This window comes from Actinocorallia aurea (assembly GCF_054783995.1).
Genome location: NZ_BAAGPQ010000008.1, coordinates 1 through 52,704, shown reverse-complemented (window position 1 = coordinate 52,704; position 52,704 = coordinate 1). Strand labels below are relative to the sequence as shown.

General features: G+C 69.3%; 58 protein-coding genes, 1 tRNA gene, 1 pseudogene and 1 riboswitch. Of the genes and pseudogenes, 22 read left to right on the top strand and 38 right to left on the bottom strand.

Annotated elements, in window-relative coordinates:
• Positions 1-79: 79 nt before the first annotated feature.
• Positions 80-156: transfer RNA gene (locus ACYVOM_RS10425), tRNA-Pro, on the top strand.
• Positions 157-219: 63 nt separating this feature from the next.
• On the opposite strand, the gene ACYVOM_RS10420 is transcribed toward ACYVOM_RS10425, so the two are convergent.
• From ACYVOM_RS10420 to ACYVOM_RS10375, 10 genes are all read right to left on the bottom strand, one after another.
• Entirely contained in the window at positions 220-918 is a 699-nt protein-coding gene (locus tag ACYVOM_RS10420) for a site-specific integrase (protein ID WP_460303068.1), read from the bottom strand.
• On the bottom strand, positions 915-1,382 hold the full coding sequence (locus ACYVOM_RS10415; RefSeq protein ID WP_460303067.1) for a hypothetical protein: 468 nt from the start codon (positions 1,380-1,382) through the stop codon (positions 915-917). Before ACYVOM_RS10415 ends, ACYVOM_RS10420 begins: the two co-directional genes overlap by 4 nt.
• Positions 1,382-1,570, bottom strand: a complete 189-nt coding sequence (locus ACYVOM_RS10410; RefSeq protein WP_460303066.1) for a helix-turn-helix domain-containing protein — start codon at positions 1,568-1,570, stop codon at positions 1,382-1,384. Before ACYVOM_RS10410 ends, ACYVOM_RS10415 begins: the two co-directional genes overlap by 1 nt.
• Complete coding sequence (locus ACYVOM_RS10405; RefSeq protein ID WP_460303065.1) at positions 1,567-2,970, bottom strand: replication initiator; 1,404 nt, start codon at positions 2,968-2,970, stop codon at positions 1,567-1,569. Before ACYVOM_RS10405 ends, ACYVOM_RS10410 begins: the two co-directional genes overlap by 4 nt.
• 53 nt (positions 2,971-3,023) lie before the next feature.
• Complete coding sequence (locus tag ACYVOM_RS10400) at positions 3,024-3,176, bottom strand: hypothetical protein (RefSeq protein WP_460303064.1); 153 nt, start codon at positions 3,174-3,176, stop codon at positions 3,024-3,026.
• A gap of 147 nt (positions 3,177-3,323) precedes the next feature.
• A complete protein-coding gene (locus ACYVOM_RS10395; protein ID WP_460303063.1) occupies positions 3,324-3,647 on the bottom strand; it encodes a hypothetical protein in 324 nt (107 codons plus the stop codon).
• Positions 3,648-3,658: 11 nt separating this feature from the next.
• A complete protein-coding gene (locus tag ACYVOM_RS10390) occupies positions 3,659-4,348 on the bottom strand; it encodes a DUF2637 domain-containing protein (protein WP_460303062.1) in 690 nt (229 codons plus the stop codon).
• Entirely contained in the window at positions 4,348-4,566 is a 219-nt protein-coding gene (locus ACYVOM_RS10385) for a hypothetical protein (protein WP_460303061.1), read from the bottom strand. The genes ACYVOM_RS10390 and ACYVOM_RS10385 overlap by 1 nt, the downstream gene beginning before the upstream one ends.
• An 80-nt stretch (positions 4,567-4,646) precedes the next feature.
• Positions 4,647-6,014, bottom strand: coding sequence for an FtsK/SpoIIIE domain-containing protein (locus tag ACYVOM_RS10380; RefSeq protein WP_460303060.1), 1,368 nt, complete (start codon positions 6,012-6,014; stop codon positions 4,647-4,649).
• 1 nt (position 6,015) lies between these two features.
• Complete coding sequence (locus ACYVOM_RS10375; protein WP_123669788.1) at positions 6,016-6,357, bottom strand: SCO3933 family regulatory protein; 342 nt, start codon at positions 6,355-6,357, stop codon at positions 6,016-6,018.
• Between the two features lie 200 nt (positions 6,358-6,557).
• Here ACYVOM_RS10375 and ACYVOM_RS10370 point away from each other — a divergent pair, with 200 nt between their 5' ends.
• Positions 6,558-7,001, top strand: a complete 444-nt coding sequence (locus ACYVOM_RS10370) for a hypothetical protein (RefSeq protein WP_460303059.1) — start codon at positions 6,558-6,560, stop codon at positions 6,999-7,001.
• A gap of 9 nt (positions 7,002-7,010) precedes the next feature.
• Here ACYVOM_RS10370 and ACYVOM_RS10365 read toward each other — a convergent pair whose 3' ends face one another.
• From ACYVOM_RS10365 to ACYVOM_RS10350, 4 genes are all read right to left on the bottom strand, one after another.
• Positions 7,011-7,850, bottom strand: a complete 840-nt coding sequence (locus ACYVOM_RS10365) for a protein phosphatase 2C domain-containing protein (protein ID WP_460303058.1) — start codon at positions 7,848-7,850, stop codon at positions 7,011-7,013.
• Positions 7,851-7,864: 14 nt separating this feature from the next.
• Positions 7,865-8,698, bottom strand: coding sequence for an RNA polymerase sigma factor sigma-70 region 4 domain-containing protein (locus ACYVOM_RS10360; protein ID WP_460303057.1), 834 nt, complete (start codon positions 8,696-8,698; stop codon positions 7,865-7,867).
• A 129-nt stretch (positions 8,699-8,827) separates the two neighbouring features.
• Positions 8,828-9,244 carry an ATP-binding protein gene (locus tag ACYVOM_RS10355; protein WP_460303056.1) on the bottom strand — a complete coding sequence of 139 codons (417 nt, stop codon included), beginning with the start codon at positions 9,242-9,244 and terminating at the stop codon, positions 8,828-8,830.
• A gap of 77 nt (positions 9,245-9,321) precedes the next feature.
• Positions 9,322-10,044 carry a Scr1 family TA system antitoxin-like transcriptional regulator gene (locus ACYVOM_RS10350; RefSeq protein ID WP_460303201.1) on the bottom strand — a complete coding sequence of 241 codons (723 nt, stop codon included), beginning with the start codon at positions 10,042-10,044 and terminating at the stop codon, positions 9,322-9,324.
• 422 nt (positions 10,045-10,466) lie between these two features.
• On the opposite strand from ACYVOM_RS10350, the gene ACYVOM_RS10345 reads away from it, so the two are divergent.
• From ACYVOM_RS10345 to ACYVOM_RS10335, 3 genes are read left to right on the top strand one after another with little or no spacing between them, the layout of a single operon-like run.
• Positions 10,467-11,408 carry an ABC-three component system protein gene (locus ACYVOM_RS10345; RefSeq protein ID WP_460303055.1) on the top strand — a complete coding sequence of 314 codons (942 nt, stop codon included), beginning with the start codon at positions 10,467-10,469 and terminating at the stop codon, positions 11,406-11,408.
• Positions 11,405-11,671 (top strand): ABC-three component system middle component 6, encoded by a 267-nt coding sequence (locus tag ACYVOM_RS10340; protein ID WP_460303054.1) that lies wholly within the window; start codon positions 11,405-11,407, stop codon positions 11,669-11,671. Before ACYVOM_RS10345 ends, ACYVOM_RS10340 begins: the two co-directional genes overlap by 4 nt.
• Complete coding sequence (locus ACYVOM_RS10335) at positions 11,649-13,388, top strand: ABC-three component system protein (protein WP_460303053.1); 1,740 nt, start codon at positions 11,649-11,651, stop codon at positions 13,386-13,388. Before ACYVOM_RS10340 ends, ACYVOM_RS10335 begins: the two co-directional genes overlap by 23 nt.
• A 1,481-nt stretch (positions 13,389-14,869) precedes the next feature.
• Here ACYVOM_RS10335 and ACYVOM_RS10330 read toward each other — a convergent pair.
• Entirely contained in the window at positions 14,870-15,691 is an 822-nt protein-coding gene (locus ACYVOM_RS10330; RefSeq protein WP_460303052.1) for a protein phosphatase 2C domain-containing protein, read from the bottom strand.
• Positions 15,692-15,847: 156 nt separating this feature from the next.
• Here ACYVOM_RS10330 and ACYVOM_RS10325 point away from each other — a divergent pair, with 156 nt between their 5' ends.
• Together ACYVOM_RS10325 and ACYVOM_RS10320 are read left to right on the top strand one after the other, a co-directional pair.
• Entirely contained in the window at positions 15,848-16,255 is a 408-nt protein-coding gene (locus ACYVOM_RS10325; protein ID WP_460303051.1) for an NUDIX hydrolase, read from the top strand.
• A gap of 48 nt (positions 16,256-16,303) precedes the next feature.
• Positions 16,304-17,125: a metallophosphoesterase family protein gene (locus ACYVOM_RS10320; protein WP_460303050.1), complete on the top strand. Its 822-nt coding sequence runs from the start codon at positions 16,304-16,306 to the stop codon at positions 17,123-17,125.
• Here ACYVOM_RS10320 and ACYVOM_RS10315 read toward each other — a convergent pair.
• The 3 genes from ACYVOM_RS10315 to ACYVOM_RS10305 all read right to left on the bottom strand — a co-directional run bounded on the left by ACYVOM_RS10315 (position 17,122) and on the right by ACYVOM_RS10305 (position 20,946).
• The gene (locus ACYVOM_RS10315) at positions 17,122-18,294 is read right to left on the bottom strand and encodes a PP2C family protein-serine/threonine phosphatase (protein WP_460303049.1); all 1,173 of its coding nucleotides are present in this window, start codon (positions 18,292-18,294) and stop codon (positions 17,122-17,124) included. The genes ACYVOM_RS10320 and ACYVOM_RS10315 overlap by 4 nt on opposite strands.
• A 405-nt stretch (positions 18,295-18,699) precedes the next feature.
• The gene (locus tag ACYVOM_RS10310; protein WP_460303048.1) at positions 18,700-19,893 is read right to left on the bottom strand and encodes an aminotransferase class V-fold PLP-dependent enzyme; all 1,194 of its coding nucleotides are present in this window, start codon (positions 19,891-19,893) and stop codon (positions 18,700-18,702) included.
• A 49-nt stretch (positions 19,894-19,942) separates the two neighbouring features.
• A riboswitch (SAM riboswitch) is annotated at positions 19,943-20,055 on the bottom strand.
• A 78-nt stretch (positions 20,056-20,133) separates the two neighbouring features.
• Positions 20,134-20,946: a PIG-L family deacetylase gene (locus ACYVOM_RS10305; protein ID WP_460303047.1), complete on the bottom strand. Its 813-nt coding sequence runs from the start codon at positions 20,944-20,946 to the stop codon at positions 20,134-20,136.
• A 90-nt stretch (positions 20,947-21,036) separates the two neighbouring features.
• Here ACYVOM_RS10305 and ACYVOM_RS10300 point away from each other — a divergent pair, with 90 nt between their 5' ends.
• Positions 21,037-21,444, top strand: coding sequence for a hypothetical protein (locus tag ACYVOM_RS10300; RefSeq protein WP_460303046.1), 408 nt, complete (start codon positions 21,037-21,039; stop codon positions 21,442-21,444).
• Here the strand turns inward: ACYVOM_RS10300 and ACYVOM_RS10295 are convergent.
• Positions 21,437-22,162, bottom strand: a complete 726-nt coding sequence (locus tag ACYVOM_RS10295) for a hypothetical protein (protein WP_460303045.1) — start codon at positions 22,160-22,162, stop codon at positions 21,437-21,439. The genes ACYVOM_RS10300 and ACYVOM_RS10295 overlap by 8 nt on opposite strands.
• Positions 22,163-22,171: 9 nt before the next feature.
• On the bottom strand, positions 22,172-23,407 hold the full coding sequence (locus ACYVOM_RS10290; protein WP_460303044.1) for a PucR family transcriptional regulator: 1,236 nt from the start codon (positions 23,405-23,407) through the stop codon (positions 22,172-22,174).
• Positions 23,408-23,645: 238 nt separating this feature from the next.
• On the opposite strand from ACYVOM_RS10290, the gene ACYVOM_RS10285 reads away from it, so the two are divergent.
• Positions 23,646-24,911 (top strand): lipase family protein, encoded by a 1,266-nt coding sequence (locus ACYVOM_RS10285; RefSeq protein WP_460303043.1) that lies wholly within the window; start codon positions 23,646-23,648, stop codon positions 24,909-24,911.
• A gap of 73 nt (positions 24,912-24,984) precedes the next feature.
• On the opposite strand, the gene ACYVOM_RS10280 is transcribed toward ACYVOM_RS10285, so the two are convergent.
• Positions 24,985-25,194: a hypothetical protein gene (locus ACYVOM_RS10280; RefSeq protein ID WP_460303042.1), complete on the bottom strand. Its 210-nt coding sequence runs from the start codon at positions 25,192-25,194 to the stop codon at positions 24,985-24,987.
• A gap of 248 nt (positions 25,195-25,442) precedes the next feature.
• Here ACYVOM_RS10280 and ACYVOM_RS10275 point away from each other — a divergent pair, with 248 nt between their 5' ends.
• The 3 genes from ACYVOM_RS10275 to ACYVOM_RS10265 all read left to right on the top strand — a co-directional run bounded on the left by ACYVOM_RS10275 (position 25,443) and on the right by ACYVOM_RS10265 (position 28,031).
• Positions 25,443-26,285 carry a serine hydrolase gene (locus ACYVOM_RS10275; RefSeq protein WP_460303041.1) on the top strand — a complete coding sequence of 281 codons (843 nt, stop codon included), beginning with the start codon at positions 25,443-25,445 and terminating at the stop codon, positions 26,283-26,285.
• Positions 26,286-26,355: 70 nt separating this feature from the next.
• On the top strand, positions 26,356-27,285 hold the full coding sequence (locus ACYVOM_RS10270) for an alpha/beta fold hydrolase (RefSeq protein ID WP_460303040.1): 930 nt from the start codon (positions 26,356-26,358) through the stop codon (positions 27,283-27,285).
• 71 nt (positions 27,286-27,356) lie between these two features.
• A complete protein-coding gene (locus ACYVOM_RS10265; protein WP_460303039.1) occupies positions 27,357-28,031 on the top strand; it encodes a TetR family transcriptional regulator in 675 nt (224 codons plus the stop codon).
• On the opposite strand, the gene ACYVOM_RS10260 is transcribed toward ACYVOM_RS10265, so the two are convergent.
• Together ACYVOM_RS10260 and ACYVOM_RS10255 are read right to left on the bottom strand one after the other, a co-directional pair.
• A complete protein-coding gene (locus ACYVOM_RS10260) occupies positions 28,009-28,611 on the bottom strand; it encodes a hypothetical protein (RefSeq protein WP_460303038.1) in 603 nt (200 codons plus the stop codon). The two genes, ACYVOM_RS10265 and ACYVOM_RS10260, sit on opposite strands and share 23 nt — an antisense overlap.
• A gap of 63 nt (positions 28,612-28,674) precedes the next feature.
• Entirely contained in the window at positions 28,675-30,432 is a 1,758-nt protein-coding gene (locus ACYVOM_RS10255; RefSeq protein WP_460303037.1) for a S9 family peptidase, read from the bottom strand.
• A 137-nt stretch (positions 30,433-30,569) separates the two neighbouring features.
• Between ACYVOM_RS10255 and ACYVOM_RS10250 the strand changes: the two genes are divergently transcribed.
• Positions 30,570-31,079: a hypothetical protein gene (locus ACYVOM_RS10250; RefSeq protein WP_460303036.1), complete on the top strand. Its 510-nt coding sequence runs from the start codon at positions 30,570-30,572 to the stop codon at positions 31,077-31,079.
• The gene (locus tag ACYVOM_RS10245; RefSeq protein WP_460303035.1) at positions 31,055-31,963 is read left to right on the top strand and encodes a hypothetical protein; all 909 of its coding nucleotides are present in this window, start codon (positions 31,055-31,057) and stop codon (positions 31,961-31,963) included. Before ACYVOM_RS10250 ends, ACYVOM_RS10245 begins: the two co-directional genes overlap by 25 nt.
• On the opposite strand, the gene ACYVOM_RS10240 is transcribed toward ACYVOM_RS10245, so the two are convergent.
• From ACYVOM_RS10240 to ACYVOM_RS10230, 3 genes are all read right to left on the bottom strand, one after another.
• Entirely contained in the window at positions 31,942-32,361 is a 420-nt protein-coding gene (locus ACYVOM_RS10240) for a hypothetical protein (RefSeq protein ID WP_460303034.1), read from the bottom strand. The genes ACYVOM_RS10245 and ACYVOM_RS10240 overlap by 22 nt on opposite strands.
• Before the next feature lie 150 nt (positions 32,362-32,511).
• Positions 32,512-33,567 (bottom strand): aspartate-semialdehyde dehydrogenase, encoded by a 1,056-nt coding sequence (locus ACYVOM_RS10235; RefSeq protein WP_460303033.1) that lies wholly within the window; start codon positions 33,565-33,567, stop codon positions 32,512-32,514.
• Positions 33,564-34,832: an aspartate kinase gene (locus ACYVOM_RS10230; protein WP_460303032.1), complete on the bottom strand. Its 1,269-nt coding sequence runs from the start codon at positions 34,830-34,832 to the stop codon at positions 33,564-33,566. The genes ACYVOM_RS10235 and ACYVOM_RS10230 overlap by 4 nt, the downstream gene beginning before the upstream one ends.
• Positions 34,833-35,477: 645 nt before the next feature.
• On the opposite strand from ACYVOM_RS10230, the gene ACYVOM_RS10225 reads away from it, so the two are divergent.
• Positions 35,478-36,692, top strand: coding sequence for a tetratricopeptide repeat protein (locus ACYVOM_RS10225; protein WP_460303031.1), 1,215 nt, complete (start codon positions 35,478-35,480; stop codon positions 36,690-36,692).
• Between the two features lie 27 nt (positions 36,693-36,719).
• On the opposite strand, the gene ACYVOM_RS10220 is transcribed toward ACYVOM_RS10225, so the two are convergent.
• A complete protein-coding gene (locus ACYVOM_RS10220; protein WP_460303030.1) occupies positions 36,720-37,190 on the bottom strand; it encodes an NUDIX domain-containing protein in 471 nt (156 codons plus the stop codon).
• Positions 37,191-37,415: 225 nt separating this feature from the next.
• Here ACYVOM_RS10220 and ACYVOM_RS10215 point away from each other — a divergent pair, with 225 nt between their 5' ends.
• Positions 37,416-37,970: an RNA polymerase sigma factor gene (locus ACYVOM_RS10215; protein WP_460303029.1), complete on the top strand. Its 555-nt coding sequence runs from the start codon at positions 37,416-37,418 to the stop codon at positions 37,968-37,970.
• The gene (locus ACYVOM_RS10210) at positions 37,967-39,055 is read left to right on the top strand and encodes a CU044_5270 family protein (RefSeq protein ID WP_460303028.1); all 1,089 of its coding nucleotides are present in this window, start codon (positions 37,967-37,969) and stop codon (positions 39,053-39,055) included. Before ACYVOM_RS10215 ends, ACYVOM_RS10210 begins: the two co-directional genes overlap by 4 nt.
• A 61-nt stretch (positions 39,056-39,116) precedes the next feature.
• Here the strand turns inward: ACYVOM_RS10210 and ACYVOM_RS10205 are convergent, their stop codons facing one another.
• The 5 genes from ACYVOM_RS10205 to ACYVOM_RS10185 form a co-directional block, all read right to left on the bottom strand.
• The gene (locus tag ACYVOM_RS10205) at positions 39,117-40,196 is read right to left on the bottom strand and encodes an SMP-30/gluconolactonase/LRE family protein (RefSeq protein ID WP_460303027.1); all 1,080 of its coding nucleotides are present in this window, start codon (positions 40,194-40,196) and stop codon (positions 39,117-39,119) included.
• A gap of 67 nt (positions 40,197-40,263) precedes the next feature.
• Positions 40,264-41,430 (bottom strand): acyl-CoA dehydrogenase family protein, encoded by a 1,167-nt coding sequence (locus ACYVOM_RS10200; protein WP_460303026.1) that lies wholly within the window; start codon positions 41,428-41,430, stop codon positions 40,264-40,266.
• A 3-nt stretch (positions 41,431-41,433) separates the two neighbouring features.
• The gene (locus ACYVOM_RS10195; RefSeq protein ID WP_460303025.1) at positions 41,434-42,072 is read right to left on the bottom strand and encodes a carboxymuconolactone decarboxylase family protein; all 639 of its coding nucleotides are present in this window, start codon (positions 42,070-42,072) and stop codon (positions 41,434-41,436) included.
• A 13-nt stretch (positions 42,073-42,085) separates the two neighbouring features.
• On the bottom strand, positions 42,086-42,637 hold the full coding sequence (locus tag ACYVOM_RS10190) for a VOC family protein (RefSeq protein ID WP_460303024.1): 552 nt from the start codon (positions 42,635-42,637) through the stop codon (positions 42,086-42,088).
• Positions 42,634-44,157, bottom strand: coding sequence for a class I adenylate-forming enzyme family protein (locus tag ACYVOM_RS10185; RefSeq protein WP_460303023.1), 1,524 nt, complete (start codon positions 44,155-44,157; stop codon positions 42,634-42,636). The genes ACYVOM_RS10190 and ACYVOM_RS10185 overlap by 4 nt, the downstream gene beginning before the upstream one ends.
• 144 nt (positions 44,158-44,301) lie before the next feature.
• Here ACYVOM_RS10185 and ACYVOM_RS10180 point away from each other — a divergent pair, with 144 nt between their 5' ends.
• Genes ACYVOM_RS10180 through ACYVOM_RS10170 form a run of 3 tightly spaced genes read left to right on the top strand, consistent with a single transcriptional unit; the run spans position 44,302 to position 46,688 of the window.
• The gene (locus ACYVOM_RS10180; RefSeq protein WP_460303022.1) at positions 44,302-44,913 is read left to right on the top strand and encodes a TetR/AcrR family transcriptional regulator; all 612 of its coding nucleotides are present in this window, start codon (positions 44,302-44,304) and stop codon (positions 44,911-44,913) included.
• Between the two features lie 21 nt (positions 44,914-44,934).
• Positions 44,935-45,351 (top strand): nuclear transport factor 2 family protein, encoded by a 417-nt coding sequence (locus ACYVOM_RS10175; protein ID WP_460303021.1) that lies wholly within the window; start codon positions 44,935-44,937, stop codon positions 45,349-45,351.
• Positions 45,348-46,688, top strand: a complete 1,341-nt coding sequence (locus ACYVOM_RS10170) for a phosphotransferase family protein (protein WP_460303020.1) — start codon at positions 45,348-45,350, stop codon at positions 46,686-46,688. Before ACYVOM_RS10175 ends, ACYVOM_RS10170 begins: the two co-directional genes overlap by 4 nt.
• Positions 46,689-46,757: 69 nt before the next feature.
• Here ACYVOM_RS10170 and ACYVOM_RS10165 read toward each other — a convergent pair whose 3' ends face one another.
• A complete protein-coding gene (locus tag ACYVOM_RS10165; protein ID WP_460303019.1) occupies positions 46,758-47,672 on the bottom strand; it encodes a hydroxymethylglutaryl-CoA lyase in 915 nt (304 codons plus the stop codon).
• A 65-nt stretch (positions 47,673-47,737) separates the two neighbouring features.
• Between ACYVOM_RS10165 and ACYVOM_RS10160 the strand changes: the two genes are divergently transcribed.
• Together ACYVOM_RS10160 and ACYVOM_RS10155 are read left to right on the top strand one after the other, a co-directional pair.
• A complete protein-coding gene (locus ACYVOM_RS10160) occupies positions 47,738-48,391 on the top strand; it encodes a GntR family transcriptional regulator (RefSeq protein WP_460303018.1) in 654 nt (217 codons plus the stop codon).
• The gene (locus ACYVOM_RS10155) at positions 48,388-49,608 is read left to right on the top strand and encodes a CaiB/BaiF CoA transferase family protein (protein ID WP_460303017.1); all 1,221 of its coding nucleotides are present in this window, start codon (positions 48,388-48,390) and stop codon (positions 49,606-49,608) included. Before ACYVOM_RS10160 ends, ACYVOM_RS10155 begins: the two co-directional genes overlap by 4 nt.
• 80 nt (positions 49,609-49,688) lie before the next feature.
• Here ACYVOM_RS10155 and ACYVOM_RS10150 read toward each other — a convergent pair whose 3' ends face one another.
• From ACYVOM_RS10150 to ACYVOM_RS10130, 5 genes and pseudogenes are all read right to left on the bottom strand, one after another.
• On the bottom strand, positions 49,689-50,633 hold the full coding sequence (locus ACYVOM_RS10150) for an EamA family transporter (RefSeq protein ID WP_460303016.1): 945 nt from the start codon (positions 50,631-50,633) through the stop codon (positions 49,689-49,691).
• Between the two features lie 112 nt (positions 50,634-50,745).
• A complete protein-coding gene (locus tag ACYVOM_RS10145; protein WP_460303015.1) occupies positions 50,746-51,327 on the bottom strand; it encodes a DUF5063 domain-containing protein in 582 nt (193 codons plus the stop codon).
• Positions 51,320-51,919, bottom strand: coding sequence for a recombination mediator RecR (gene recR, locus ACYVOM_RS10140; protein WP_460303014.1), 600 nt, complete (start codon positions 51,917-51,919; stop codon positions 51,320-51,322). The genes ACYVOM_RS10145 and recR overlap by 8 nt, the downstream gene beginning before the upstream one ends.
• Position 51,920: 1 nt before the next feature.
• On the bottom strand, positions 51,921-52,259 hold the full coding sequence (locus tag ACYVOM_RS10135; RefSeq protein ID WP_460303013.1) for a YbaB/EbfC family nucleoid-associated protein: 339 nt from the start codon (positions 52,257-52,259) through the stop codon (positions 51,921-51,923).
• A 198-nt stretch (positions 52,260-52,457) separates the two neighbouring features.
• Positions 52,458-52,704: pseudogene (locus ACYVOM_RS10130) on the bottom strand (DNA polymerase III subunit gamma and tau); the annotation flags it as partial.

Below are 52,704 nucleotides of genomic sequence, written 5' to 3'. Positions count from 1 at the left end.
CACCGCAATTCCGATTCCCGTCCACCCCCTCGGATCCTGTAGACTCTCCGAGGCGCCACAAACCGCAAGGTTCGTGCACCGGGGTGTAGCGCAGCTTGGCAGCGCGCTTCGTTCGGGACGAAGAGGCCGTGGGTTCAAATCCCGCCACCCCGACCAGTCCAGGGCCGTGATCGAGAAATCGATCACGGCCCTGAGTGTCTTACTGGGTGACTAAGCCCGTCACTCCCCCTTGAAGATCCGATCCATGGCCGTCGCCCCCGTCTGGATCACCGTCCGGATCTGGTGCCGGTACACCGTCTCCGTGACCGCCGTACTGCTGTGCCCGACGAGCTTCGCGATCTCATCGATCGATAGCCCGCCGTCCGACAGCAGCGACACGAAGCTGTGCCGCAGCTCCCGCGGCGTCCAGGAGTCCGCGTAGATCCCTTCCGCCCCGCGGATCGCGTTCCGGAAGTCCCGCCGAACGTGTGAGGCGTCGAGCGGCGTCCCGACCTTGGACGCGAAGACCAGCCCGTGTTCCTTCCAGCCCTCCCCCGCAGCGGCCTTCTCCCTCCTCTGCTGGGCCCGCTGAGCCTTCAGGGCGTCAATGGCCCGAGCCGGAAGCGCCAGCGTCCGCCGGGACTTCCTGGTCTTCGTGTCCCCACCGGCCCGCACCGACCGCCACACGGCGATGTGCGGCGGGACTTCTGGCACGTCTCCCTTGGCCGGCTTCCCCTTCAGGTCCACGTGCTCCCATCGGAGATCCCGCAGTTCCTCGGTCCGGGCCCCGGTCAGCAGCGAGACCACGATGTACGGGTGCATCCGGTGCGCCTCGGACTTGGCGAGGATCGCGACGGCCTGAGCGAAGTTCAGCGACCGCGACGGCCGCCCCGCCGTCCCCTGAGGGACCGCACACAGCTCCACCACGTTCCGCTTCACTTGTCCCGAGCCATGGCCCGCCGCACCGACCGGTTCAGCACCGAGTGCAGCGCCTGCAACGTCCTGGTGCTCAGCGTCTTCGCCTTGACCTCCAGCCACCGTTCGACGTCCTCGGCCGACAGCTCCCGGAGCTTGCGCGCGCCGAGGTCGGGAATGATGTGCGTCTTCGCGTGGATCGTGCACGTCTCCACGGTCTTCGCCGCCTTGTCCGCGAGCCCAAACCGGAGCCAGTCCTCCACAGCGTTCTTCACCGTGTAGTTCATCGGCGCGATGGCCAGCCCGTCTTCGTGATCCCGAAGAACCTCCTTCAGCTTCTCCTTCGCCTCGGTCTTCGTCCGACCGGCGCCCTTCCGGACGATGCGCCTGCCCGAGGGGGTGTAGCCCACGGTGACGCTGGCGATCCAGCGCTGCCGGGATTCATCCCAATGCAGCCCGCCGTCTCCGCGTGCGCGTCGTTTGGTCATCAGGCGGCTTCCCTTTCCAGGAGCGCGACGTACTCGCGCAGGGCAGATGCGGGGATCAACCGGGTACGTCCTTCCTTGACCGAGCGCAGCCGCCCGGAGCGAAGAAGTTCGTAGACGACGGTCCGGCTCAGCCGAAGCCGCGTAGTGACGTCAGAGACCCGGTAGAGAGCGGGCTCAGGTCCGTTCAAGTGGTGTTCCTTCCGATCAGGTAAAAGGCCGGAAGCGTCTGGCCGCACAGCGCAGCCGAGAGCAGGAGTTCGCCGGGGGTGTGGCCGCGGCCGACCATGCGCCAGTCCCGGACGACCAAGACCGTGTCTTCGGCGAACAGAGGCAGCCGTCCGGTCGTGACTTCCTCGGTTTGCTGGCGTTGGTGTTCGGCGCGTGCTTCGCGCAGGGCGCCGAGGGTGGTGGAGTAGCGGCGGGACTTGGTGGAGAAGTGGCCGCGGAAGCCGAGCATGTGAGCCCACTCCGCGAGCCGCAGTTCCTCCAGCCCCGGCAAGGCGCCGAGGCGGAGGCATTCGGCGATGAGCCGTCGAGGATGCGGCCGGAGGTCGAGGGCGTCGAGGTCGGTTCCCGGAGGGATGCGCCGGTCGATGGTGCCGACGCATTCGGCGGCTTTGGTGGCGTACTTGGCGATGTAGCCGGCCACGGCCTGATCCGTCAGCTCACCGGAGGCATTGATCGGGCGGATGTCGAGTTGCAGGCCCCACGCGAACGCCCGCGTAGCCAAACTGTCAGCGGCCGGAGACGACGCCCGGACCGCCCCGGCCGCGTGCTGAACGGCATCGGCCAGTGCGTCGAAGGTCGCCCAGGAGGGCGGGGCAGAGGTGGGGCCGTCTGGTCCGTCGAGGCGGATGACGGCGTGGAAGTGGACGAGGCCGCGCCGCTGGTACTCGGCGATCTTGGCGAACGACACCACCGCTGACGTCTTCAACTCCGCCAGCGTCAGGCCCGCCGTCTTGGCCAAGCGACGCCGGACGGCAAGGGTGAAACGCCGCCACAGTTCCGGGGCCAAGGCGTTGAACAGCACGTGGCCGGTGTAGTCGTAGCAGTCCGGGCAGAGCGGTTCGCCCAAGCGCGGATCGTCAGGGTGATGGTGTTCCCCGCAGCCCAGGGCACTGCCATGCGGACAGGTCCCGCCGTTACGCCGAGGGTGGCAGGGCAAAGTCCTGCCCGCCTTGGTCTTTCGGGTCGTGTGAACCGGCCCGAAGGACGGCGCCGTCAGCGTCACGAACGCCGCCGGATGCCCGGTCACGGTGTCCGGGACTCCCTTGCCGCCGACGAGTCCGGCCCGGACGAGTTGGTAGGTGTCGGCGCGGTAGACCTCAGCACAGGCAGGGCAGCGAGACGCGCGCCGTGTCTTGCAGGCGACCCGCAAGACGCCGTCGGGTTCGGTCGAGGTCGAGTAGTGGCGGAGGACTTCACCGGTGGCCGCGTCGAGGTGGGTCACCCTGCCCCGCAGATGCACAGGTTGCGCGCATCCCCCGGTGTGCTTGACCTGTGTCGCCCAGCGTCCGTAGTCGGCGCGGGTGGCCCGGTCGGCAAGGGTGCGGGAGACGGTCGGGGTGATGAGTTCGGCGGGGTTCACGCGGTGAAGTCCTCCAGGTCGAGCAGCAGCGGGGGCGAGGCGACGAGGCGGGGCTAGAGGGCGCGGGTGAAGACGGCCACGGCGTCGGCGAGGCCGGCCAGGGCACGGCCGATGGCCAGGGCGCTTTCAGCGGCGCCGGTGGGGTGGCGCAGAACGAACAGGATGAGGACGAGGACGGCGAGGAGGTATCCAGCGCGGCGAAGCATGGGATCTCCCAGGGGGTCAGGTGTGGCCGTGTCCGTGGCAGAGAGGGCAGGTGTCTCCCTCGCTGGTGAGGCCGCCCCCGCCGCAGTCGCAGCAGCGGTCACGACCGCCGAAGGGCCGCGGCAAGGGCTCAGCGGGTGCCGGAGTGGTCATGAGGCCGAGTCGGGGTTCGAGGGGTTCGTGATGTTGGGGACGTGGCAGATCTGGTAGCGGAGGCCGGAGAAGTGGGTGGTGACGAGGAGGTGGCCGCCGTAGGTGCGCTGTTCCACGGGCAGGCCCAGGGCGGTGGACAGATGCCGGATTTGGGCGGGTCCGGTGGCGTGGTCGGTGTCGTGGACGAAGACCAGGAGGTCGAAGCAGTGGCCGTCGATCGGAGCGGCGGGGTTGTTCTCCAGCCAGTCGGCGAACTGGCGGAGGCCGCGGATGGTGTTGAGACGTCGCATCAGGTCGGCGGACAGGATCTGCTTGCTCATGCGGATTCCGTTCAGGAGGTGCGGACGAGGCGAAGGAGGTCGGAGGCGAGCTGACTGGACACGCCGAGCCGAGCGCGGAGCGCGTCGCGAGTGATGGGCTTGCCATGAGCCGAGACGTGTTCGTCGGCCACACGCCGGGCGAAGGACAAGAGCTGAGGAGCCGGACCGGAAGCCGCAACATCCGGACCAGAAGACGTCCGGCTGTCTTCTGTCTGAACGGGGCCGGGGCCGAGGGCGGGCCGCGAGGACGGTTCGTCCTGCTCAGAACCCGCCGAGGACGGCGCCGCAACTACCTCTCCCGCTTCGTCCTGCACGGGACGGGCACCGGCGCGCCGCTCCAGCATGGAGACCGCGACGAGGAAGGCCCCGGCTGGGGTTCCGGCGGTGATCCACCCCCAGGCGGTGGGTTCGGCTTGGGCGAGGTTGGCGCCGAGGGAGAGCAGGATGCCGCCGAACAGGACGAGGTTCGGCCAGGAGAACGCCCCCGCTTCCCGTCCGGTCCGAGCGTCGCGCTGTCGTTCTCCTGCCGCCATGACGCAGGTGAGGTCGATGCATACGGCGATGGCCCAGGCCATCCAGCCGTGTTGTCCGTGCTCGTTGGCGGTGTCGCGGATGTGGGTGAAGGAGCCGGCCGCGGCGATAACGGCAAGGACGAGGACGGGACCGGAGTCGACAACGAACGCCAGGACGCGCGAGCCCATCACGCCGCCCGCCGGTCGAGGACGGCCAGGAGCGCGACCATCTCCGGGTCACAGGTGTGGTCGTCCGCCCAGGTGGCGACCCACCCGTACAGGTCGGAGGACGCGGTGTCGGTGCAGCGGACGCAGCGGGCGAGGTGACGCCCGGTGACGAGGTCGGTGGTGATGGCGACCGGGTCGAGCGATCGACCCGGGTTCGAGCGGCGGGAGGGCTTGGGCATCGAGGTCTCCGGTTTGTGGCATGGGTCGGGTAGGGACCTGGCGCGAAGAGGTCGCGCCGACCGTGGAGAGAGCGGGTGCGCTACGCGGCGCGAGGAGGGTGCACGGCCGGGTCGTCGACCGTGGCGCGCGGCCCGGTGAGGGAGCGGGTGAGGTCGGACCAGGCCGGGGTGAGGTGGGCGAAGGTCTTGGCCGCGTGTTCTGCTTCGTCTTCGGTGATCAGGACCGTCCGGGCGCGGCTCCAGGTGCCGTCCTGTCCGGCGACGATGGCGACGCCGGGAGTCTCGGCGGGAATGGCGCGTGCTGCGTCGAGGGCGGCAGGGTCGAGGTCGCCGAGGGTCATGTTCGCCGTCTCCGGATCGTTCACCCGGTGACAGACCCGCCCGGACAACTGTGAGCGGAGCGCGGTCACGCCAGGCCCGAGGTCAGAGCCGATCCGCTGGCCGGACACGATCAGATAGACCGCGAACGCCCGCCCCAACTGCGCGACCCGCAGAAGTCCGGTTGCGGTCTTGGCGACTTCGTCCTTCTCAGACTTGTCGGCCATGAGGAACAGTTCGGCGACCTCATCAACCAGGACCACGACCGGCACGGGCCGGATCTCCTCCGGAAGCTGCCAGACATTGCGAGCACCGGCGGTCCGACAGAGGGTCATCCGGTCTTCCAGGATCGAGACCAGGCCGTCGAGGAGTCGGACCGAGCCTGCCCGCGTTGTCGCCAGCGCGGACAGCCGAGGCGCGTAGGGAGTGAGTTCGACGCCTCCCTTGAGGTCGAAGCCGACGAGCGCGACGGGCTGGGGCGCGAGACCGCGGATGATGGCGTTGACGAGGGTGGACTTGCCGGACTGAGTCGCACCGGCGTTGAGCCAGTGCGGCATGACCTTCAAGTCCATGACCCAGGGCGTCCCGGTCTCCAGCATCCCCGGCCGCACCGTCAGCAACTCCCCGGTCTCCGGCGAGGCCGTGACGTCAGTGAGCGGATCGACCCGGTTGACGACGAGGACGACGCGGCCGGGCTTGTCGGGCAAGACGCGGACGGAGTGGACCCGCCAGGCGTGCGCGAGCCGTTCGGCCGCCGCCTGGTAGTCCGCGGGAACCTGCCCGTCGTGCAGCCGCACCCCGACCCGCCAGCCGAGCGAGGTAGGACGAGGCAGCCCGAAGCGCGGAGCCTTGTCCACCGCCACCGTCCGGACCTTGCGCCGTTGCGTGTAGGACGTCGACGCCGAGGTCGACACCAGCGGCACCACCTCCAGCGACCAGCGAAGCCGGTTCCGCTTGCGCGACAGCTTGCACCCCGCCGCGACCTTCGGCCAGGTCACGAACACCCAGGCCCACCGCACCGGGAACCCGACGCAGAACCAGAACGACCCCGGCGCCAGCCGACGCCAGGCCGCGGCCCCGGCCGCCGCAGCGACCAGGACCACGAGCACCAGGACGTTTTCCGTCGCCACCTCAGGCCGCCTGCACGTCCGCGCCGGCGGGAACGATCCGGTCGGCCTTGAACGCGATCCCCCACTTGAGAACCCCGTTGATGTGCTGCTCCCACGGGAACCCCACGAGGCGGACCGGCGTCACGATCTGCCCGATGCTCAACCCCGGGTCCCCCGAGACGGCGACGTTCACCAGCTCCACCCGCCCCGACTCGTTGTCGGCGACCGACAGCCCCACGGTGAAGACCGTGTTCCCCTCCTTGTCCTGCTTCACCTCCCCCGTCTCCATGCTCAGCAGCTTCGGCCGCGGCGGCGCCACGCACACGAAGATGAACCGCCCCAGGTCAACCGGGATGCTCCGCACCTGCTACCTCCCAAGAACCTTTGTCGACCCCCCTAGACACTCGCATTTCGAAGATGACTGTCTAGGGGGCTACTCACATCAGAGTAAGCGATGCGCGCAGGACTGTCTAGGGGGGTACTCAAGATGCTTCGGCCACAAGGTGGACGGCTACCCTGCTGCCTGTGCCTTCAGGAGATCCAACGACGCCGAGCCTTCCTGCGGTGACGCATGCACTCGAAGATCTTCGCCGGGAAGTCGGATCCGCCGAGGCCGACGTCAGGGTGTCTGCCGATCACGCCTGGCAGGCTTTCCTACGCTTCGCCCGCGTTCGATACAACGTCGCCGAGCTTCCCGACGCCGACGGCCTTCTGTTCCAGTTCGGCACGCACGCGCTCAGTGGAACGAGGGCGTTCGTTCTGAACTTCACCCGGCAGTTCGAGATCACCGACGCCGCCGGTGAGCACGATCACTACCTCCAGGTCCAATGCGAGCTCGAGTACGAGCCCACGCCTTCCCTTGAAGGGCTCGGAACGTTCAGCTCATGGTTCTTCCATGACAGCGGCGAAGGCGTCGAGGACTGGCGTGAATCGTTGCGGAACTCCCCGATGTGGGGCGAAGTCGACCGGCTCACGGCACGGCTCGCGGTGTTTGCCGACCAGGTCTGACGAAGGCGCTCAGCCGATTGAACCGCCGATCGATTCCCAGCGCACGATCGTCGCGTCATCGAATGCCTTGCCGCGAGGCCACCGGGACCCGTCCGTGTCGCTCTCCTCAACCTGCCGAGTCCAGCGGATCAGAGCTTCAGCCCCGTCATCGGCGACGACGCGCAGCAGTTCGCCCCACGAGGCGACGCCGAACAGGTCGACCAGGCGGGTAGCCCCGTCCGTCAGCAGCGTCACAGCTTTGACGCCTGCGAGCGGCACTGCGCCGGCCACCGCTTCGTAGGCCGCGCCGGGATCGGTGCTCGCGACCCAGAACCCGCCGACCTTGTTCCGGTGCGCGGCCATCCTCTCCACCCGCGTGAGAAGCCCATCCGCGTAGCCGTTCTCACCGATGGGCGAGGAGTCGCCCGCCGTTCCTATGACCCGGCCGCGGACGTCTTCGATCCGGTCGTCTGTGACGATCAGCGGTTCGCCCTGGTGGAACTCCACGATGACCGTCGAGTCCGCGAGCGCCAGGTACTCCAGCACGTCGCCGTTGGCACGGACTGCAAGGACGGTTGCCGAAGGCGAATGCGGGTTTCCGAGGTCGCAGGGCTCTCCGTGCGCCTCCACAACGCGCTTGATCGCCGCTTCCAGAGCGTCGACGATCGGAACGGCCGGATCTGCGAGTTCGGCCAGGAGCAGCCCGCCGAGGGTCCGCGCGTACCAGGCGACGGAGTGGACGCACCCGCTGTCGAGCCCGGCCGGAGCCCCGGCCCCATCGATCAGAACCGCAGAGGAGGCACCGACCGCGGCGAAGTCCTCATTGGGACGATCGACGCGGCCGGCCAGAGTTGAGACGTGAAAGCGCACGCGCCCCACGCTACCTATGCGTGCTTGTAGACCGGCGTGAGCAGTTCCGTCCGCACCGGCTCATGCGTCCGCGCGTCGTACTCGGTCCCCACGACGACGGAGAACGCCTCATCGCCCACCTGCCCCCACAACGACCCGATGTCCGTGGTCAGCAGGTGAACAACTCCCAAGGACCCCTCAGGATGTACGCCCGCGATCACCAGGATGTTGCCTTCCCCATCCGGCCGAGGCAGCCGCCCGAGGTAGCCGACGTCATAGGGCCTCTGCGGCTCCTCCTCCTGCCCGGACCGGTAGCCATGACCCGTCCGCGTGTCCCGCAGCAGCCAGCCCACGTCATCGCGCTCCCACGCGATCACCGGGTCTTTCGCATACGTCTCCCGCACGGCCTCGGACATCCGCGGCCCGCAGACGACGAGCAGCCCCGCACGGTTGAGATCCACGGCCCCGTCGACGGAGACGTGGTCATAGTCGACCTTGAGGTCGAACGTCCGCGCCAGCTCCTCAAGCTGCTTCCCGGTGTTGAGGTCGTCCAGCGCCACATACGTCCGGTCGGAAACCGGGTCAGGCCGCAACGGCGTCACCACGGTCACGTTCCCCACCCCGAGGAACGCCCCTTCCGGCGCCGGCCCCGTGTGCCGGATCTGGTGAATCCGCCCCCGGCTCAAGCCCGCTTCCTTCGCGATGTCCGCATACGAAAGCCCTTGCGCGTGAAGATCCTGGATCAACCGTCGCCGAAGCCGACTCAGCTCAGTCACTTCCTGCTGCGCCTCAGCCAGCCGCGAGGTAGTAGCCCGCAGCAGCTCATACGGATCTTGAATCCGCGAGATCCGTTCGAACTCGCCCGGCATGTCACCGCCTCCTCCGCTCATAACCGAGTCTAGGACCCTAGACACAGCCCGGAGAAGTGGATCACCCGTCGAGGAGTCCACCGCCTGGATCTTCCGCCGCCGCCGAGGTATAGGAGGCCCACCCATCCCTCAGACCCCGCCCACCACCGCCCCCGGATCATCAGGAAAGACCGCCCACACCCTCCGCCCCACCCGTACGTCTTCCACGCCCCACTTGTCGGCGAGCTTCGCGACCATCGCGAGCCCCCGCCCGTCCTCGGACTCGTCATCCCAGTCAGCCGCAACCGGACAGGTCGGCGCCCCGAAGTCGATGACCCCCACCATGATCGAGTCGTCGAACCTCTCGACCTCCACCACGAACCTCCCACCCGGCAGCCCGCTGAAGGTGTGCTGAATCGCGTTCGTAGCGAACTCATTCATGGCCAGCACCGCCCGGTACAGCGCCCCGGCCTCATGCCCCGCGGCCACGTCCCGGACGAACCGCCGAGCGTTCACCAACTCCGCAGCATCCCCATCGAACATCCGAGACCACCGGCCCACGGTCATCACCGCCTATCCGTCTAGGGGTCTAAACACCCTCCGGATGCGCAGCGTAAGCCAGGTAATCCAACTATTCAATCCGTTCAGTGAATAGATCTTAGAACTTTCACCAGGTCCGCCCGCGCCGCCTCCACCACCCGCCGAGCCTCCACCCCGAACACCGCCAACCCCCGAACCTCCTCAAACACCCGCAGGTACTCCCGAACCTCTCCCTCCCCTGTCAAGGTCAACTCCCGAGTGAACGTCTCCACCACCACAGCCTCCTCACCAAAGACCGTGAACCCATGCAGCGGCACAACCCCGCCAGCGGCCCCGAACGGCAACACCCCCACCACCACTTCCCCACCCGCATCCAGCTCCACCAACCGATCAAGCTGCGCCACCATCTCCTCCCCCGACCCCGGCCAAGTCCTCAAAACCCCTTCCCCCAAAACCACCTCAACCCGTTTCCCCACCACCTCCACAACCGACCGCCCAAGCCCGCCAGCAACGCCGTATCCCTCAGTCCGCACCACCGAAGGCACCACCCCGACCCCCATAGCCCGAACAACACCGACCCGCCCCAGCACCTCCCCGACAGCACCACTCCGATACGACACCCCGGCATCCACCCGAGGAACCACGCTCTCCTCGTAGACCCCTCGCACAACCTCCACCAACCCAAGCGCCTCCCCACCCAGCGCCACAAGAATCCGCACCACGACCGCAGCATCAGCCACCCGCCGGCCAGTCTCCACACGAGAGACCGTCGCCTGAGGAACCCCGGCCGCCGCCGCCAACCGCACCCCCGACAACCCAGCAGCCATTCGAAGCCGCCGAATCTCCGCCCCAAGCTCCCGCAACCCATCCCCACTCATGCCAGCGTTCTACCACCCCCGCCCAGCCCACCAGGACCACAACCAACCAGCCCCAGCCCGCCAGCCCACCAGGATGAGAACTTTCTCTACGGTTTCAAGCCGCCCGCTCCGCGGTCGGGCTGGTCGGCCCGGCACGGGCGTGCGGCCTCTCCGGGCCGACCCGTGCCACGCCGACCAGCTAGCTAGAGCCGCCTCACCTGCGCTAACAAGCCTGCCGCAGCATCGACCAGGGGCAGGGGTTCACCCAAAACTATCTTCATGGTAAATATGTGGACATAGTTCCCGTTATCAGATTGACTCAGCTGAAGGGCTTGCAGCACTTAGTAAAACTCTTACCCTAGAGGCAAAGTATCCGTCGTTGGGGAGCGCGCGTGCAGTTTGAGGAACGCATGTACGCAAAACTAAAGTTCTTCGAGAAGTTGGCCGAGTTGCATGAAAATGCTTTCGAAGACTTCTTTCATAATCTCATGTCGGCTAAGCATCCCAGCTATATTGACGTGAGAACCCATGGAAACATAGGCGATCAAGGCGCTGACGGCCTTCTACTTCACGACCGAAAACTCTATGCTTGCTATGCTCCCCCTACATTCAATGTAGGCAGCATAGAGGAAAAATTCTTTTCGGATCTTAAAAAGGCCAAGGAAAAGCGTGTTGGCCAGTACGACATATTTGTGTTTGTGCATAATGATATGCGTGGCATGCATCCGGAAATGTCCTCGATTCTTGCGAACGCATCGAGAGACAATGCTCCCCTTAAGATTGAACACCTTGGTCGCCGTCGTCTATGGCAAGTCTTGATGGGTCTAGAGAAGGATCAAGTTGAAGACTTGCTAGGCTGCGAAATACCAATACACGAACGGGTATATGGGATAGGCCTAGAGGATCTTAAGCCTCTCCTTGAACACCTAAAGTCGCAGACTTCGGCACCCGATCCGTTCCAGCCACTGCCAGAAATCCATGAGAACAAACTAGATTATAATAATCTCGAAGGCGATAGTAGGTATGCGCTAGTCAACGCCCTGAAGAACACCTATCTTATAGGCGACTATTACAGAAGGGGTGTTTCGGCGTATGAGCGCGACGAAGTGGCGGCCGGCTTCTCTATCTACTATCAGCAACTTAAAGAAAAATGGGATACCCATGAAGATATTCTGTGGCAGTTGGTGATTTATGTTTTGGGGAACCAACTGCCGGACCCTAGAACGCATCGAGCGGCATGGGTTATCCTGGCCTATTTCTTTGAGAGATGCGATATATTTGAACAGCCCCCAGATGGCTGGACCCCTTATGCCGCTATTGGGGGAAGCGGATGATAACACCGACTAAAGGTATCGAACCCGACAGGGCTCTATTGTCGGTTGGGGCGCAAATTCTCCAGCAGTTGGCGGAACCTACATCAGTGAGCCAGGTCTGGTTTAAGCTAAAAAGCTGGCGTCTCCGTGAGGGATATGTTTCGCCTGTATCTTTTGGGTGGTTCACGCTGGCTCTTGATGTGCTGTATGCCATGGGTCTAATAGAATTGAATGACGGCCTGCTATTTAGAAGGAGCTCTCGTGCTGCGCAAATTGAGCTCTAGCGATTCTCGCTTCAAAACAATCGAGTTTCAGCCCGGCCTGAATATCGTGGTAGCAGATACTCGACCCGAGGCAACGTCGACTGACAGCAGAAACAGTGCAGGGAAATCAAGCATTATCGAGTTGCTTCACTTTCTCCTAGGGAGTCGAGCTGACAAGCACATAGCTACACGCAAGCCTCTGCGTGACTCAATATTTGAGCTCCATATGGATTGGCCTCAGACGAGTAATGGCCTTAAGGTTCGACGCCAAGGTTCTAGCTCAAACTCAATCGAGATAGATCCTGATGTATCTGCGCCTAGTGCAGGGCGTCTTTCTATCGGGCCTGGTGTGATATCTCTTTCAGAGTGGAATGCTCTAATCGATTCTGCTCTATTCAAGCTGCCGGTAGAGCACCCTGGAGTAAGTGGCAGAATTCTTCTCTCTTACTATATTCGGCGAGTTGCTAGCCATGCGTTCAATGAGCCCATTAGAATTCATTCGCGTCAGGCTGAGGTCGAAGCCACTACCAACTTGGCTTATTTGCTCGGGCTGGATTGGAAACTAGCCTCTCGCTATAAGGATCTTGCTGCCCGGGAAGCAACAAGGAAGCAGCTTCGCCAAGCAGTAAATGATCCTGTGCTAGGTCGAATAGTTGGAAATGTTGCCGATCTGCGCGGGCAAATAACTCTCGCAGAAGCTCGAGTTTCTCGACTCCAGCAGCAAATAGATTCTTTCCGTGTAGTGCCGGAGTATGAATCACTTAAAAGGCGCGCTGACGAACTATCCCGGCAAATACGAGAGAGATCGAACCAGGATCTCATAGATCAGCGAAATCTCGAGGATCTTCAAGACTCTATGAATGAGTCGGTCGACACGGAGGTTCGCTATCTTGAGCCGGTGTTCGAAGAGCTCGGAGTTATTCTCCCCGACCACGTTAGGCGACGCTATGAGGACGTGAAATCTTTCCACGAATCGATCGTTCGCAACCGTCATCGCTATCTTAATGAAGAGATAGCGGCAATTCGTTCTAGGCTAGGTGAGAGTAGGGAACAGAGAGAACGGCTAGGAGCTGAGCAGGCTCAAATACTCCGTCAGCTGAACGAGGGCGGGGCGCTAGAAGCGCTAACGACTCTTCAAAGCGCATTTGCGCAGGAGAAGGCCGCCCTTGCTGCTCTCGAAAATCGGCTTACTGCGGCACAGGCTCTAGAATCCAGTGCTCGGCAGATTACCTCTATGCGGGTCGAGCTCGAAGAACAAATGTCGGCAGATCTGGAAGATCGACAAGCTAGAATTAGTGAAGCTACGCTCCTCTTTGATGAGTTTGCAAAGCAACTCTACGGAGATGAGCGCAGCGGTTACCTTGCTATTAATGCAGGAAGAAACAGTATTAAAATATCTCCCCGCATTGACAGTGATGACAGTCGCGGTATTGGGAATATGGTGATATTCTGCTTTGATCTAACTGTTGCGGTTATTGCGCATCGGCACAATAGAGGGCCAGATTTCATCATCCATGACAGTCACTTGTTCGACGGCGTTGATGATCGCCAGTTGAAGTCGGCCCTTGATCTGGCGGAGGCGGTCGCTAGTCGCGAGAACATGCAATACATAGCAACGATTAATAGCGACGATTTGGATAAGGCGATCAATCGTGGATTTGGTTCGGTTGATAGGTGTATAGAGCCTAGGCTAACCGATGGTTTTGCTGACGGTGGATTGTTTGGATTTAGATTCTAGTTCTGAACTCTTACATAAATATGCCGAGCACCCAATCTCTCACGGAGTGCTATTTTGGGCGCCCATTTAAGCCTCGTTACTGCCAATGATGGATCTACGATCGCCAGGGTGGTTGGGGTCTGCGAGGGCTAAGGCGGTCGCCTGACGCACCGCTTCCGGACCTCGGGGCTTGGCTGCCCCAGCGATCCCGGGTCAGCTTGTCCTCGGATGGGCGGGCACTGTAGGTGCGGGGTGACGACGGTGGGGGCTCGGTGGGTGGCAAGCCGGGTGTGCTGGGGCTGATGTGGGGGGATTAGCGGGGACTGATTTGGAGTGGTGGGAAGGGTGGGGTAGAGGCTTCACATCGAAGACACGGCTTGCTGTGTACGTCGGTCGAACGAGCCCGAAGCAGGGGCTGCCGCCCCCAGCCCCCCGCAGGCCGGCGCACTCACCCGCGCGAAACCTCCTGTCACACCGTCTCGCCGTTCGCGCGGGTGAGCACTCCGGGACGGGCGTGATGGGCTCGCGGTCGGATGGTGGTTGCTAACGGGGGTGCTAACAACAGGGCTGGGCGAGGGCGGATCGGGGTGGACGGCGTGAGGGCTGGGGAGCAGGTCAGCGAATGAATGTGGATGACTGTGGATGGGGTTGGGCGGACTTTTAATCCGTAGGTCAGCCAAGCCGTGCGGGCGAGTTATGGGTGACCCGCTACTTTCGGGCGAGGAACTCCCGAGCTACGGCTACACGCCCTGTGTCAAAACAGTCCGGGGCAGCGGCCACAACCTGAGCCCACAGCCGTACGCGATACTGCGCCTCTGGGGACTGCGGGGCATTGAGCTGGACCGCGCTATCCCTGAAGGACTGCGCGGCCTGTCGGTCGTCCGCGCACTTCTCCGCTGGCGGCTGCTCGCTCCACGGGAACCCAGTCCACGCCACGTACCCGGTAGCGGCCACGCCGATTGCAGCGAAAACAGCAACCAAGCCGACTCCGACTCTCCGCCCGACAGCCACCAGCCACCTCCGGCGAGACCGAACATCAGCTGCTTCTTTAGCCTGCTCCTGCTTACTCGCCAAAGCAGCCGTCTCCGCGACCTCCATCCCGCGATGATAGAACCGGAACCATGGCATACCGCCTGCTAACAGGGCATCGTGTCCAGGCTGTGAAGTACACGTAGTAACCCGATCGCCACTCCGATTGCCACAGATTGGTGAGCGTCGGCGATTGGTCCGCGGACGATCATGAGCAGCGCCGCTTGCGGTCCCTGCGTCCCGAGTTCCACCAAAAGAACCAGGCAAGGTGAGTGACGAAGTGAGTGACAACCGCGGTGGACGAGCGCGAACCCGAGCGGACCATTGCGGACTCGAAGCGCAGGTCAGAGGCGGATCTGTACCTGTGAAGATCTTGGGGAGCTTCGTTCGGGACGAAGAGGCCGTGGGTTCAAATCCCGCCACCCCGACCAGTTCAGGGCCGTGATCGAGGAATCGATCACGGCCCTGGTTGTTTATGGGGTGGCGTGGATGATGGTGGCGTCGTCGGTGGGTTTGGGGCGGGGCCAGCGGGTGCCGGATGGGTCGGTGGACTCGGTTTGGCGGGTGTGGTGGATCAGGGCGACGGGGCCCTGGTCGTGGAGGATTTTGAGGAGGTCGGGCCAGGAGGCTTCGGCGAACAGGTCGACCAGGCGGGTGGCGCCGTCGGTGAGGAGGGTCACGGCCTTGACGGCTGCCAGGGGGACGGTGCCGGCGATCGCTTCTCGGGCGGCGGACGGGTCGGCGCCGGCCACCCAGAAGCCGCCGGATCTGTTTCGGTGCGCCGCCATGCGGAGACGGCGGGCCAGGAGGCCTTCGGCATAGCCGTCCGGGCCGATCCGGGAGGATTCGTCCTCGGTCCCGATGACCCGGGCGCGCACGTGCTCCACGCGGTCGTCGGTGACGATCAGCGGGTCGCCCTCGTGGAACTCCACGATGACCGTCGAATCCGCGAGGGCCAGGTACTCGAGCGTGTCCCCGTTGGCCCGTACCGCGAGTACGGTCGCGGACGGCGAGTCCGGATGGCTCAGGTCGCATCCCTCGCCGTGCGCCTCCATGACCCGTTTGATCGCCGCCTCCAGCGCGTCGACGATGCCCGTGCCGGTGTCCGCCAACTCGGCGAGGAGTAGGGCGCCGAGCGTTCGCGCGTACCAGGCCACGGAGTGGACGCATCCGCTCTCCAGCCCCGGTGGCGCCCCGGCCCCGTCGATCAGGACGGCCGCGTCGGCGCTCACGGCGGCGAAGTCCTCGTTGGGGCGGTCGGTCCGGCCGGCGAGCGTGGAGACTTGGAAGCGCACCCGTCCCAAGCTACCCACGCCCTGCGGTTCCGGCGGGACTGCCGGTGCCGACTTCGCCCTGCCGTCGATCCCGAGGCTGTGGACAACTTTCCGACGCGGCCGCGGCGCCGGGTTACGATCCCGATCAGGTGCGTTGCACGGAGTGGGGGGTGCGGTGTGGCCGGTCTGTTTCCGGTGTCCGTCAAAGGCGTCGTGGTCGATGGGGAAGGGCGGGTGCTGCTGCTGAAGAACGAACGGGAGGAGTGGGAGCTGCCGGGAGGGCGGTTGGAGGCCGGGGAGGGGCCTGCGCAGTGCGTGGTTCGGGAGATCGCGGAGGAGAGTGGGTGGCGCGCCGAGGCCGGCGATCTGCTGGACGCGTGGGTGTACGAGCCGCTGGCAGGGCGGTTCGTGTTCATCGTCACCTATGGGTGCCGGCTCTTGGAGGGGAACGCGGAGCCGCTGATCAGCCACGAGCACAAGGAGATCGGCCTGTTCGGCGAGGACGAGGTGCCGGGGCTGGTGATGCCGCAGGGCTACAAGGACTCGGTGGCCGCGTGGTTCGCCCGGCTGCGCGGGTCGGCTTGAGCGGTGCTGTTTCACGTGAAACGTGGTCCGGGAGGGCATGATGGTGGGGTGGAAGCTCGGGTTCTGGCGGTAAGTGATCTGCATGTGTCTTATGCGGAGAATCGGGTTGTTACCGAGGGTCTGCGGCCCACGTCCGATGAGGATTGGCTCATCGTGGCGGGGGATGTGGCGGACAAGGTCGGGGACGTCGAGTGGGCGTTGCGCGTGCTCACGCGGCGGTTCGCGAAGGTGGTGTGGGTACCGGGGAATCACGAGTTGTGGACGGTGCGGGACGGGGCGGACGGGTTGAAGGGGGTGGCGCGGTACGAGTACCTGGTGGAGATGTGCCGGAGGCTCGGGGTCGTCACGCCGGAGGACCCGTATCCGGTGTGGGAGGGGAGCGGGGGGCCTGCGGTCATCGCGCCGCTGTTCCTGCTCTACGACTACTCGTTCCTTCCACCCGGGTGCGCGACGAAGGAGGAGGGGCTCGCGTACGCGTACGAGACGGGTGTCGTGTGCGTGGACGAGAAGCTGCTGCATCCGGATCCGTACCCGACCCGGGAGGCCTGGTGCGCGGCGCGGGTGGCGCTCACCGAGGAGCGGTTGAAGGCGTGCGATCCGGACGTGCCACTGGTCCTGGTGAACCACTGGCCGCTGGTCCGCAACCCGACCGAGGTGCTCTGGTATCCGGAGTTCGCGCAGTGGTGCGGGACGACGGCCACGGCCGACTGGCACCGCAGGTTCAACGTCAAGGCGATGATCTACGGGCATCTGCACATCCCGCGTGAGACCCGGTACGACGGCGTCAGGTTCGAAGAGGTGTCCCTGGGCTATCCACGCGAGTGGCAGAAGCGCGGGAAGCCTCCTGAGCTGCCCCGCGTGGTGCTCTAGGGCAGGATCTCGGCGATGAGGGCCGTCGCGTTGTCGCGTCCGCCGAGGTCCTCGGCGCGGGCGATCAGCGCGGCGGCGAGTCCGGGCGCCGACGGGTGGGCCGTGGCGAGCGCCGCGAGGTCGTCGCCGAACCAGGTGTCCGACGGGACGGCCGCGCCGTCGCTGAGCAGGACGAGGAGATCGCCGGGTACGGCCTGCACGGAGGCCGTGAAAGGCTCCTCGGCGTAGCCGCCGAGATGCTTCGTCAGCATCGAGCCGCCCCACTGGGCCGCTGGGTCGGTGCGGATCTCGTCGGCGAGGACGGTCTGGTCGGGCGTGAGCCGGAACGCGATCCGCTCCCCGTCGGGGAGCCTGCGGACGAGCCATGCGGGGCTGTCGCCGACGAGGGCGAGGTCGACCCGCCCCGAGGGCGCGACGGACGCGCCGAGGAACGTCGACGCGCCGCGCCCGAGCCCGGCGACCACGGTGTCGGCCGCGGCGAGTCCGGCGACGAGGCCCTGGTGGTCGTCCCGGCAGAAGTAGGCGCGGACCTCCTCGACGGCGGCCCGTGACGCCCGCGCGCCCGACCCGTCTCCTTCCCCGGTGACGCCGTCGCAGACGACGAGGAGCACCGCCCCGTGGATGTCGCGGACGACGGCGAAGGCGTCCTCGTTGTCCCATTCGGGGTCGCCTTTGGCCTTGCGCGATCCGACGGCGGTCTCGGCCGCGGGCCTGACCCGCACTTCGCCGCCTTCGCCTTCGGCCCGGACCGCGGCGAGGACCGCGCGCGGGTCCGCGCCGACGAGCAGGGCGCGGACGATCGCGTCGAGCCCGTGCGGATACTCCCCGGCGTGCAGGTCGAGCAGGGCGAACACGTCGCCGAGGTCGCGCGGCGCACGGCCTGCCGCGACCCGGACGAGGCCGTGCACGATCGCCCACACGTCACGCGCGCGGGCGCCCGGTGTGTCCGGCACGGGTGGTTCGCCGGAGCCGAGCGGCGGCACTTCGAGCACCTGCCAGCCGTAGGTGGCGTGCCAGCGCAGCGCGCCGGGCCACAGGCAGCCGGGCCCCATCCGGGCGAGGCTCTCGGCCAACACGTCCCACAGGCCCCCGAGCTCCTCCATGAGCATGCCCGCGGGCAGCCCCTCCCGGTCCCCGAGCACCGGGTAGGGCTCCTCCGCCCATTCCACGCTGATCCGCCCCAGCAACTCCCACCCCCATCGGTCCCACCATGGTGACCGTCCGCAGTCCCGGCGACAACCCCGACACGGCGTGTCGGCGTGCGGCCTGACCGCACGTTCGGGCAGCAGGCTCGGCCAAGGTGTCAGGCCCGGTGGGAGAGGACCGTCGCAGCGGGTCGCGCCGTGAGGTCGGTCAGGATGTCGGGAGAGGTGCCAGGTGTGCGGAAAGCAGAGACGGCCCCGTCCGAGCGGGTCAAGCGGTCAGGCCGGTCAGGGCGGCAGGAGAGGACGACCCCGGCGCCAGATGTGCGAGAGCAGAGAACGGCCCCGTCCCAGCGGGTCGGGCCGTCAGGACGGCGGGAAGGGCGGCCCTGGCGGCGGCGGGCGGCGGCAGGACCGCCCCGTTCGAGGGGGTCAGGCGGTGAGGGCGGTGAGGGCGGCCAGGAGGCGGTCGATGTGGGCCTCGGTGGTGCCGAGGCCGAAGCTGGCGCGGACCGCGGTGGTGTCGGTGGCGCCGGTGAGGGCGGCGACGAGGGGGTGGGCGCAGAACTTGCCGTCGCGGACGCCGATGCCGTGGACGTCGGACAGGTATTCGGCGACTTCGCGGGCGCTGTGGCCGTCGACGGTGAAGGAGACGATGCCGACGCGCGGGTGGTTCGGCCCCCACAGGGACAGTTCGCGGACGGCGGGGAGGGCGGCGAGGCCGTCGCGGAGCCGGGCGAGCAGGCGCTCTTCCTCGGCGACGATGCCCTGCCAGTCGGTGAGGGCGCGGCAGGCCTCGGCGATGGCGATGGCGCCGAGCACGTTGGGGGTGCCTGCCTCGTGGCGCTGCTCGGGCTCGGCGGCCCAGGAGACGCCGCCTTCGGGGGTGACGCAGCGGGTGGCGCCGCCGCCGCGCAGGTACGGGTCGGCGGCGCGCAGCCAGTCGGCGCGGCCCGCGAGGACCCCTGCGCCGAACGGCGCGTAGAGCTTGTGGCCGGACAGGGCCACGTAGTCGTAGGGGGAGGCGTCGAACGGGCGGTGCGGGGCGAGCTGGGCGGCGTCGATCGCGATGCGGGCGCCGCAGCGGTGCGCGACGGCGGCGAGTTCACGGATCGGCCACAGCTCGCCGGTGACGTTGGATGCTGCGGTGACGACGAGCAGGCGCGGCCCCTGTGGGCAGGCGCGCAGCGCGTCCTCGGCGGCGGCGAGGGCTTCGGCGGGCGTCGCGGGGATCGGCAGCCGGACGGCGCGGCGCCACGGGAGCTGGGTGGCGTGGTGCTCGGAGGAGAACACCACGACCGACGTGCCCTGCGGGACGGCGCGGGCGAGGAGGTTGAACGCGTCGGTGGTGTTGCGGGTGAAGATCACCGACTGGGGCCCGCCGAGGAACTCGCGGACGGTCTCGCGGGCCTCCTCGTAGGCGCGGGTGGTCACCTGGGAGGCGTAGCCCGCGCCGCGGTGCACGCTGCTGTAGTAGGGCAGGGCCTGCGTGACGGCGTCGGCCACCGCCTGGAGACAGGGCGCGGAGGCGGCGTAGTCGAAGTTGGCGTAGCCGGTGAACCCGTCGCGGACGGGGACGGGGGCGTCGAGGCCGACGACGGCGGGAAGGGACGTGAGAACGGTCACGGGAGGCCTCCGGGGGCTCCATCATGGATTCCGGGAACGCCGTCCGGGGAATCCGCGCTTGCCCGGCGCCTTTGCGCAGGGCCTGGTCGTCACCCGGACCACCCCGCCGCGGAGGAGGGTTGGCGGCCAGCAAGCCGGGGCTGAACGCTGGCACTCATGACCTTCGGGTCTTTTATAGCAGGAGGACCGGGTCCTCCCGCAACCCGGTCCTCCCGCAAGGGGTCCTCACGCAACCGGCCCCTAGGAGATCCCGCCGAAGAGATCGTCCGTGTCGTCGCCGCCCTCGCCGCGCAGGCGGGAGAAGGCCTCGTGACCGAGGAACATCAGCTGGGCCTGCTCGGGGAGGGTGAACAGGAAGGCGCCGTCGCTCTGGCTGGCGTGCGCCTGGAGGGCCTCGGCCTTGCGCGCGAAGTACTCGCTGACGTCCACGACCGTGGTGACGAGCTCGTCGGGGGTGCCGAACTCGGGCTCGGCGCCCTCTTCCAGCTCGGGCCAGTCCAGGCCCCAGTTCTGCTCGCGGGCCACGCGGGCCATCTCGGCCATGGCCGAGCGCGGCATCGCGGTGGCGTACAGGCGCTCGGGGATGCCGCTGCGCTCGGTGGCGGCGACGGCGACGCGGTGGGCCTGGATGTGGTCGGGGTGCCCGTAGCCGCCGTTGTCGTCGTAGGTGACGACGACCTGCGGTCGGTAGCGCTCCATGAGGGCGACGAGCTTGTCGGTGGCGGCGTCGAGATCGGCGCCGGCGAACGAGCCGGGGGCGGTGTTGGCGGCCCAGCCGACCATGCCGGAGTCCGCGTAGCCGAGGAGTTCGACGTGTTCGATGCCGAGGATCTCGGCGGAGCGGGCGAGTTCCTTCAGCCGGGTCTCACGGACGGCGGCCGGGTCGTGGCCTTCCTCACCGGGCTTGACCCCGCCCGGTCCGTCGCCCTGCTCCCCGTTCGTGCAGGTCACGAGCACCGTTCTGATCCCCTGGGCGGCGGCGCGGGCGAGGACTCCCCCGGTGCCGATCACCTCGTCGTCAGGGTGGGCGTGCACGGCCATCAGCGTCAGCATGGGCCTCAGCCTATGCGGCTCCGGTACTCATTCCGCAGTTGAGTATCCGCGCTCTGGGGCGGCCGGGCGGCGGTCGCCAGACTGGTCGGTATGCAGCAGATCTCCCGTAATGCCGCCGCATTCGTCGTCCTCGCGATCGCCGCCGCCGCCAACTGGGCCGCCTGGCTGGGCTGGGACCAGCAGTACGACACCGCCCCGGACGGCACGGTCTCCGGGCCGTACCAGGTCTGGCAGGGCGTCGGCCTCGTCGTGGTACTCGCCGCCCTCCTCGTCGGCGGCGCGCTCCGCTTCGGCAACCTCGCCGCTTTCGGTCCCGCGCTCGGCATGGCGGCCGCCGTCGCCTACGACTGGTCCGACGACGACAGCGGCCTGTGGGTCGTCGGCGCGACCCTGATGACGCTCGGCGTCCTCGCCGGGACCCTGGTCGCGATGTCGATCGCCGCGAGCATCCGGACCAGGGCCGCGCGCCGGACGGGCGGCGCCGTCGGCCTCACCTGACGTCGAGGGCCTTCCAGCCCGTTGCGCGCTTCTGCCACTGGCCGCCGCCGGGGAACCGAGCGGAGACCTCCCCGTCGGCCGAGGCCTTGAACGTGAACGTGAACGCGCCCTTGGTGCCTGTCTTAACCGTCCCCAGCCGGACGGCCTTGCCGCTCGTGCGGCGGAACCAGATCTGGACGGAGGCTCCCTTGAGCCCGGCGAACTTGCCCTTGAGGTTGAGTCCCTTGACGGTCCCCTTCGCCTTCACCTTCGTGCCCTTGGCGGCGCTCGCGGGCGACGTCGAAGACAGCTTCGCGGCGCGCCGGACCGTAATGGCGCCGGCCTTCCTGTGGGTGACGAAGTCGTAGTACGCGTTCGACGGAGCGCCGTCGGTGGCGGCGACCTCAAGGGTGTACCTGCCTCCCCAGTCGGCCTTGTCGAGGACGGCGGTGCCCTTGTAGACGCCGTCTCCCGCAGTTCCCGACGCCCGCTTGAGGTCGCTGACGAGGGTGAAGCCCTTGCCGTTCGGGAGCCGGAGCGTGGCGTCGACGTCGGTGATCCTGGTCCCGGAGACACGGACGCGGATCGGCACCTTGGCCTTCGCGCCCGCGGTGATGACGGGGGTGCCGGAGGCCTTCGCGGAGCGGATCTTGAGTGGCCCCGCGGCGTGGGCGGGTGACGCGACGGCGACGGCCGAGAAGAGGACCGTCAGGACGAGGGGGGCGACGACGGTGCGCATGCGCGGAGTCTAGGACTTATCCTCCTGGAACTCATCAATCCAGACCTGCACCAGGAGCATCATCTCCAGCCTGATCCGGGGATCCTCCAGGTCCGTGCCGAGCAGGTCCTGGAGCCGCCCCAGCCGATACCGGACGGTCTGCGGGTGCACCTGCAGCACGGCCGCGGCCTCGGTGGCGTTGAAGCCGTTCTTCATGCACTCCAGCAGTGTCTCGGCGAGCCGGGGCGCCTGCCGCGGCCCAGCCTTGAGCAGCGGGCGGAGTCGGCGTTCGGCCATGCGGGAGACGAAGCCGCCGCCTTCGCGCAGCAACAGCCGCGGAAGGTGGTCCTCGGCCCTCGCGACGAATCCGGCCCGCCGGGTCGCCTGGCCGGAAACGGTCCCGGAGGCGACCAGGGCGAGGGTGCGGCGCGCCCACAGAAGCGAGGCGGCGGCCTCGGACGCCGGGACCGAGGGGCCCATCGCCCCGGTCCAGCCCGCGAGGGTCGCGGCGAGTTCGGCCGGACGCCCCGGGCCGTCCGGGTCGGGCACGACGAGCAGCGGCCGACCCTCGTCGTGCCCGCTGAGCAGCTGCGGCGGGAGACCGGAAGGGCCTTCGGAGACCTGCTTGCGCGGCAGGAGCAGCACGACGGCCAGCACCCGCGGCAGCGGCCAGCCGGCCCGCGCCGCCTGCTCCTCGACGGCTTCGGCGGGCGCGGGCGGATCGGCGAGCAGCAGCCCGAGCAGGCGGGACCGGCGCCGCTCGCGCTCGCCCGCCGCCTTCTCGGTGGCCTTCGCGTAGCCGTGCGCGGCGGCCGAGGCGAGCGCGTCGAGGTAGGCGAAGTTCGCCTCGGCGAGCAGGGCGATGAGCGCCCGCGATTTCCCGACCCGCTCGGCCTCCCCCGCCAGGAGCCGCCAGGCGACGCGCGAGGAGATCCGCAGCGCGTTCTGCAGATGTTCCAGCCCGCGTCCTTCGAGCGCCTCCCCGTAACCGATGTCGAAATAGGTCTGGTGCACGTCCCGCCACGAGGCGGAAGGATCTTCGATCAGATCGAGGAAATGGTGAACGGCCCGCGTGGACGCCTGCTCGACGACCTTTCCGTAGACGTCGTCGCCCTGCCGTCCGTACTCAGGCACCCGCTGCCGGACCGCCTCGGCCATGCGCTGGACCAGGTGTGGGACGTGCGGGCGCAGCCATCGCGCCGTACCCGCCGGCACGGCCCGCCACGGCTCGTCCAGCAGGTCGGCGCAATCGTCGGCCCTTTCCACCCTGTGACGCTAAATCGCCGGACGGGCCGGAATAAGTCAACCGCGCAACGCTTCGCGGCCCGCTTTCCTCATCCGCCGACAAGTCAGCGAACGAATGCGCGCTGACCTGCGGTCGCGCCGAACCGTCCGTCCGCGGCGCACAATCACCCGCCTCGCATTCATCATTCGGCGGCGTAGGAGCGCGCGGGGTCGCGGCCGATATTCGAGAGCGGATCACCACCCACCCCTGGAGACCCCCATGAGACTGAGATCCCTGTGCGCCGCGGCCATCGTCGCCGCGGCGTCCGCCCTGACGGCGACCGGCGGGGCCGCCGCGGCGCCCCTGCTGTGCCTCGCGTCCGAGAAGCAGATCTTCGCCGCCGCCGGAGCCGTCTCCGCGCCCGTGGGAGAGCTGCTCGCGTGCCGCCGCGTCACCCTCTCCGAAGTGCCCGGCGGCATCTCCATGACCGCCTACCAGGTCCGCTACGTCTCCACCGACCTGCACGGGGCGAAGGTCCCCGTGACGGGCACGGTCGCCGTCCCGTCGGCGGCCTGGACGAAGGGCGGGTCGCGCCCGACCGTCGCCTTCAACCCCGGCACGCTCGGCTCCGGCCCGCAGTGCGCGTTCTCCAAGCAGCTCGCGGGCGACTACCAGGACATGTACGAGGGCGAGCAGGTCGCCTCGTTCCTCAAGGCCGGGTTCGCGGTGGCCGCGACGGACGGGATCGGCTACGTCGACGGCGGCGTGCACACCTACATGATCGGCCAGAACGCCGGGCACGCCCTGCTCGACCTGGTGCGGGCCTCTCGGCAGATCCCCTTCGGCTCGCTGAAGGCCGACGGCCCGGTGGGCGTCGCCGGATACTCCGAGGGCGGCGCGGCGTCCCTGTGGGCGGCCCAGGTGGCCGCTTCCTACGCGCCGGAGCTGAAGGTCGTGGGAGCCGCCGCGGGCGGGGTCCCCGGCGATCTGAAGATGACGGCGGCGAAGCTCAACGGCGGCCTGTTCGCCGGCTTCCTCGCCGACGCGGTGGTGGGCCTCGGCGAGGCCTACCCGACGCTGCCCTTCGACGCGCTACTGAACGACCGGGGCCGTCAGGCCGTCGCGGACGTCACGTCCAAGTGCCTGCTCGGGACGCTCTCGGCGTTCGCCGGGCAGAAGGTGGAGAACTTCACCACCGCGAAGTACTCGCTGGAGCAGCTCTACGCCCTGGGCGACGCCTCGGGGCAGACGTGGGGCCAGGCGGTGGACGCGCAGAAGCTCGGCGTGGGGATCGGCGGTCCGGCCTCCGCGGCGACCTGGAAGATCGGGTTCCCGACGTACCAGTACCGCGGCGCGCTGGAGGAGATCATCCCGGTCGAGACCCAGGAGGAGACCCGCCGGCTGTACTGCGCGGCGGGCATCCCGACCCAGTTCAAGAACGACTACGCGGGCGAGCACCTGACCACCGACGCCCTGGCCCGCGGCGACGTGACCGCGTGGCTGAACGACAGGTTCACCGGGCGGCCGGTCGCGAACAACTGCTGAGACGGCGCGCCCCGGGCCCCTCGCGCGACGCGGCGGGCCCGGGGCGTCAGCTCTTCTCAGCGCCTCATCTTCCTCAGCGCTTCTTTTTCTTCTTGGTCTTGGTCGAGTGCGACGAGGAGGAGTCGTCCTCCCACTCGTACCCCGGGGTGTTTTTCTCGCAGTAGCTGTCGGCGACCACCTGGTCGGTGGCGTCGAGCTCGCACCAGCGGTCGCCGCCGCCGCAGGCCGTGAGGCCCAGGCCGAACACGGCCAGGACCATGATGGACAGCCCCATCCTGCGCATGATCATCAACCTCTTCGAGAGTTGTTCGTGACGTCCGGAACGCTAATCCCGCGGGGTCCCGAACACCAGGGACAGCGAGCCCGGCAGTTTCGGGCCTCCCGCGCGGAACAGGTTTTTCGACGCATGCCGCGGCGCTCCGGATCCCTTTCGCCGGAAATGACCTGAGCCGCTCCGGCGGCCGGTGGTCTGGACCACCCGGCAGGGTGATCACTAGAGTGTGCCTCCTCCCAGCACGAGGGGGACGAACCGTGCACGCTCCCACGTTCTCCGGCAGGACGGCCGCGACGGTGCTCGCCGCTTCCGTTCTCGCCTTCATCCCGGCCCTCCCCGCCCATGCCGCCAAGCCCGTCTGCGAGTCCGAGGGCTACCCCGAACTCGCGGCGCGGCTCGGCCCCAAACTCCAGGCCGCCGTGCGCGGCCGTTCCGGCAGCATCTCCGTCGCGGTGTACGACCGGAACCGGGGACTCGGCTGCTACCTCGGCTCCGGAACGCGCTACGACACCGCGAGCACGGTGAAGGTCGCCGTCGTCGCCGCGCTTCTGCGCACCGCGCAGAAGGAGAAGCGCAAGCTGACGGCGCGGGAGAAGTCCCTGGCGCGTGCCGCGATCACCCGCTCGGACAACAACGCCACCTCCGACCTCTGGAGCCGGCTCGGCCGGACCCGCATGCAGAAGCTGCTCGACGCGGTCGGCATGAAGGCGACGACGCTCGGCCCGAGCGGCTACTGGGGCCTCACCCGGACGACGGCCTTCGACCAGCTCCGGCTGCTGCGCATGCTCACCCGCGACGACGACACCGTGCTGACCGCGGCCTCACGCCGCTATCTGCTCGGCCTCATGAACGACGTGGTGAGCGGCCAGCGCTGGGGAACCCCGGCCGGCGCGCCCTCGGGCGTCAAGGTGCACGTGAAGAACGGCTGGCTGCCGCGCAGCACGCTCGGCTGGCGCGTGCACAGCCTCGGGGCCTTCACCAGCTCCCGCCGCGACTACATGATCGTGGTGCTCACCCATGGCAATCCCTCCATGAGCTATGGGATCACCTCCATCGAACGCGTCGCCGAAGTTGTCCACAGGCAGCTCAACCCCACGTAAAGCCCCTTGTGTCACACACCGCTTACACAGCGGAAGCACCGGGGTAACGCCCTCCGGTCAGGCTTCCCCCATGACCGTCGACCTGCGGTTCCACGAGGTGCATGGCTACCGCCGGGCCTTCCGGATGACCGGCGAGGGCCCGCCGCTGCTGCTGATCCACGGCATCGCCGACAGCTCCGAGACCTGGCTGCCCGTCATCGACGAGCTCGCCGCGCACCACACGGTGATCGCGCCCGACCTCCTCGGGCACGGCGCGTCCGACAAGCCGCGCGCCGACTACGCCGTCGCCGCCTACGCGTGCGGGATGCGCGACCTGCTCACCGTGCTCGGCATCGACCGGGTGAGCGTCGTCGGGCACTCGCTCGGCGGCGGCGTCGCCATGCAGTTCGCCTACCAGTTCCCCGAGCGCTGCGAGCGGCTCGTGCTGGTGTCCAGCGCGGGCATGGGCCCGGAGGTCCATCCGGCACTCCGGCTGGCCACCGTGCCGGGCGCGGCCACCACGATGGCGCTGATGTCGGCGGCGCCGGTCCGGCACGCCGTGCTCGCCGCGGAACCCGTGCTGCGGCTGCTCGGCGGCGCCGGGTTCGGCCCCGATCTCTCCTATCTGATGACCAGGTACGCCGGGTTCGCCGACCCCGAGGCCCGGCGCGCGTTCCTGCGCACGATCCGTGCCGCCGCCGACGTCTCCGGCCAGGCCATCACCATGCTCGACCGCAGCTACCTGGCCGCCGAACTTCCGACGCTCGTCATCTGGGGCGACCACGACGCGATCATCCCTGCCGCGCACGCCGAGATCGCCCACGAGGCCCTGCCCGGCAGCGTCCTGGAGGTCTTCGAGGGCGCCGGGCACTTCCCGCACCACCACGACCCTGCCCGGTTCGCCAAGATCATCAAGGACTTCCTGCGCACCACCCCGCCCGCCCGCTACGACCGCGGCCACTGGCAGGAGGTGCTGCGTGAGGGCAGGCTGGACGCCCCTTCGGCGTCCAGTGGCACCTGAACCCAGGGCCGCCGCCGGGACGTCGCCACCGGTGGGACACCGCCGCCTCCGCGGCGGCCTAGAGTAAGAGCGTGAGCGAGCCGAAGGCCGCCGGGCGGTCGGAGCAGACCCGGGAGCTGATCGTCCAGACGGCGCTGCGGCTCTTCCGCCAGCACGGCTACGAGGCCACGACGATGCGGGCCATCGCCAAGGAGGCGGGGGTCTCGGTCGGCAACGCCTACTACTACTTCGGCTCCAAGGAAGAGCTCATCCAGTCGTACTACGACGAGCTCCAGGTGTCGCACATGGCGGCGTGCCGGGCCGTCCTGGCCGCCGAGACCGACTTCGCGCCGCGCCTGCTCGGCGTGCTGCGCGCCCGGATCGACACGATGGTCCCGTACCACGAGTTCGCCGGGAAGTTCTTCAAGCTGGCGGCCGAGCCGACGAGCCCGCTGAGCCCGTTCAGCGCAGAGTCGGGGCCGGCCCGGTCCGCCGCGGTGGCGATCTACCGCGAGGTCGTGGACGGCTCCCGCGACCTGCGGCTGGAGGAGGACTTCCGGCGGGAGCTGCCCGAGCTGCTCTGGCTGTACTCCATGGGCATCGTCCTTTACTGGGTGCACGACGACTCGCCCGGGTGCCGCAAGACCTACCTCCTGACCGATCGGACCGTCCCCCTCGTCCAGAAGATGGTGTCGATGTCGCGGCTGCCGGGATTCCGCTCGGTCACCCGCGAACTCGTCGACATCATTCGCAGTGTCCGCGCCTGAGCCTGACCATCTTCTCCGCGCACCACTCGGGTCCGTAGAAGATGTCCCAGTGGTCGCGGCGCTCGTCCACGTAGAGCTCGCCGGGCCGCAGGCCCCGGTACATCGGCGAGTCGTCCTTGCGGCTGCCGACCTTCGTCATCGTCCGGTAGATATGTGAATCGACGCAGTCGGTGGGCATGATGTCCACCTTGTAGCCGTTCTCGTGGCCGTACATCATCTTCTGGTGGCCCGGCTCGGTGCCGCCCGACACGGTGACAGGGCAGCCGCTCTCCCTGACGAAGCGGAGCAGCCCGTCCAGGGTGCCGCGCCGCAGTCCCTCGTAGGAGGTGCAGCCGCGGCGCGTGCGATCGGTGCACGCGCCGCTCGACCTGCGTGCGACGCCTGCCGCGTGCAGCGCGGCGTCGACGGACTCGTGGGTGAGCTGCTCGAAGACGTTCACCACCGGGGCCGCCTGTGCCACGACCGGTGCCGACGGCCGGACGACGACGTCCGGCTCCCGTCCGGAGTAGGCGAAGACGCCCGCGACCACGACGGCGCCGGAGCAGGCCGCGACCGTCGCCAGCAGTCTCGTGCGCTTCATGGATCTCCCCCTCAGGACGAGCGAGGAGATCCCCGGCGAAGCACTACCGAAACAACGACTGAATCACGCCATGTTCAGCGATTTCATGGCGAAGCCGATCTCGGCTTCCACCTGCTTGAGGCGTTCTTCAATGACCAGTGACCCGTGCCCGGCGTCGTATCGGTAGACCTCATGTGGTTTGCCGAGCTTGCCGAGTGCGTCCAGGTAGTTATTGATCTGCCGGATCGGGCAGCGCGGGTCGTTCTCGCCCGCGAGGATCAGCACGGGCGCCTCGACCGCCTCGACATAGGTGATGGGCGAGGACTCACGGTACTTGTCGGGCACATCCTGCGGAGAACCCCCGAACAGGGACCTGTCGAACGCCTGGAGCGCCTCCATCTCGTCCTCGTACGCCGCCACGTAGTCCGCGACGGGCACCGCGGCGACCGCCGCCGACCAGTCGCCCGGCTGGGTGCCGATGCCCAGCAGCGTCAGGTAGCCGCCCCACGAGCCGCCCGCCAGGACGAGCCGGGACGGATCGGCCAGACCCGTCTCCACCGCCCAGTCGCGGACCGCCTTGACGTCCTCCAGCTCGATGAGCCCGACCTTCTCCTCCAGCGCGTCGCGCCAGGCCGAGCCGTAGCCCGTGGACCCGCGGTAGTTCACCTGGACGACGGCGAACCCGTGGTCCACCCACGCCGCGGTGTTCGGGTTGAACGCGTCGACGTCCTGCGCGGTGGGGCCTCCGTGCACGTCGAAGACCGTCGGGAACGGCCCTTCGCCTTCGGGCTTGGAGACCAGGGCGTGGATACGGCCGCCGGGGCCCTCCACCCAGGCGTCCTCGACCGGGACGGAGCCGGGCGCGGCCTCGCCGGGCGGGGTCAGCACGACGGCGCCGGTGGTCGAGCGGATGACGGGCGGCTCGGCCGCGCAGGTGAATGCGAACTCGACGGTGCCGTCCGGGCGGGCCGTCGCGCCGCCGATGACGCCGCGCGGGGTGTCGATCCGGACGAGCTCACCGGAGGCGAGGTCGTAGCGGAAGAGCTCGTCGCGGGCCTCGTAGCCGTGCGAGACGAGCAGGCTCCGGCCGTCGGGGAACCAGCTCGCGCCGACCTCCCCGGGCAGGTCGAAGACGAGTTCGCGCTCCTCGCCGGTGAGCGGGTTCCACAGCAGCAGCTCCTCCTTGCCGCGCCGCTCGTGGTCGACCAGGATCCGCGGGTCGCCCACGACGGGCGAGAAGCCCGACGGCCCGACGCCCTTGCCCGGGCCGTCCCACAGGTCGGCCACCACGGTGCCGTCGGGGCGCAGGATCCGCAGCGCGGGGTGGCGGCTGTCGCCGTGCTCGCTGTGGCCGATCGCGATGAGGTCCTCGTCGCGCGACAGGCCGCCGAGGTAGGCGTTCTCCGCGTGCGCGTAGAGCGTGACGGGCTCGGCGCCCGGATCGACGAGGTGGACCGACGAGCCGTGCGCCCCGGACCTGCCCACCAGGACCCGGCCGCTCCGGCCGATGGCCAGGCCGGCCGGATAGGACGGCTCAAGGGGCGTCGCCGGAACCGCCTCGCCGCCTTCGAACGGCTGCCTCATCCAGACGCCGAACTCGTCGCCGTCGGTGTCGGCGAACCACCACAGCTCACGGCCCCACGGCTCCAGCGCGCCCGCGACCGTGCCGTTCGGGCGGTCGGTGGCCTGGCGCTGCTCGCCGGTGTCCCTGTCCCAGGTGTAGATCTCCCATGTGCCGCTGGCGTTCGACCGGAACACCGCGCGCTGCGGGGCCTCGCGCGCCCAGCCCGGCAGACTCACCCGGGCGGCCCGGAACCGCTTCTTCCACCTGTCGTCACTCATGGTCCATGTCTACCTCTTCGGGCCGACGGTCCGCACCGCGATCGGCATCTCCCGTCTCATGACTGGATTGTTTTCTCACGGATAAGGGAAGAGACAGAAAAACGCACTCCGCTGCCGTGCCCCCGCATCCCCCGGCGGTGCCCATGGAATCCCTGCTCCAAGTGCTCCTCCCGCTGATCGTCGGCGCGCTGCTGACCCTGGCCGCCAAGGAGTTCCCGCGCGCCCAGGACCGCAACCGGGAGCGCGCCAGGCAGCTCCTCACCTCCGCGCACTCCTTCCGGCACGCCTGCGAGCAGTGGCTCGACCTGCGCTTGACGGCCCATTCCACCCCGCCGACGGCGGAGCTGCGCCTCCGCCAGGAGGACCTGTCCTGGCAGCTGGAGCACGTGATCAGCAGGCATCCGTGCTGGCGCTGGCCGCGCCGGCTGCTCGAACACCTCCACGAGGGCCCGTTCGGAGCCGAGCTGACGAGCGGGTGGACAAGGCTGCGCCCGGAGGAGCGGCGCGCAAGGCACGCCGAGACCCACCGCGCGCTGGACGAGTTCGTGCGGCACACGGCGCGGCTCGCCGCCCGGATGGAGCATCCGCTGCTGTCCCGCCGAGAGATGAGGAGTGAGCCGGTATGGACGCGACCCCCGCAGGGATGAGCGACGGGAACCCGTTCGACACCTCGCCCGAAGCAGGGCATCTGCCGCTGTGCCCTTGGCGCCGGGCGTCACACGAGGAGGACTATGTAGCGGTAGACCACACTTTCCAGGCTTATGAGCAGTTCACCAACGCCTTTTCCGGCGACCTGTTCCGCACCGGCTGGCTCTGCGTCTTCAAAGGGCCGTCCGGCAGCGGCAAGACCGCGCTGATGCACCGCTGCGCGTCCTGGCTGCGGCGGACGGGCGAGACCTCGGGCGCCTTCCAGGCGGAGATCATCGACTTCACCGACCAGGTGCCGCCGACGTTCGAGGCGCTGCCCGTCGAGCAGCGGATCGAGTTCGTCGCGCGAAGGGTGGCGCTGCGCGTCGCGGAGTTCCTCGACCGGACCGTCGAGCCCGGACCTCCCGACCTCGTGTACGCGGCCATGAGCGACCTCCTGCTCGCCCAAGACGACGAGGACAGGCGCCTCGTCGTGGTGCTGCTGCCGCCTTCGGAACTCGCCTCCGAACTCCAGCACTACAGGTACCTGGGCCGTCCGGGGTTCGTCCTCATGGCCGAGACGTGCACCGACGAGGCAGACGCGGCCGCGACCTTGACCTCCCGGTACGGGCTGCGCACGATCGCCCTCGAACTGCGCACCCTCGATCCGGAAGACGGTTGGAAGCTCGTCCGCGAAAGGCTGCCCGAAGGCGGGAGCCCCCATTTCCCGCGCCCCCTCGTCGACGCGTACATGGCCGCCATGGCGTCCCGCGGGGAGTCCGGGATCTCCATCAAGCAGCTCCGCAGCGTCCTCGCCGGAGCCTTCGACGTGGCGCGCGCCCGCGCGCACACGACGGTCAGCGAGGAAGACCTCCTCGACTCCTACCTGGGCGGTGCGACATGACCGAAGACGTCGACGCTTTCGTGGACCAGCTCCAGGCCCAGGTGCACCGGCGCTTCAGCGACCTCGTGGCGGCCGAGCTGAACGCGTCCCGGTACACCAGGCACGCGGCCCGCGCGCTGGACGAGCGGCGCCTCAGCGCGAAGCAGCTCATCCACCGCCTCGGGCTGCCCGAACGCCGCTTCCTCGCCGCGCTGCGCCGCGACCTGCACGCGGCCGTCGGCGACGACCAGTACGCGACGGCCCTGGCGCTGCTCGCCCGCGACCAGTTCGCCCCGCTGGTCCGCGACTGGCTGGCCGGCGAACCGCCCTGCCCGGCCCTGCGGGAGCGCGGCGTCACCTGGACCATCGGCCGCCAGGCCGCGCCCCTCACCGCGATGAGCCTCCTCACGCTCCTGCACACCAGGCCCCGCCCTGCCGCGGCCGCCGAAGCGGTCTTATACGAAGTGGGCCTTATACGAAGTGGGTCTTACGGACGAAGTGCCCTCAGCTACGCGGACGGCCCGCCCCCGGAAACCGGGAGCGGGCCGTCTGAGGCTGGGCCGCCGAGATCAGGAGGTGAACTCCTGAGCCACGAGTTCGGCGATCTGCGCGGTGTTCAGGGCCGCGCCCTTGCGGAGGTTGTCGCCGCACAGGAAGAGGTCGAGCGCCTTCGGGTCGTCCAGGGCCCGGCGGACGCGGCCGACCCAGGTGGGGTCGGTGCCGACGACGTCGTTCGGGGTGGGGAACTCGTAGGCCTCGGGGTTGTCGCTGAGCACGACGCCCGGGGCGGCGGCCAGGACGGCCTGGGCCTCGCGCTGGTCGACCTCTGATCCGAAGACCGCGTGGACGGCCAGCGAGTGGGTGGTGATCACCGGGACGCGCACGCAGGTCGCCGAAACCTTCAGGCCGGGCAGGCCGAGGATCTTGCGGGACTCGTTGCGGACCTTCAGCTCCTCCGAGGACCAGCCGCCGTCCTTCAGCGAGCCGGCCCACGGCACGACGTTCAGCGCGAGCGGCGCCGGGAAGGGGCCCTCGCTGCCGACGATCGCGCGGACGTCGCCCGCGCGCTGGCCCAGCTCGCGGTTGCCGGCGATCTTCTCGATCTGGGCGTAGAGGGTGTCGATGCCCTCCTGGCCCGCGCCGGACGCCGCCTGGTAGGAGGCCACGACGAGCTGTTCCAGGCCCCACCGGCGGTGCAGCGCGCCGAGCGCGACGATCATCGACAGGGTGGTGCAGTTCGGGTTGGAGATGATGCCCTTGGGCCGCGCCTTGGCGGCGTCGGGGTTCACCTCGGGGACGACCAGCGGCACGTCCGGGTCCATCCGGAAGGCGCCGGAGTTGTCCACCGCGACGGCGCCGCGCTCGGCGGCGATCGGCGCCCAGACGGCCGAGACCTCGTCCGGGACGTCGAACATGGCGATGTCGACGCCGTCGAAGACCTCGGGGGCGAGGGCCTGGACCACGACCTCCTCACCGCGGACGGTGAGCTTCTTGCCCGCGGAGCGGGGCGAGGCGATCAGGCGGATCTCGCCGTAGACGTCCTCACGGGTGGACAGGATGTCGAGCATGACGGTGCCGACGGCACCGGTCGCGCCGACGACGGCAAGAGTGGGCTTGCGGCTCATCGGCCGGTACCTCCGTATACGACGGCCTCGACCTGGTCTGCGTCGAGATCGAAAGCTCGGTGCGCGGCCGCGACCGCGGTGTCGATGTCGTCCTGGGCGACGATCACCGAGATGCGGATCTCCGAGGTGGAGATCATCTCGATGTTGACGCCCGCGTCGGCGATCGCGCCGAAGTAGGTGGCGGTCACGCCCGGGTGCGAGCGCATGCCCGCGCCGACCAGGGAGATCTTGCCGATGCGGTCGTCGAACCGCAGCGAGTCGAAGCCGATCCGTTCCTGGGCCTTGTTCAGCGCGGCGAGCGCGGCCTGGCCGTCGGCGGCGGGCAGGGTGAACGAGATGTCGGTCTTGCCGGTGGCGGCGGCCGACACGTTCTGCACGACCATGTCGAGATTGACCTCGGCCTCGGCGAGCAGCCGGAAGATCCCGGCGGCCTCGCCGACCTTGTCGGGCACGCCGACGACCGTGATCTTGGCCTGGCTCCGGTCGTGCGCGACGCCGGAGATGATCGCGTTCTCCACCTGGGTCCCCTCAGTGCTCGCGACGACCCAAGTGCCTTCCCTCTGGCTGAACGAGGACCGCACGTGGATCGGAATGTTGTAGCGGCGCGCGTACTCGACGCAGCGCAGGTGCAGGATCTTGGCGCCGGACGCGGCGAGCTCCAGCATCTCCTCGTAGGAGATGCGCGGGATCTGCCGGGCCGCCCGGACGATGCGGGGGTCCGCGGTGAACACACCGTCGACGTCGGTGTAGATCTCGCACACGTCGGCGTTCAGCGCCGCCGCGAGGGCGACCGCCGTGGTGTCGGACCCGCCCCGGCCGAGGGTGGTGATGTCCTTGGAGTCCTGGGAGACGCCCTGGAACCCGGCGACAATGCAGATGGAGCCCTCGGCGAGGGCGTTCTGGAGCCGTCCGGGCGTGACGTCGATGATTTTGGCTTTGCCGTGCGAACCGTCGGTGATCACACCGGCCTGGGAGCCGGTGAACGATTTGGCCTCATGTCCGAGGTTGGCGATGGCCATGGCGAGGACCGCCATGGAGATGCGCTCCCCGGCCGTCAGCAGCATGTCCAGCTCCCGCGCGGGCGGGAGCGGGGACACCTGCTGGGCGAGATCGATCAGCTCGTCCGTCGTGTCGCCCATCGCGGAAACCACGACGACGACATCGTTGCCGGCCTTCTTGGTGGCGACGATGCGCTGAGCGACCCGCTTCACGCAGTCGGCGTCGGCGACGGAGGAGCCGCCGTACTTCTGCACGACAAGAGCCACAGGCGGCGCTCCTACAGGTTCGAGTGCAAAGCTTGACTCCCAGAGTCTACCGATACCCCCCTGTGACCCTTCACCCAGGTTTTCTCACCTGCTGAGACAGCCGTATCAGACCTGCGGGGAAGGCCGCTTCGCCCGCGCCAGGATCACCCGATGCGCCGCCGTAGCGATCGACGCGTTAGGGGACCAGAGCATTCCGGACACCCCCGGAACGGGCACCCCGAACCGGACGTCCGCCGATCTTCCGGGCGGCGAACTGTGCCGATGTTGATCTTCACCACTCCGCCGGTAAGTTCCGCGCCTTCCGTTTCCTGAGCCGATCCAGACCGAAAATCTGCCCATCTAGCGCCACGTACTGAAATTTCGTTGCATTCGGACCGTCATCCGCACCAGAGTCGGCCGCAGCCTGGCCAGAACCGCGGAGTCGACGCAGGTGGAGAGCGCGCAGGCTGCGGTGGAGGCTTCCACGGCGCAGCCCTCGCCCGTCCCGACGGAACCGCGTGCCGACACGCCCTGGCCGCCCCCGGGCCCGCCCGGGACCTCCCCCGCGCGGCGCGCGCGACCAGGGATGACGGCCAAAAGTGAACCGAAACCAGGACCCATAAGTCTCACTCCGCAAGAGCTAAAGATAAGGCGGAAGGCAGACATATGGGTCCGGTGGACACGACTCCCTACGCGCGGAGGCTCCTGGAGCTGCTGGCGTGCTTCGGACCGGCTCCCGTCCCCTACGCGCTGGTCCTGCGCCCCGCGATCCTCCGCGATTTCCCGGGCTTCACCGACATCACCGGCGACACCCTCTGGTCCGCTCTGTCCGCTCTCGACGACGTCGACCTCCTCACCCCCTCCGCCCCGGACACCAGGGTCCCGCTGCTCCGCCTGACCACCGAGGGCGCCAACACCCCCGCGCCGGACTCCGGCGCCCTTCACCGGGCCGCCCGCGCCCTCCTCGTACGCGCCGCCGACGCGCTGGGCGAGCCGGAACGCGCCTCCGCCTGGCCCCTCTGGTGCGCGCTCTCCCCGCACGTCTTCAACGCCCTGCGCACCGCAGGGCGGGACGGCGACGCGGGCGAGACGGACGAGGGGATGGTGCGGGCCGCGCCGCGCTGCCTGCGCGGACTGAACGCCGCAGGGCTGTTCCGGGTCGCGGAGTCCCGGGGGCGGGCCTGCCTCGAAGTGCTGGAGCCGAGGCTCCCGGACGGGCACCCCGACGTGGTGGCGGTGCGCCGGGAGATCGCGGCGGCCCTCGCCGGCCGCGGGCTGTGGATCGACGCCGAGGCCGCGTACTGGGAGATCCTCGACGCCGGGGCCTACCACCCCGGCGACCCCGACGGGCTCGCGGCGCGGCGCGGCATCGCCGCGGCGCTCGCCGGACAGGGCAGGCACGGGGCCGCCGAGGACATGTACCGGGCCCTGTTCGACGACCATCTGCGCACGTACGGCCCGGAGGCGCCGACCACGATGGCGGTGCTGCGCGGGGAGGCCGGAGCGCTCGCCGGACAGGGCCGCTATGTCGAGGCCGAGGAGGCGTTCCGGGAGGTCTGGCACACCGAGCTCCTCACCGTAGGCCCAGGGCACCCCGACACGCTCGCCACCTACCACGGCGTCGTCAGCGCGATCAGCGGCCAGGAGCGCTACGAGGAGGCCGAACCCGCCTTCCGGCGGCTGCTCGGCGAGCGCAGCGCCGTTCTCGGCCCCGACCATCCCGACACCCTTGACACCCGCTTCGAGCTGGCGCTGGTGATCCTGCTGCTCGGACGGGCCGAGGAGGCCCGCGCCGAGATCCGCTCGGTCCTCGCCGCCCGCATCGACGTGCTCGGCTCCCGTCACCCCCTGGTCGAGGCCACCCGCGCCCACCTCGCCTGACCTGGCCGGGCCTCCCCGGCCGGCCGCTCACAGCCGGACGAACTCGCGGTGGGCCGGCTGGACGCCCTCGGGCAGTTCCTCCGGGTCGAACAGCCGGGCCTCAAGGATCTCCTTGGGATCGAGCTCCAGGGATGCGAGGCCGCCGCGCAGGACCGCCTCGTAGACGACCTCGATGCGGAGCCGGTAGCCGCTGTTCACCTTGAGCAGGCGGCCTACCTCGACCGTCAGCCCGGTCTCCTCGCGGACCTCCCGGGCGATGGTGTCCTCGTGGCGTTCGCCTTTGCGCGCGTAGCCGGTGGGGAAGCCCCACTGCCGGCCGTCGGGCCAGAACCTGTGCCGCAACAGCAGGACACGACCGTCCTCGGCGCGCACCACCCCCGTGATCCCGCACATGAACGTCGCGTTCGCCAGCCACAGCATCCGCCAGTGCAGCCTCTTCACGTACCGCGCCCGCCAGATCTTCCGCAGCACCCCGTACACCCGGTCCACCCTGACCACCCCGTCTCCTCGACCGCCCGCGCTCCCCGCACCAGCGAAAACCCCCGACACCGGACGCCACCTGCGGCGTCCCACCCCGATCATCGCACCCGAGAATCGCCGCTCCAGAGTTATCCACAGCCCGGATCTCCCGGCGATCGGGAAAGCGCGCGGGGACTTCGGCGAACTACCCGTGACAACCGCTCCCGGCGAAAGGATCCCTATGACGGTCACCGAGGTGGATCCATGACCTCCCAGGCGATCAACGCGCGTGCGGACACGGGGTTCGGGGACGATCCCGAGCAGTTCACCGCCGTCTACGACCGGTACTTCGACGTCATCTACGGCTATGTCGCCGCGCGGCTCGGGCCGGAGGCCGCCGAGGACGTCGCGGCCGAGACCTTCGCCGCCGCGTTCCGCCAGCGCCTGCGCTTCGACCCCGCGCGCGGCGAGGTGCGGGCCTGGCTGTTCGGCATCACCACGAACCTCGTGGCGCGGCACCGGCGCGCCGAGGCGCGCTACTACCGGGCGCTGTCCCGGACCTCCGCCGAACCGCCCTCGCCCAGCCACGAGGGCCGCGTCGTCACCGCGGTGACCGCGCAGCGGCTCGCGCCCCGGCTGGCCGAGGCCCTGGCCTCGCTCCGGCCGGCCGAACGGCACGTCGTGCTCCTGGTGGCGCTGGCCGAGCTCAGCCACGAGGAGATCTCCCAGGCCCTCGCCATCCCCTACGGCACGGTGGGCTCCCGCCTGAGCCGCGCCCGCGCCAAACTCCGCACCGCTCTGGAAGGGACCGACCGATGAACGACCTCGAACACCTGAAGAACGCCCTGGCCGTTCCCGGACCCGACCAGTCCGTCCGCGACGCGGGCAGGCACCGGCTCCAGCGGCTCATCGGCGCCGAGGGCGGACGGCCGTCCCGTCGGCAGCGCCTGATGTGGCGCGGCCTCGCGGTCGGCGCGGTCGGCATGGTCGCCGCGGGCGTCTTGGCCGCCACGACCCTCACGGCGCCGCAGGACCCGGCTCCCGGCACCGCCACGCCCGGCACCGCGCCTGTCCTGCTGCCGGCCGACACGGTGCTGATGGCCGCCTCGTCGAAGGTGCGGCAGCAGCCCGAGACGGGCGCCTACTGGCGGGCCGAGACGGAGGACGCACCGCAGACGTACAAGACGGGCAAGGGCTACACCGTCCGGGAGACGACGCGGATCCAGACCTGGATCGCCGCGTCGCCCCAGGTCAAGGGCTGGCGCGTGGTCGACAGGTCGGGCTACGTCCCGGCCACGCCGGCCGACGAGGCCGCGTGGAAGGCCGACGGGTCCCCGACGAACTGGCGGGTCGAGTGGGCGCCGGGCTTCTGCGAGCAGGTCAAGAGCAAGGGCGGCAAGCAGTGCAACGTCACCGTGACGTCCGAGCCCGAGCATTCCGTCGACCCGCTCGGGCCCAAGGACGTGGTAGGTGATCTCGGCGGACGCCCGATCACCTTGGCGCAGGTCCAAGCGCTGCCCACCGAACCCGACGCGCTGGAGGACGTGCTGGCCGAGGGGCTCGACGAGGGCGAACTGCACGACACGATCATCTTCGAGCGCGGCGTCGACATGATCATGAGGCTGCCGGTCTCGGCCGAGGTCAGGGCCGCCGCCTACGAACTGCTCGCGGACCTGCCGGGCGTCGAGTCCACCGGCGTCGTCGCCGACCCGCTGGGCCGTGAGGGCCCGTCGGTCGCCACGCACGCCGACGGGGCCGAGAAAGTGCTGTACCAGCTCATCCTGGACGAGAAGACCGGTCTGCCCCTGGCCACCCAGACGGTCGAGCTGCCCAGCGGCACCACCTCGGGGGCCAGGGTGGTGACGGAGATCGGCTGGACCGACGAGAAGCCCGACCTGTCCTGACCCGGGGGCGCGCCCGTGCCGAGCCGCGCGAAGGGCTCGGCACGGGCGCGCAGGGGAAGGCTCAGTCCTCGTAGTGGTTGAGCTTGAGGCCGCGGCGCGGCCACTCGATCTTGAGCAGGCGACCGGTGCTGGACGCGGTGACGTACGCGGTGCGCATGTCCTTGCCGCCCCAGGTGATGTTGGTGATGCCCGGGTCGCCGTCCACGTCGATGTGCACGAAGTCGACGAGCTCGCCCTCGGGGCTGACGACGGAGATGCCCGCCTTCACCATGGAGGCGACGTTCACGTTGCCGTGCCCGTCGACGCCGAGGGAGTCGAAGTTGGTGTAGTCGGCGGCGGTGTAGAGGAAGTTGCCTCCACCCGAGCCGGCCAGCGTCCTGCCTCCGACGATCTGGCCCGGGCCCGTCACCTCCCACCACCACACGCGCGCGGTGTAGGTCTCGCTGACGTACAGGCGCTTGCCGTCCGGGGACAGGCCGACGCCGTTCGGGCCCTCCATGCCGGTCCCGACGGCCTTGCAGGAAGAGCCGTCGGCCTTGGCGTAGTAGAGGACGCCCTTGTCCGCGGCCTCGTTGACCGTCTTGCCGTAGTCGGTGAAGTAGAAGCCCCCGTGGGCGTCGAAGACGATGTCGTTCGGGCCGCGCAGGTCCCTGCCGTCGTCGTCCTTCGTGTACAGGGTCTCGACGGCGCCGGTCTCCAGGTCGACGACCTGGACGGAGCCGCTGACGTAGTCGGCGGGGGTGCCGCCCGCGAAGGCGTACCCGTTCACCTCGAACCGGTACATGCCGCCGTTGTTGACGACGAAGACCTTCCCGTCCGGGCCGAGTGCGGCGCCGTTGGGGCCGCCGCCGACCTCGGCGACGACCGAGGTGGTGCCGTCGGGGCGGATCCGGGTGAGGGTCTTGCGGTGGATCTCGACGACGAGCACGTCGCCGTTGGGGAGGGCGACGGGGCCTTCGGGGAACAGGAGGCCCTCGGCCAGCTTGGTGATCTTCACTTTCTTCCCTTTCGGCTTCGGGGAGTGCCCGTGGGGATGTGCGGCCGCGGCGGAGCCGCTGCCGAGGACGGTCAGGCCGACGGCCGACAGGCCGAGCCCGGAGAAGAGGGACCGGCGGGAGAGCCGCCTCTTGGGGGCGCTCATGTCTGCACCTTTCACAAGGGGGTGGTCGGGGTGGCAGGGGGGTGCGGAGGGGCAGGGGTGGGGGGTCTCAGCCGCGCATCTGGCGCAGGATCCGCTTCGCGGTGCTCTGGATGTGCACCTCGTCCGGCCCGTCGTACAGGCGCGCCTCGCGGGCGTGCCGGTACATGCGCGACAGGGGCAGGTCGTCGGTGAGGCCGGCGGCGCCGTGCACCTGGATCGCCCGGTCGATGACGTTGTGCACCATCCGGGCGCCGATGACCTTGATCGTGGCGATCTCGACCCGGGCCTGGCTGCCCGCGTCGATCGCCTGGGCCGCCTGGAGGGTGAGCTGGCGGGCCGCCTGGATCTCGGCGTAGGAGTCGAACACGTGCTGCTGCATCAGCTGCTTGGCCGCGAGCGGCTCGCCGAACGCGTCGCGCGCCTCCAGGCGGGCGCACATCAGCTCGAACGCGCGCTGGGCCTGGCCGAGCCACCGCATGGAGTGGAAGATACGGCCGGGGCCGAGGCGGTCCTGGGCGATGGTGAAGCCCTCACCGCGCGGGCCGAGCAGGTTCTCGGCGGGGACGCGCACGTTGTCGTAGTCGACCTCGTAGTGCCCGCCGTTGATACCGAGCACAGGCGTCTCGCGCAGGATGCGGTAGCCGGGGGTGTCCGTAGGCACGATGATCATGCTGAACGCCTTGTGCCTGGGCGCCTCGGGGCCCTCGGTGCGGCACATGACCGTCGTGTAGGCGGCGGCAGCGGCTCCCGTGGTGAACCACTTGCGGCCGTTGATCACCCAGTGGTCCCCGTCGAGGACGGCCGTCGTGCGCAGCCCCGTAGGGTCGGACCCCGCGACGTCCGGCTCCGTCATCGCGAAGCTGGGCGAGACCTCCCCGGCGACCATCGGCGCGAGGTAGGCGTCACGCCACCTGGGCGAGGCGTACTTGTCGAGCATGATGGAGTCCTGGAGGGTGAACGTCCCCAGGACCATCTGGCCCCACTCGCTCCGGCCCTGCACCTCGTTGATGTAGACGTAGTCCAGGAACGGAAGGCCGCCTCCGCCGATCTCCTTGGGATGGCCGAGCGCCCACAGCCCTTCGGCCTTCGCCTGCGCGCGCAGCTCGTCGAACTTCTTCGCCGACTCCTCACCGCCCGCGTTGAGGACGCCCTCGGCCGGCTCCACGCGCGTCGTCATGAACGCGTGGACGGCGTCGCGCACCTCGCGGACGGAGTCGGGAACGGAGAACAGCATGGGTCACTCCCCTGCCAGGTCGGCGGAGATGTCGCGGCTGCCGTAGCCCTCGGGCGCGTCGATCTCGACGATCGGCTCGGGGCGGTCGTCGTACTCCAGCTTCAGCACCTTCGACATGACCGCGTGCATCTCGTACAGCGCGGTGATGTAGGTGAGGAGCAGGATCTCCTTGTCCGAAAGGTGCTCGCGCAGGACCTCGAAGGTCTCGTCGGCGACCCGGCCGCCGTCGAGCACGATCCCGTCGGTGTAGGCGAGGACGGCGCGCTCCAGCGGGCTGTAGCACTCGGCGGTGTGCCAGTAGGGGATCGCGGCGATCTTCTCCTCGGGCATGCCGAGCGCGCGCATCTGCTTGCAGTGCTGGGAGAACACGAACTGGCTGCCGCGCGCCCATCCGGCCCGGCACTGGCCGAGCTCGCGCAGGACGGGGTCGAGTTCGGCCTTGCGGTACAGGGCGAAACCGCGGGTGGCGTGCCGGAAGACGTGCGGGTCGTTGGCGAAGACCGTCCACCAGTCGCCGGGAGTGCCGGTGGCGGTGCCGTGGTCGACGGCCGGGTCCTTGTCGGGGCCGAAGAGGCGGTCGTAGAAGAACAGGATGTTCTCGTCGGTGACCTCGGCGCGGGGCACTTCACGCAGGCGGGGCATGTGCTTCTCCTTCTCAGACGGTCCGGTCGGCGGCGGTGCGGGGCTCGGCGGTGGCGTCCGCCGCGGTGAACTCCCGCATCCAGCAGGCGAATTCGAGGAGGGCCCCGTCGGGGTCCTTGAAGTAGAAGGAGCGGACGAACACCCCGGGGTGCAGCCTGCGGGCGATCGTGGAGGGGCTGTCGTCGTGGTTGATGACCGGGCTGACCTCGACGCCCTTGGCCTGGAGCTTCTCGTAGTACTCGTCGAACCTGTCGACGGGCACGTGGAAGGCCACGTGGTTCATGGAGCCGGTCGCGCTCAGCAGTTCGCCCTGCTCGGGGCGGGTCTTCGGGGCGGAGATGCCCGGGACGCCCTCGGGCGCGTCGGGGAACCAGAAGAACGCGACGCAGTTGCCGCCGCCGCAGTCGAAGAAGAAGTGCTGGCCGTTGCCGGGGATGTTCAGCGTCTTCACCAGCGGCATGCCGAGCACGCCGGAGTAGAAGTCGATGGTCGCCTTCATGTCCTTGCAGACCAGGGCGAGGTGGTTGATGCCCTGGATCTCGAACTCGGTGTTCTGGGCGGTCACGTGTTCTCCTTCTGGGCCGCGCGCAGATCGCGCTTGAGGACTTTGCCCGCCACGTTCCGGGGCAGTTCGGACACGAAGACGACGCGCTTGGGCACCTTGTAGCCGCCCAGGTGCTGCCGGACTCCGGCGATGACGGCCTCGGCGTCCTCGGCCTCGCCCTGCCGCACGACGACGGCGGCGCAGACCGACTCGCCCCACTGGGGGTCGGGGACGCCGAAGACCGCGGCCTCCTGGACCTGCGGGAGGCGGTAGAGCGCTTCCTCGACCTCGCGGGAGGCGACGTTCTCGCCGCCGGTGATGATCATGTCCTTGAGGCGGTCGACGATGTAGACCATGCCCTCCTCGTCCTGCCGGACGACGTCGCCGGTGCGGAACCAGCCGTCGTGGAAGGACTCGGCGGTGAGCTCGGGCTCGCGCCAGTAGCCGAGCATCACCTGGTCGCCGCGGACGAGCATCTCGCCGTCGGCGCCCTGCGGGACGTCGTTGAGGTCCTCGTCGACGATGCGCAGGGAGGCCAGGTCCATGGGCTTGCCGGCCGCGGCGAGCAGGTGGGTCTCGCCGGCGGCGGCCCTGCGGTGCTCGGCCTCGCCGAAGTGCAGGATGTTGCCGCCGAGCTCGCTCATACCCATGCCCTGGTAGAAGTCGCAGCCCAGGACCTCCATGCCGCGCCGCAGGACCTCGGCGGGAATGGCGGACGCGCCGTAGCCGATGGCCCGCAGCGTCCCGAGGTCCTCGTTCTCGATGCCGGGGTGGCGGAGCAGGAAGGCGATCATCGTCGGCGCGAGGCCGGTGTTGGTGATCTTCCAGTCCTTCACGAGGTTCAGGAACGTGGCGTTGTCGTAGGCCCGCAGGATGCCGACGGTGCAGGACCGCAGGTGGTTGACCAGGACGACGTAGCCGCCGACGTGGCACAGCGGGAAGCAGAAGAGGAACACCTGGTCGTCGGGCAGGTCCCAGTGCGCGACGGAGCTGATGACGCCCGTCAGCAGGTTCTTGTGGGACAGCATGACGCCCTTGGGCGTGCCGGTGGTGCCGCTGGTGTAGACGAGCCAGGCGACGGAGTCCTCGTCGACGCGGGGCGGCTCCTCGGTCGGCGCCGCCGCGACCAGCTCGCGCCAGTCGAGGTCGCCGCCGCCGTCGAGGCCGACGACCAGCTTGACGCTCGGCATCGCCGCGCGGTGGGCGCTGATGGCCTCCAGGAAGTCGCCGCTGACGATCAGCACGGACGCCTCGGCGTGCGCGACGAGCTTGGCGATCTCGGCCGGGTGCAGCCGGTGGTTCAGGAAGGTCAGCGCCATGCCCGCGGCGGGGACGCCGTAGTACAGGTCGATGTACTCCGGGCGGTTGCCCGAGAGCACGGCGACGCGGTCGCCTTCGGCGGCGATCCCGCGCAGGGCGTTGGCCGCCCTGCGGACACGGTCGCGCATGCCTTCGAAGGTGATGACCTGCTCTTCGAAGCGGAGCGCCGTGCGGTGGGGATGCTTGCGCGCGGCGAACTCGATGATGTCGTTGATCAGCATGGACGCCCCGGGGTGGTGGTGGGCATGAGTCCCCCTGCTTGGTGACTTGACAGTCATATCAAGTTGTCGGATGCTCGGGATACTGTTCCTGGCACCATCGGGTTGTCAACCCCCAAAGGGGAACTGTCGAGGGAGGAACGGCCCATGGAGAGCGGCGAGACGACGCTCACGGAGCGGGGCATCAGGACCCGGGAGAAGCTGATCTCGGCGGCCCGCGAGGTCTTCGAGGAACGCGGATTCCTGGACACCCGGGTGGCCCACATCGCCCGGCACGCCGAGGTGGCCTACGGCTCCTTCTACACGTACTTCCCGTCGAAGGAGGCGATCTTCCTGGAGGTCGCCGACAGGCTCTTCGCCGACATGATGGCGCACAGCGTGCCGTCGCCCGGCAGTCATCCGGCCGCGCGCATCCGGCGCGCGAACCGCGATTTCTACGAGGCCTACCAGCGCAACGCGAAGATCATGCCGATCATCGAGCAGGTGGCCACCTTCAACGAGGAGTTCAAGGAGCTGCGGCGCAAGCACCGCGCCGCGACCGTCACCCGCTCGACCCGCGCGATCCAGCGCTGGCAGCGCGAAGGGCTCGTGGACCCCTCGCTCGACGCGGCGACGGCGGCCCTCGCCCTCGCCGCGATGGTCGACCACTCCCTCTACCTCTGGATCGTCCAAGGCGAGGACACCGAGAACACCGAAAGGCTCCTCGACACCTTGGACACGCTCAACATCCGGGCGCTAGGACTTCCCACCACCCCATGACCTGACCCCCGAGGAGAGACCGTGCAGCACGACGCGCTCGCCGACCGCTTCATCACCGCCGTCGCCGGCGGCGACATCGACACCCTCCGCGACCTCTATACCCCCGACGCCCTCATCTGGCACAACGGGCCCGGCGAAGGCGGCGGCGCGGAGCAGGCCGTCGAGGACAACGTCCGTACGCTGCGCTGGCTGTCGGCCAACCTCCAGGGGATGCGCTACGAGGAGATCCGCCGCGCGCCCTGGCCCGCCGGGTACGTCCAGCAGCACGTGCTGCGCGGGAGCCTCCCCGACGGCTCCGCCCTGGAGATCGCCGCGGCCCTCTTCGTCACCGTCACCGACGACGGGCGCATCGCCCGGATCGAGGAGTACGCCGACACCCGCGGCAGCGACGCACTGCGCGCCCTGTCGACCGCCCAGCGCGCGGCGCGTGCGCGGTGAGCGTCCAGGAGACCGACCCGGAGGTCCTCGCCGCGCTCCTGAGCGAGCGGGTCGGGCCGGTGCGCGGCCTGCGCCGGCTGTCGGGCGGCGCGAGCCGGGAGACCTGGGCGTTCGACACCGCCGACGCCGAGCTGATCCTGCGCCGGGACCCGCCGCACGCCCCCGACCCCGAGACGATGGCCCGTGAGGCGGCGCTGCTGGTGGCCGCGGCCTCCGCCGGGGTGCCGGTGCCCGCGGTCGTCGACCATGGCCCCGACCTCGCCGGCACCCCGTACCTGATCATGGAGCGGCTGGAGGGCGAGACGATCCCGCGGCGGCTGCTGCGCGACGAGCGGTTCGCCAAGGTGCGCCCCGGCCTCGCCCGCGAGTTCGGCCGCATTCTCGCCCGGCTGCACCGGCTGCCCCCGGACGCGATCGCCGACCTGCCCTTCCTGGATCCGCTCCAGGACGTCAAGGAGCGGTACGCGGCGTTCGCGGAGCCCCGGCCCGCGGTGGAGCTGGCGCTGCGCTGGCTGGAGCAGAACCGCCCCGCCGAGACGGGCCGTCCGACGGTCGTGCACGCCGACTTCCGCAACGGCAACGTCCTGCTCGACGAGAACGGCGTCAAGGGCGTCCTCGACTGGGAGCTGACCCACGCGGGCGACCCGTGGGAGGACCTCGGGTGGTTGTGCGTGAAGGCGTGGCGCTTCGGCTCCCCGCCGGCCGTGGGCGGATTCGGGACCCGCGAGGAGCTCCTCGCCGGGTACGCCGAGGCGGGCGGGACGCCTCCGTCACCCGAGACGCTGCACTGGTGGGAGGTGTTCGGAACGCTCCGCTGGACGGTCCTGTGCCGCCACCAGGCCGACCGCTTCCTGAGCGGGTCGGACGACAACGTCGAGTTCGCCGTCCTCGGTCGTCGAGTGTGCGAGGTGGAGCACGACCTCCTGCTTTCGCTCGGCCTCACCGAGCCCGTCACGGTCGCCGACCCTCTGGACGGCCTGGGCGAGTCCGCCCCCGTGGCCCCGCACGACCGTCCCGGGGCGGCCTCCCTCATCGACGCCGTACGGCACTACCTCACGACGGCGGAGGTGGACGACGAACGGCTGCGGTTCCACAACCGCGTGGCCGCCGCGGCCTTGCGCGTCGCGCGCAGGGAACTGCTCTTGGGCGCGGAGCACGCGGCGGCGCACAGCGCGCGGCTCGCCGCGTTCGGCTGCGCCGACGACGCGGAGTTCGCCGTGGGCATCCGCGAAGGCGGCTTCGACCACCGCTGGCACGAGGTCGTCACGGCTGTAGCGGCCTCGGTCGCCGACAAGCTGCTCGTCGCCAACCCGAAGCACCTGGCGACCCTGCCCTGACCCGGCTGCCGTGACTCGGCTGCGCTGACGCGCCCGGTCCGCCGCGTGCGGACCGGGCCGTCGGCACGGTCAGGCGGGAAAACCGCCCGCGCGGCCGAGCAGGGCGGGGGCGGGCTTGTCGAGCAGGGTGCCGAGCCAGGTGCCGGTCTCGGCGATCGCGGCCATGTCGATGCCGGTCTCCACGCCGCCGCGGTGCAGCATGTACAGCAGGTCCTCGGTGGCGATGTTGCCGGTCGCGGCGGGCGCGAAGGGGCAGCCGCCGAAGCCGCCCGCGCTCGCGTCGAGGACGGACGCGCCCTCGTCCACGGCGGTCAGCGCGTTGGCGTAGCCGGTGTTGCGGGTGTTGTGGAAGTGGAACCGCAGCGCGGCGGACGGCGCGGCCTCCTTGGTGCGGCGGGACAGGTCGCGGACCTGCGCGGGGATCCCGACGCCGATCGTGTCGGCCAGCGCCACCTCGAACGCGCCCGCGGCCTCGGCCCGGCGCGCGATCTCCGCGACCCGCTCCGGCGGCGTCTCGCCCTCGAAGGGGCAGCCGAAGGAGGCGGCGATCGTCATCCCGACGGGAACGCCCGCGGCGTGCGCGGACGCGGCGATGTCGTCCCAGGCGGCCAGCATCTCCGCGGTGGTGACGCCCTGGTTGCGCTGGGAGAACGTGTCGGAGGCGACCACGACGACGTTGACCTCGTCCACGCCGGACTCGAGCGCGCGGTCCAGCCCGCGCCGGTTGAGCACGAGGCCGCTGTAGGAGACGCCCTCGACGCGCGGGACGCCCTTCATGACCTCCTCGGCGCCCGCCATCTGCGGCACCCGCTTGGGGTTGACGAACGACACCGCCTCGATCCGGCGGACCCCGGCCGCGACGCACCGCTCGATGAGCGCGATCCGGTCGTCCGGCGACAATGCCTTGGCCTCGTTCTGGAGTCCGTCACGCGGTCCGACTTCCAGCACTGTTGTATGCAATCTGACCAGATCCTTCCGCATCATCCCTTGTGGCTCCTCCCATACTCCCCTATATTGCATGCAACAGCCAAGAGGTGAGGGGGTATGAGATGGCAGCCGGGAACCGCGCCGCGGACACCGCCTACGCGGAGCTGCGCCGGATGATCGTCGGCGGCGAACTCGCCCCCGGGGCCCGCCTCGCCGAGGTCGAGCTGTCCCAGGCGCTCGGCCTGTCGCGCACCCCCGTCCGGGAGGCGCTCCAGAGACTCGGCGCCGACGGTCTCGTCGAGGTCCTGCCGCACCGCGGGGCGCGCGTCGCCCTGTGGTCGGAGTCCGACATCGCCGAGATCTTCGAACTGCGCACCCAGCTGGAGCCCTACGCCGCAGCCCGCGCCGCGCGGATCGGGGCGTCCCCCGAGGCGCTGGCCGAGCTGCGCGAGCTGTGCGAGCGGATGGAGGCGGCCGCCGCCGAAGGCGGACTCGCCCACGTCGCGCAGCTGAACTCGCGCTTCCACGCCCTGCTCATCGACGCCTCCGGCAACAGCCGGCTCCCGGCGATGCTGACCTCGGTCATGCACGCGCCGCTCATCCTCGGCACCTTTCACCGCTACGACCCCGAAGGCATGGCCCGCAGCATGGGCCACCACCGCGAGGTCGTCGACGCGATCGCCGCCCGCGACCCGCAGTGGGCGGCCTCGGTGATGCGCTCCCACCTGCGCGCCGCCGCCGCGAAGATCTCCGCATCCCCCAGGGAGGAAGAATGACCGACATCCAGGCCCCGGGCGAGAACTCCGTCCGCGCGCTGGGCGACCTGCGCGTCGTGGAGATGGGCCAGCTGCTCGCCGGCCCGTTCTGCGGCCAGCTCCTCGGCGACTTCGGCGCCGAGATCATCAAGATCGAGCCGCCGGGCGCCGGCGACCCGATGCGCGAGTGGGGCCGGGAGAAGCCGCACGGCCAGTCGCTGTGGTGGCCGATCCTCGCCCGCAACAAGAAGTCCGTGACGCTCAACCTCCGCACCGAGGAGGGCCAGGACCTCGCGCGCCGGATCATCTCCCAGGCCGACGTGCTCATCGAGAACTTCCGGCCCGGCACCCTGGAGCGCTGGGGCATGTCCCCGGAGAAGCTGTGGGAGCTGAACCCCGGCCTGATCATCACCCGCGTCACCGGCTACGGCCAGGACGGCCCGTACTCGCCGCGCGCGGGCTTCGGCTCGATCGGCGAGGCCATGGGCGGCATCCGGTACGTCACCGGCGACCCCGACTCGCCGCCCGCCCGGGCCGGCATCTCCCTCGGCGACGAGCTCGCCGGCACGTTCGCCGCGCTCGGCACCCTCGTCGCGCTGCACGCCCGGGGCCGCACCGGCAAGGGCCAGGTCGTCGACTCCGCCCTGTACGAGGCGGTCTTCGCGCTCATGGAATCACTCGTCCCCGACTGGGAGATCGCGAACTACCAGCGCGAGCGGACCGGCTCGGTGCTGCCGAACGTCGCGCCCAGCAACGTCTACCCGACGAAGGACGGCCCGATCCTCATCGCGGCCAACCGGGACACCATCTGGACCCGGCTCGCCGAGGTGATGGGACGGCCCGAGCTCGCCACCGACGAGCGGTACGCGACGCACGGCGCGCGCGGCGCCAACTCCGTGGAACTCGACGACCTCATCGGCGCGTGGACGGGCACCTGGGAGTCCGAGCCGCTGCTCGCCCTCCTGCACGAGAACGGCATCCCCGCAGGCCTCACCTACCGGGCCAAGGACATGCTCGCCGACCCGCACTTCAAGGCGCGTGAGGCGATCATCCGCCTCGCCCACCCCGAGTTCGGCGACTTCCCGATGCAGAACGTCTTCCCGAAGCTGTCCGACACCCCCGGCGAGGTCCGCTCGGTCGGTCCCGCGCTCGGTCAGCACAACGACGAGATCTACGGCGGGCTGCTCGGCATCGGTTCGTCCGATCTTGAGGCACTGAAAGCGGCCGGCACCGTTTAGGCTTAATGCGTTGTTCCTCAGTTGTTCCATGTGGGGCCGGAACGGACCGATCAGGGCGGTCCGCTCCGGCCCTGCGTGTCTCAGGCGGGCTCCACGCTCGGCACCCCGTCGTGGAGCTCCTGCGCCTCGCGCTCCGGGGTGGCGCGCTGCGCGATGAAGGCCCCGCCCAGCACCAGCAGCGCCCCCGCGAGCTGCGCCGGCGTCAGCCCCTCGTGCAGCAGCAGCCAGCCGAGCACGATCCCGACCACCACCTCCAGGTAGGCGATGACGCCCGCGACCTGCGCCGACAGCAGCCTGACCGACAGCACCCCCGTCACGTAGGCCAGGAGTGTGGCCACCACGACGAGATGGCCGTAGGGCAGCGGCGCCTGGATCTCGCGCCCGCCCAGATCGACCGACCCGGCCAGCACCGAGAAGTCCATGGTCCACGGGCGCGCCACGACGGTCAGCGCCAGCGTCGCCGCGAGGAAGCCGAAGGTGATCACCCCGAGCGGATCGGGCTGGTCGTCGCCGGTCCCCTCGTCGGCGCACAGGAAGTACCCGGCCTGGCAGGCCGCCGCGCACAGGGCGAAGGCGAGGCCGAGCGCGTCGAAGGCCAGGCCCGACCAGATCTGCACGACGCACGCCATCCCCGCGACCGCCAGGACCACGCCGACGACCGCGAAACGGCTCACCGGCGCCCGCCTGACGAACCGGACCCAGCCGAGCACCAGCAGCGGGCCCAGGTACTCGATCAGCAGCGCCACACCGACCGGGATCCGCGACATCGCCGCGAAGTAGAACGCCTGCACGCCCGCGATCCCGAGCATCCCGAACCCGAGGAGCAGCGCCGGGCGCTCCCACAGGAGCGCCCGGCGGCGCCACGCCAGCGGCGACAGCAGCAGCGCGGTCCCGGCGATCCGCAGCCAGGCCACGTGCAGCGGGTCCAGCCCCGCCTCGATCAGCGGCTTGGCCGCGACGCCCGAACTACCGAACGCGAGCGCCGAGATCAGGGCGAGGAGGAGGGGTCTTCCTTGGGGCGGCATCGGACCATGATGACAGGTGCCACTTCGGAATCACTCCTGGCGGTGTGCCTGGGGCACGCCACCCTTCGCGCTTCCTGCGGTCCTCGCACACCGCCCGTCGAGAAGGCCTTCCTCAGGTGGTGACGAGGGCGTCCGGCTCGACCGGCTCGGCCTCCGCCAGGCGCTCCTCCGCGACGTCCAGGCGGACGCCCGACACGACCGCGTGCAGCGCGCGCAGAGCGGCCCCTCCGTGGTTGCCCCAGTGGTTCAGGTAGCTGTACTGCCACCACCACAGGGCCTCAAGGGTGCGGCCCGCCTTGAAGTGGCGCAGGCCGTGGGTGAGGTCGGACGCCACGTCGACGAGGTCGTCCGACAGGCGGTACGACGTGATCTCGGCGTCCTTGTACGGATCGAACACCTCGAGGTAGTCGTCGACGACCGGCAGCCGCTCGGCGAGGCCTTGGCGGACCGTGTCGAGGTCGGGGTCGGGGCCCATCTCGGGCTCCCAGTTGTCGGGCAGCACCACGTCCGGGCTCGCGCCCAGCTGCGCGCCGGCCAGCATCACCTGGGAGACCTCCAGGAGGAGCACCGACACCATCTGGGTGCCGGCCTCGCCGCGCGCGCAGCGCTCCAGGCCGGCCAGGTAGTTCTCCACATGCAGGACGACCCGTTCCGCCAGGTCGTCCCAGTCCTTCGGGGTGTTCGCACTAGACATCGAGCAATCTCCGTCCTTCGAAAGCGCGGCCCAAGGTGACCTCGTCGGCGTACTCCAGGTCTCCCCCGACGGGAAGACCGCTCGCCAGCCGGGTCACCTTCAGGTTCATCGGTTTCACGAGCCGGGCCAGGTACGTCGCCGTCGCCTCGCCCTCCAGATTGGGGTCGGTGGCGAGGATGAGCTCGGTCACCTCCCCGTCCGCGAGCCGCTGCATCAGCTCCCGGATACGAAGATCTTCCGGCCCGATGCCCTCGATCGGGCTGATCGCCCCGCCAAGAACGTGGTAAGTCCCGCGGAACTCCCTCGTCTTCTCGATCGCGACGACGTCCTTCGACTCCTCCACGACGCAGATCACGGCGCGGTCCCGCCGGACGTCACGGCAGATCCGGCACTCGGCCTCCTCGGCCACGTTCCCGCAGACCCTGCAGAAACGGACCCTCTCCTTCACCTCGCGCAGCGCGTCGGCGAGGCGCATGACCTCGGCCGGATCGGCGTTGAGCAGGTGGAAGGCGATGCGCTGGGCGCCCTTGGGACCTACGCCCGGGAGCCTTCCCAGCTCGTCGATCAGGTTCTGGACGACGCCTTCGTACATGTCAGAACCCCGGCAGACCGGGCATGCCCTGGGCGAGCGGGCCCATGGTGCTCTGCTGGAGTTCGGCGGCGGCACGCGCCGCGTCCCTGATCGCCGCGATCACCAGGTCCGCGACGGTCTCGGCGGTCTCGGCCGGATCTCCCGGATCGATCGCCTTCGGGTCGATGACCAGCGCGGTGATCTCGCCCTGGCCGTTCATCGTCGCCTTCACGAGGCCGCCGCCCGAGGTCCCCTCGACCTCGGCGTCGGCCAGCTCCTGCTGCGCCGCGAACAGCTGCTGCTGCACCGCCTGCGCCTGCTCCAGCAACCGCTGCATGTCGAAACCGGGCTCCACGGCCATCCCCCTCTTACGACTCGGACTCCGAGCCTACGACGTCCCGCCGGATTCCGATACGACCCCGCCCCCAACCGGTGACGAACCGTACGCGACCGGACACCGACCTTAGGGGACTCCGGTACCGGACAGGAGAAACCACCCGGAATCTTGCGGAGCACTGCATAACACGAGGTTCAGGCCAGTTTCGGCGGCCCTTTCTCGTCAGGGGGTCGGGACCTCGCCGATGATCTGGCCGCCGAGTTCCCGCTGGATCAGGGCGAGGCCGAAATCGGCCCTGCCGCCGAAACCGCCGGACTCGTCGGACTCGTCGAGATCGTCGGGGCCGTCCGGCGGCGGGGGCAGCGGGTCGTCCGCCTCCGGGGCCTGCGGCGCGGGGGCCTGGGGCGCGCGCGGAGCGGCCGCCGGAGGCGCGGACGCGGCCTGGGGCGGGCGCGGCGGTTCGGGCGCG

Excerpts from the sequence above, each read along its gene's own strand:
- ACYVOM_RS10415 (WP_460303067.1), bottom strand. The coding sequence starts at position 1,382 with ATGACCAAACGACGCGCACGCGGAGACGGCGGGCTGCATTGGGATGAA.
- ACYVOM_RS10400 (WP_460303064.1), bottom strand. The coding sequence starts at position 3,176 with ATGCTTCGCCGCGCTGGATACCTCCTCGCCGTCCTCGTCCTCATCCTG.
- ACYVOM_RS10395 (WP_460303063.1), bottom strand. The coding sequence starts at position 3,647 with ATGAGCAAGCAGATCCTGTCCGCCGACCTGATGCGACGTCTCAACACC.
- ACYVOM_RS10390 (WP_460303062.1), bottom strand. The coding sequence starts at position 4,348 with ATGGGCTCGCGCGTCCTGGCGTTCGTTGTCGACTCCGGTCCCGTCCTC.
- ACYVOM_RS10385 (WP_460303061.1), bottom strand. The coding sequence starts at position 4,566 with ATGCCCAAGCCCTCCCGCCGCTCGAACCCGGGTCGATCGCTCGACCCG.
- ACYVOM_RS10360 (WP_460303057.1), bottom strand. The coding sequence starts at position 8,698 with ATGCCGGGCGAGTTCGAACGGATCTCGCGGATTCAAGATCCGTATGAG.
- ACYVOM_RS10355 (WP_460303056.1), bottom strand. The coding sequence starts at position 9,244 with ATGACCGTGGGCCGGTGGTCTCGGATGTTCGATGGGGATGCTGCGGAG.
- ACYVOM_RS10350 (WP_460303201.1), bottom strand. The coding sequence starts at position 10,044 with ATGGCTGCTGGGTTGTCGGGGGTGCGGTTGGCGGCGGCGGCCGGGGTT.
- ACYVOM_RS10340 (WP_460303054.1), top strand. The coding sequence starts at position 11,405 with ATGATAACACCGACTAAAGGTATCGAACCCGACAGGGCTCTATTGTCG.
- ACYVOM_RS10305 (WP_460303047.1), bottom strand. The coding sequence starts at position 20,946 with ATGCTGACGCTGATGGCCGTGCACGCCCACCCTGACGACGAGGTGATC.
- ACYVOM_RS10300 (WP_460303046.1), top strand. The coding sequence starts at position 21,037 with ATGCAGCAGATCTCCCGTAATGCCGCCGCATTCGTCGTCCTCGCGATC.
- ACYVOM_RS10295 (WP_460303045.1), bottom strand. The coding sequence starts at position 22,162 with ATGCGCACCGTCGTCGCCCCCCTCGTCCTGACGGTCCTCTTCTCGGCC.
- ACYVOM_RS10285 (WP_460303043.1), top strand. The coding sequence starts at position 23,646 with ATGAGACTGAGATCCCTGTGCGCCGCGGCCATCGTCGCCGCGGCGTCC.
- ACYVOM_RS10280 (WP_460303042.1), bottom strand. The coding sequence starts at position 25,194 with ATGCGCAGGATGGGGCTGTCCATCATGGTCCTGGCCGTGTTCGGCCTG.
- ACYVOM_RS10270 (WP_460303040.1), top strand. The coding sequence starts at position 26,356 with ATGACCGTCGACCTGCGGTTCCACGAGGTGCATGGCTACCGCCGGGCC.
- ACYVOM_RS10260 (WP_460303038.1), bottom strand. The coding sequence starts at position 28,611 with ATGAAGCGCACGAGACTGCTGGCGACGGTCGCGGCCTGCTCCGGCGCC.
- ACYVOM_RS10255 (WP_460303037.1), bottom strand. The coding sequence starts at position 30,432 with ATGAGTGACGACAGGTGGAAGAAGCGGTTCCGGGCCGCCCGGGTGAGT.
- ACYVOM_RS10245 (WP_460303035.1), top strand. The coding sequence starts at position 31,055 with ATGGACGCGACCCCCGCAGGGATGAGCGACGGGAACCCGTTCGACACC.
- ACYVOM_RS10235 (WP_460303033.1), bottom strand. The coding sequence starts at position 33,567 with ATGAGCCGCAAGCCCACTCTTGCCGTCGTCGGCGCGACCGGTGCCGTC.
- ACYVOM_RS10225 (WP_460303031.1), top strand. The coding sequence starts at position 35,478 with ATGGGTCCGGTGGACACGACTCCCTACGCGCGGAGGCTCCTGGAGCTG.
- ACYVOM_RS10215 (WP_460303029.1), top strand. The coding sequence starts at position 37,416 with ATGACCTCCCAGGCGATCAACGCGCGTGCGGACACGGGGTTCGGGGAC.
- ACYVOM_RS10210 (WP_460303028.1), top strand. The coding sequence starts at position 37,967 with ATGAACGACCTCGAACACCTGAAGAACGCCCTGGCCGTTCCCGGACCC.
- ACYVOM_RS10205 (WP_460303027.1), bottom strand. The coding sequence starts at position 40,196 with ATGAGCGCCCCCAAGAGGCGGCTCTCCCGCCGGTCCCTCTTCTCCGGG.
- ACYVOM_RS10200 (WP_460303026.1), bottom strand. The coding sequence starts at position 41,430 with ATGCTGTTCTCCGTTCCCGACTCCGTCCGCGAGGTGCGCGACGCCGTC.
- ACYVOM_RS10195 (WP_460303025.1), bottom strand. The coding sequence starts at position 42,072 with ATGCCCCGCCTGCGTGAAGTGCCCCGCGCCGAGGTCACCGACGAGAAC.
- ACYVOM_RS10185 (WP_460303023.1), bottom strand. The coding sequence starts at position 44,157 with ATGCTGATCAACGACATCATCGAGTTCGCCGCGCGCAAGCATCCCCAC.
- ACYVOM_RS10180 (WP_460303022.1), top strand. The coding sequence starts at position 44,302 with ATGGAGAGCGGCGAGACGACGCTCACGGAGCGGGGCATCAGGACCCGG.
- ACYVOM_RS10165 (WP_460303019.1), bottom strand. The coding sequence starts at position 47,672 with ATGATGCGGAAGGATCTGGTCAGATTGCATACAACAGTGCTGGAAGTC.
- ACYVOM_RS10160 (WP_460303018.1), top strand. The coding sequence starts at position 47,738 with ATGGCAGCCGGGAACCGCGCCGCGGACACCGCCTACGCGGAGCTGCGC.
- ACYVOM_RS10155 (WP_460303017.1), top strand. The coding sequence starts at position 48,388 with ATGACCGACATCCAGGCCCCGGGCGAGAACTCCGTCCGCGCGCTGGGC.
- ACYVOM_RS10150 (WP_460303016.1), bottom strand. The coding sequence starts at position 50,633 with ATGCCGCCCCAAGGAAGACCCCTCCTCCTCGCCCTGATCTCGGCGCTC.
- ACYVOM_RS10145 (WP_460303015.1), bottom strand. The coding sequence starts at position 51,327 with ATGTCTAGTGCGAACACCCCGAAGGACTGGGACGACCTGGCGGAACGG.
- recR (WP_460303014.1), bottom strand. The coding sequence starts at position 51,919 with ATGTACGAAGGCGTCGTCCAGAACCTGATCGACGAGCTGGGAAGGCTC.
- ACYVOM_RS10135 (WP_460303013.1), bottom strand. The coding sequence starts at position 52,259 with ATGGCCGTGGAGCCCGGTTTCGACATGCAGCGGTTGCTGGAGCAGGCG.